The organism is Dyella sp. (assembly GCF_036384435.1).
In the GTDB taxonomy this organism is placed as follows: Bacteria; Pseudomonadota; Gammaproteobacteria; order Xanthomonadales; family Rhodanobacteraceae; genus GSA-30.
Genome location: NZ_DASVMI010000102.1, coordinates 1 through 42,447 on the forward strand (window position 1 = coordinate 1; position 42,447 = coordinate 42,447).

The 42,447-nt window shown below is 60.9% G+C and carries 37 protein-coding genes; 17 read left to right on the forward strand and 20 right to left on the reverse strand.

The window, feature by feature from the left end; genetic code table 11:
* The 6 genes from VF436_RS10185 to VF436_RS10210 form a co-directional block, all read right to left on the reverse strand.
* Nucleotides 1–830 (reverse strand): LysR substrate-binding domain-containing protein (locus VF436_RS10185; RefSeq protein ID WP_330903908.1); only part of this gene is annotated, 830 nt, incomplete at its 3' end.
* Nucleotides 831–998: 168 nt separating this feature from the next.
* Nucleotides 999–2,657 (reverse strand): amidohydrolase, encoded by a 1,659-nt coding sequence (locus VF436_RS10190; RefSeq protein WP_330903909.1) that lies wholly within the window; start codon nucleotides 2,655–2,657, stop codon nucleotides 999–1,001.
* A gap of 77 nt (nucleotides 2,658–2,734) precedes the next feature.
* Entirely contained in the window at nucleotides 2,735–2,983 is a 249-nt protein-coding gene (locus VF436_RS10195; RefSeq protein WP_330903910.1) for a hypothetical protein, read from the reverse strand.
* 190 nt (nucleotides 2,984–3,173) lie between these two features.
* The gene (locus VF436_RS10200; protein ID WP_330903911.1) at nucleotides 3,174–5,474 is read right to left on the reverse strand and encodes a DUF2167 domain-containing protein; all 2,301 of its coding nucleotides are present in this window, start codon (nucleotides 5,472–5,474) and stop codon (nucleotides 3,174–3,176) included.
* Between the two features lie 81 nt (nucleotides 5,475–5,555).
* Complete coding sequence (locus tag VF436_RS10205) at nucleotides 5,556–7,202, reverse strand: methyl-accepting chemotaxis protein (RefSeq protein WP_330903912.1); 1,647 nt, start codon at nucleotides 7,200–7,202, stop codon at nucleotides 5,556–5,558.
* 415 nt (nucleotides 7,203–7,617) lie between these two features.
* Nucleotides 7,618–8,403: an SDR family NAD(P)-dependent oxidoreductase gene (locus VF436_RS10210; RefSeq protein WP_330903913.1), complete on the reverse strand. Its 786-nt coding sequence runs from the start codon at nucleotides 8,401–8,403 to the stop codon at nucleotides 7,618–7,620.
* Between the two features lie 397 nt (nucleotides 8,404–8,800).
* On the opposite strand from VF436_RS10210, the gene VF436_RS10215 reads away from it, so the two are divergent.
* The 5 genes from VF436_RS10215 to VF436_RS10235 are packed head-to-tail and all read left to right on the forward strand — an operon-like array spanning nucleotide 8,801 to nucleotide 11,873.
* Nucleotides 8,801–9,112 carry a hypothetical protein gene (locus tag VF436_RS10215; protein ID WP_330903914.1) on the forward strand — a complete coding sequence of 104 codons (312 nt, stop codon included), beginning with the start codon at nucleotides 8,801–8,803 and terminating at the stop codon, nucleotides 9,110–9,112.
* Nucleotides 9,113–9,116: 4 nt separating this feature from the next.
* Nucleotides 9,117–9,497, forward strand: a complete 381-nt coding sequence (locus VF436_RS10220; protein WP_330903915.1) for a GntR family transcriptional regulator — start codon at nucleotides 9,117–9,119, stop codon at nucleotides 9,495–9,497.
* The gene (locus VF436_RS10225; protein WP_330903916.1) at nucleotides 9,494–10,351 is read left to right on the forward strand and encodes an ABC transporter ATP-binding protein; all 858 of its coding nucleotides are present in this window, start codon (nucleotides 9,494–9,496) and stop codon (nucleotides 10,349–10,351) included. Before VF436_RS10220 ends, VF436_RS10225 begins: the two co-directional genes overlap by 4 nt.
* Nucleotides 10,348–11,277 (forward strand): hypothetical protein, encoded by a 930-nt coding sequence (locus tag VF436_RS10230; protein WP_330903917.1) that lies wholly within the window; start codon nucleotides 10,348–10,350, stop codon nucleotides 11,275–11,277. The genes VF436_RS10225 and VF436_RS10230 overlap by 4 nt, the downstream gene beginning before the upstream one ends.
* A 47-nt stretch (nucleotides 11,278–11,324) precedes the next feature.
* Nucleotides 11,325–11,873 (forward strand): DUF2884 family protein, encoded by a 549-nt coding sequence (locus tag VF436_RS10235; protein ID WP_330903918.1) that lies wholly within the window; start codon nucleotides 11,325–11,327, stop codon nucleotides 11,871–11,873.
* Between the two features lie 222 nt (nucleotides 11,874–12,095).
* Here the strand turns inward: VF436_RS10235 and VF436_RS10240 are convergent, their stop codons facing one another.
* Complete coding sequence (locus VF436_RS10240) at nucleotides 12,096–13,496, reverse strand: class II fumarate hydratase (RefSeq protein WP_330903919.1); 1,401 nt, start codon at nucleotides 13,494–13,496, stop codon at nucleotides 12,096–12,098.
* Between the two features lie 223 nt (nucleotides 13,497–13,719).
* Between VF436_RS10240 and purB the strand changes: the two genes are divergently transcribed.
* The 10 genes from purB to pilH all read left to right on the forward strand — a co-directional run bounded on the left by purB (nucleotide 13,720) and on the right by pilH (nucleotide 26,490).
* Complete coding sequence (gene purB / locus VF436_RS10245) at nucleotides 13,720–15,084, forward strand: adenylosuccinate lyase (protein ID WP_330903920.1); 1,365 nt, start codon at nucleotides 13,720–13,722, stop codon at nucleotides 15,082–15,084.
* A gap of 29 nt (nucleotides 15,085–15,113) precedes the next feature.
* The gene (locus tag VF436_RS10250) at nucleotides 15,114–15,980 is read left to right on the forward strand and encodes a hypothetical protein (protein WP_330903921.1); all 867 of its coding nucleotides are present in this window, start codon (nucleotides 15,114–15,116) and stop codon (nucleotides 15,978–15,980) included.
* Nucleotides 15,981–16,103: 123 nt separating this feature from the next.
* Nucleotides 16,104–17,297 carry a cupin domain-containing protein gene (locus VF436_RS10255; protein WP_330903922.1) on the forward strand — a complete coding sequence of 398 codons (1,194 nt, stop codon included), beginning with the start codon at nucleotides 16,104–16,106 and terminating at the stop codon, nucleotides 17,295–17,297.
* The gene (locus tag VF436_RS10260; protein WP_330903923.1) at nucleotides 17,297–18,244 is read left to right on the forward strand and encodes a GNAT family N-acetyltransferase; all 948 of its coding nucleotides are present in this window, start codon (nucleotides 17,297–17,299) and stop codon (nucleotides 18,242–18,244) included. The genes VF436_RS10255 and VF436_RS10260 overlap by 1 nt, the downstream gene beginning before the upstream one ends.
* 389 nt (nucleotides 18,245–18,633) lie before the next feature.
* Complete coding sequence (locus VF436_RS10265; protein WP_330903924.1) at nucleotides 18,634–21,486, forward strand: 2-oxoglutarate dehydrogenase E1 component; 2,853 nt, start codon at nucleotides 18,634–18,636, stop codon at nucleotides 21,484–21,486.
* A gap of 7 nt (nucleotides 21,487–21,493) precedes the next feature.
* Nucleotides 21,494–22,690 carry a 2-oxoglutarate dehydrogenase complex dihydrolipoyllysine-residue succinyltransferase gene (odhB, locus tag VF436_RS10270; protein ID WP_330903925.1) on the forward strand — a complete coding sequence of 399 codons (1,197 nt, stop codon included), beginning with the start codon at nucleotides 21,494–21,496 and terminating at the stop codon, nucleotides 22,688–22,690.
* Nucleotides 22,691–22,828: 138 nt separating this feature from the next.
* Nucleotides 22,829–24,253, forward strand: a complete 1,425-nt coding sequence (gene lpdA / locus VF436_RS10275; protein ID WP_330903926.1) for a dihydrolipoyl dehydrogenase — start codon at nucleotides 22,829–22,831, stop codon at nucleotides 24,251–24,253.
* A gap of 186 nt (nucleotides 24,254–24,439) precedes the next feature.
* Nucleotides 24,440–25,036, forward strand: coding sequence for a TIGR00730 family Rossman fold protein (locus VF436_RS10280; protein ID WP_330903927.1), 597 nt, complete (start codon nucleotides 24,440–24,442; stop codon nucleotides 25,034–25,036).
* Nucleotides 25,037–25,045: 9 nt separating this feature from the next.
* Nucleotides 25,046–26,053 (forward strand): YhdH/YhfP family quinone oxidoreductase, encoded by a 1,008-nt coding sequence (locus tag VF436_RS10285; RefSeq protein WP_330903928.1) that lies wholly within the window; start codon nucleotides 25,046–25,048, stop codon nucleotides 26,051–26,053.
* A gap of 71 nt (nucleotides 26,054–26,124) precedes the next feature.
* Nucleotides 26,125–26,490, forward strand: coding sequence for a twitching motility response regulator PilH (gene pilH / locus VF436_RS10290; protein WP_330903929.1), 366 nt, complete (start codon nucleotides 26,125–26,127; stop codon nucleotides 26,488–26,490).
* Nucleotides 26,491–26,650: 160 nt separating this feature from the next.
* Here the strand turns inward: pilH and VF436_RS10295 are convergent, their stop codons facing one another.
* Both VF436_RS10295 and VF436_RS10300 read right to left on the reverse strand, forming a co-directional pair.
* Nucleotides 26,651–27,550, reverse strand: coding sequence for a DnaJ C-terminal domain-containing protein (locus VF436_RS10295; RefSeq protein ID WP_330903930.1), 900 nt, complete (start codon nucleotides 27,548–27,550; stop codon nucleotides 26,651–26,653).
* A gap of 112 nt (nucleotides 27,551–27,662) precedes the next feature.
* Nucleotides 27,663–28,112: an Hsp20/alpha crystallin family protein gene (locus tag VF436_RS10300; protein ID WP_330903931.1), complete on the reverse strand. Its 450-nt coding sequence runs from the start codon at nucleotides 28,110–28,112 to the stop codon at nucleotides 27,663–27,665.
* Between the two features lie 137 nt (nucleotides 28,113–28,249).
* Here VF436_RS10300 and VF436_RS10305 point away from each other — a divergent pair, with 137 nt between their 5' ends.
* Nucleotides 28,250–28,726 (forward strand): peroxiredoxin, encoded by a 477-nt coding sequence (locus tag VF436_RS10305; protein ID WP_330903932.1) that lies wholly within the window; start codon nucleotides 28,250–28,252, stop codon nucleotides 28,724–28,726.
* A gap of 210 nt (nucleotides 28,727–28,936) precedes the next feature.
* Nucleotides 28,937–29,218, forward strand: a complete 282-nt coding sequence (locus VF436_RS10310) for a hypothetical protein (RefSeq protein ID WP_330903933.1) — start codon at nucleotides 28,937–28,939, stop codon at nucleotides 29,216–29,218.
* A gap of 120 nt (nucleotides 29,219–29,338) precedes the next feature.
* Here VF436_RS10310 and gyrA read toward each other — a convergent pair whose 3' ends face one another.
* The 11 genes from gyrA to infB all read right to left on the reverse strand — a co-directional run.
* Nucleotides 29,339–31,981, reverse strand: coding sequence for a DNA gyrase subunit A (gene gyrA / locus VF436_RS10315; RefSeq protein WP_330903934.1), 2,643 nt, complete (start codon nucleotides 31,979–31,981; stop codon nucleotides 29,339–29,341).
* Nucleotides 31,982–32,118: 137 nt separating this feature from the next.
* Complete coding sequence (locus VF436_RS10320; protein WP_330903935.1) at nucleotides 32,119–32,529, reverse strand: GtrA family protein; 411 nt, start codon at nucleotides 32,527–32,529, stop codon at nucleotides 32,119–32,121.
* A complete protein-coding gene (gene mtnA, locus VF436_RS10325; protein ID WP_330903936.1) occupies nucleotides 32,526–33,548 on the reverse strand; it encodes an S-methyl-5-thioribose-1-phosphate isomerase in 1,023 nt (340 codons plus the stop codon). Before mtnA ends, VF436_RS10320 begins: the two co-directional genes overlap by 4 nt.
* Nucleotides 33,549–33,708: 160 nt before the next feature.
* Nucleotides 33,709–33,894, reverse strand: a complete 186-nt coding sequence (locus VF436_RS10330) for a PspC domain-containing protein (RefSeq protein ID WP_330903937.1) — start codon at nucleotides 33,892–33,894, stop codon at nucleotides 33,709–33,711.
* Between the two features lie 20 nt (nucleotides 33,895–33,914).
* Nucleotides 33,915–34,982 (reverse strand): class III poly(R)-hydroxyalkanoic acid synthase subunit PhaC, encoded by a 1,068-nt coding sequence (locus VF436_RS10335; RefSeq protein ID WP_330903938.1) that lies wholly within the window; start codon nucleotides 34,980–34,982, stop codon nucleotides 33,915–33,917.
* Between the two features lie 9 nt (nucleotides 34,983–34,991).
* Complete coding sequence (locus VF436_RS10340; protein ID WP_330903939.1) at nucleotides 34,992–36,056, reverse strand: poly(R)-hydroxyalkanoic acid synthase subunit PhaE; 1,065 nt, start codon at nucleotides 36,054–36,056, stop codon at nucleotides 34,992–34,994.
* A gap of 206 nt (nucleotides 36,057–36,262) precedes the next feature.
* Nucleotides 36,263–38,362 (reverse strand): polyribonucleotide nucleotidyltransferase, encoded by a 2,100-nt coding sequence (gene pnp, locus VF436_RS10345; protein WP_330903940.1) that lies wholly within the window; start codon nucleotides 38,360–38,362, stop codon nucleotides 36,263–36,265.
* Between the two features lie 18 nt (nucleotides 38,363–38,380).
* Nucleotides 38,381–38,650 carry a 30S ribosomal protein S15 gene (gene rpsO, locus VF436_RS10350; protein WP_330903941.1) on the reverse strand — a complete coding sequence of 90 codons (270 nt, stop codon included), beginning with the start codon at nucleotides 38,648–38,650 and terminating at the stop codon, nucleotides 38,381–38,383.
* Between the two features lie 152 nt (nucleotides 38,651–38,802).
* Nucleotides 38,803–39,732 (reverse strand): tRNA pseudouridine(55) synthase TruB, encoded by a 930-nt coding sequence (gene truB / locus VF436_RS10355; protein WP_330903942.1) that lies wholly within the window; start codon nucleotides 39,730–39,732, stop codon nucleotides 38,803–38,805.
* A 155-nt stretch (nucleotides 39,733–39,887) separates the two neighbouring features.
* Nucleotides 39,888–40,268 carry a 30S ribosome-binding factor RbfA gene (gene rbfA, locus VF436_RS10360; RefSeq protein WP_330903943.1) on the reverse strand — a complete coding sequence of 127 codons (381 nt, stop codon included), beginning with the start codon at nucleotides 40,266–40,268 and terminating at the stop codon, nucleotides 39,888–39,890.
* Nucleotides 40,269–40,386: 118 nt separating this feature from the next.
* Nucleotides 40,387–42,447, reverse strand: a 2,061-nt coding sequence (infB, locus tag VF436_RS10365) for a translation initiation factor IF-2 (protein ID WP_330903944.1), incomplete at its 5' end; no start/stop codon positions are given.

Genomic DNA, 42,447 nt, shown 5'->3' on the forward strand with positions numbered 1-42,447 from the left:
ATGACACCGTCTGGTACGCTCCATTCCGGTAACACCACTTCCAACTCACCCTTGGCAATCGCCGGAGCGCAGACGAACTCCGGCAGCAGTGTGACGCCGATGCCGCGACGCGCCGCCGACAACAGCACGTTGAATTCGCCCGTGATCAAGCGCGGCTGGATATCCACGGTCGCACGCTCGCCTCCCGCGCCGACCAGCTCCCAGCTCTGCGCACCTTCGTGCTCGCTCATGGTCAGCGCCGGCAGCTTGGACAACTCGTCCGGCGTGGAAGGACGCCCGTAGGTATCGAGCAGGCTGGGGCTGGCAACGGCCAACACACGCGACTGGCCGAAGCTGCGCAGCACCAGGGTGGCATCCGTATCGAGTTTGCTGCGAACGCGAATAGCCACGTCCACCCCTTCACCGATCAAGTCGACACGCCGGTTGATCGCCAGCAGGCGCACCTGCACCTTGGGGTACTGGCTCAGGAAACCCGGCAGCACCTGGGCCATGATCGTCTGGGATAGCGAGACAGGGCAGCTGACGCGCACCACGCCACGCGGTTCGGCACGCAGTTCGTCCACGGCATCCTGCGCCGCCCTGGCTTCTTCCAGCACGGCGCGGCAATGACCGTAGAAACGCTCGCCGACCTCGGTCACCACGAACCGACGGGTCGTACGCTGCAACAGGCGTACCCCGAGCCGATCCTCCAACTGAGCAATACGTTTGCTGAGCCGCGACTTGGGAATACCCAATGCCCTGCCCGCCGACGAAAACCCGCCGTGCTCCACCACCGCGGCGAAGAAGTAAAGATCGTTGAGATCCTGCAGCGTGCCGTCCAGCAACGTCATATTGTTTCCAAAATCGGACAGTTCGTTCGATGAGAGGAATATTAGCGCTATTGTGGCGTGAAATGGGCTATGCTTTTGGGGCGGCCAGAAGAGTCCGCCGGGGGGGGCAAAAGCACGCCAATGGCGCGCTTGACCCTCACGAACTGGCAGGCGACACAGCCGCTGACCTCACGGCTTCTTGTAAACCTCCTTGCCGCCCACCCAGGTGCTCAATGGCTTGATATCCGCGATCTGGCGCGGAGCAACCGTCAGCGGGTCGGCGTCGAGCAGGACAAAGTCGGCGCGGAACCCCGGCTTGAGAATGCCCACCTCGTTCTCCATGAACGCGGCAAAGGCCGCGCCACGTGTGAAGCCGGCCAGGGCCTGGATACGACTGACCCGTTGGTCGGGAAACCAGCCCCCCGGAGGCTGGCCAGCCAGGTCCTGCCGCGTGACGGCGGCATAGATGCCAAGCATCGGGTTGACCTGCTCCACCGGGAAATCCGAGCCGAAGGCCAGTGGCACACCGGCATGGATGAAGCGCTGCCAGGCATAGGCGCCTTGCAGACGCTGGTAACCCAGTCGTTGCTCGGCCCAGGGCATGTCTGACGTGGCGTGAGTGGGCTGCATGGAAGCGATCAAATGCAGTTGTGCAAAGCGAGGGATGTCATCCAGTGCCACGATCTGCGCGTGTTCAACGCGCCAGCGATGATCGCTGCTGGCGAAATCTCCCAGCACGCCCTGATACGTATCGAGCACCATGCGATTGCCGCGATCACCGATAGCATGCGTGGCCACCTGCACCTTGCATCGGAAGGCTTTTTCGACGGCAGCTTTGTATTCTTCCGGCTGGGTCACGAAGATCCCACGATTGCCATGGTCGTCGCTGTAGTCATCGAGCAGCGCCGCGCCACGGCTTCCCAGGGCGCCATCCATGTACAGCTTGACGGTGCGCATGCGCAGATGGCCGGTCGGGTCCTGCCATTGACCACCCTGCTCGCATAGCCACTGCAAGGCCGCATGATTGCCATCGGCCATTTCATACAGGCGCAACGGAATCTCACCGGCAGCAGCCATTTGCTGCAGTACCTTGAAATCATCCAGGCTCACACCCGGATCATGAACGCCGGTCAGTCCTTTAGCCACGGCCTGAGCAAAAGCACGCTTGTAGGCTTCGCGAGTCTGATCGGCGGTCAATGGCGGAATGGCATCATGCACGAGTGCCTTGGCGCCATCGATCAGCACGCCACTGGCTTTCTTGCCGACACGCATAATGCGACCGCCATCAGGCTGCCACTCTCCATCAAGTGAACGAGTCGCGCGCTTCATGGCAACCTTGTTGACCCAGGCTGCATGCCCGTCGATACGTTCCAGATAGACCGGGCGATCCGGGAACGCACGGTCAAGATCCGCTGCGCTGGGGAACTGCTTGCCGGGCCAGCGATTCTGGTCCCAACCGTGACCGATCAACCATGCACCCTTGGGCAGGGATTGCGCCCTGGCTTTCAGGCGCGCAATGACCTCATCACGCGAAGTGCTGCCGACAAGATCAACCTCACTGGCCGACAATCCCAAGCCAAGCATGTGTCCATGCGCGTCGATGAGGCCCGGCACCATGGTCGCGCCCTCGGCATCGACCAGCGTCGCCTGCGGATAGCTTTGCTTGAGCTCGGTGTCGCTGCCGACAGCCAACAGCTTGCCGTCGTCGCCCCATGCCAACGCGGTGGCTTCGGGTTTATCCGGGTCCATGGTGTGGATGTGGGCATGAACCAGCACGGTAGTGGCATGCAGCGGAAACATAGCCATCGCCAGCAAGGCGACGCCAGACAGGCGGGCAATAGAATGCATCGTTGGCTTCCAGTCGCAAGAAATCGCTGCACTGTGCCCCAGTTTGCAGGCTGCAAACAAGCCCACCCAGCTACGAATCAGGCAGCTACCGCTCTGTTCGGCTGCTCGACGTCACAGGCTCGCGCATACTGCGCTAACCGGATGCATGACTCTGGCCCCGGCATTTCCACGCAAGCCGAACGACCCGAGCGCTGATGTTCATCGCGTGCCAGTTCGCGCGCCAGCTTGATCGCCGGCCCCAGACGCAGGTCACTGAACAACGAAAAACCGCCGCGACGCACGTTCCAGAAACCGCTCGCTGACTCGGAAAGCGAATACACGATCATGTCGATCCTCGTCCCCCCATGTGCCAAGCCTCGCCATATAGCAACGGCTCGCAATCAATCCCCCGACCTCCATAGATTGCATGAGTGAACACCGTGTCGACTATGGGTAATTTGCGCGAGAAAGAGTAGGCGCAAACCTACGACACTCGGGTTAGGCCATTTGGTCAGGCCCGTGAGGGCGCCGGGGTGCTCACGGCATGGGCCCCCGCTTGCGCTGCCGGGAACCAAGCCGGATCAGCGCGGCGATTAGCAGTCCGATCAACGGCAGGATACGCACCATGCCGTGCCAAAAATTGCGCTCGTGCGCGGCTTCCAGACGGGCTGGCAGTTCCTGCATTTCCTTGCTGGGCGGCCCGGTGATGTATTCGCGCAAACCCAGCTTCGATGATGGATCACCAGGCTTGGCATCTTCATAAGCCTGGCCTGGATCGAAGCGCACGCTGGCGGCCATGGCATCCAGCGGCGGCTGCGCGACATACAGCATGCTCTTGACGTCACTGAGGCTCCCCAGCTCCATCTGCATGCCAACCACGAATGTGCGCCCAAGAACGATTGAAGACACATAAACCTGGCTGTCGAGCATGCTGCCGAACGCCATGTCCTGGTAGCTCCAGTCCAGGCGATGGCTGGCTGCATCCCAACGTGGCTCGCGCAACCAGCTGATCGAATGCATGGTCGGGCGAGGATTGCGCAATTGGCCAAGGATGTTGGTGGAATAGATCTCCATGGTCCGCTTGATATCATCGGCGTCCGGCGTGAACGCTTCATCGGACACATGACCTTGCTCGACCACGACCACGCGCGCACTCCAGCTACCGTCATCGGGAGCTACTAGCGCAAAGGGTATCGATGACTTACCGTCCTCGGACTCGATGACCGCCGGCTTGCCACGCAGGCGCTCGATATCCTTGGACGCAAGGTAACGATAGCCCGCGGGCAGATCAAAACTGGCCGGTCCATCCAGATGCACACGAGCAGGCCCCTTCTGCCAGGCGGCATCGCGCAGGAAGGCCAGCGGCACGCGATGTTCGGAGGCGGCAATCAAATTCGACGGGCCACCCCTCTCATCGCGCACCGCCAAGTCATTGGACCGGTCGATGGCATCGCCTGCCTTGCCATGCAGCACCTTGGCCACGCGCTCGGGCGATACATTCGGATCGCTCGCCGGCCAGTCACCACTGGATTCGTTCTTCTTTACCAGGCAAGTGGCCTCGACGTCGCTGGGCCAGATGATCTTGCCCGCCCCATCGCGCACCACACCGAAGCCGCATTCATACGGCTCGACCTTGGCCAGCACATGGCCATGGGTATCCACCCAGGTCTTGCTCGATTGACCGTCGTCGCTGTTGACCTGATAGGTGAATACATCACCAGGCCGCTGCGTCTGTATGGAACTGTCCCAGGCAGAACGAAAGAACGCGCCGATGACAGGTTCGGTCACGGCATGCCCTTGGTGATCGATCAGTTGCCAGGCATTCTCAGTCCGTGCGATCGGCGCGGCACCGCCGCTGAACTGGCCGACACCTGCATAGGCTGCGCGCGGCAATATCGTCCTGCCTTGATGATCGACCAGGATGTAATAGTCCTTTTCGTCAGGCCCAGGAACCTTCACCCAGGCAACGCCGTCGCTGAAACCCAGGCTACTGAGCCAATGACCGGAAGCTGGCACGATCGGCTTGCCGCTGCGTACGTCCAGAAGGCCCACGCCGTCGGTCCCGTTCGCGCTGTAGAACGCGCGCTCTGCATCGACCTCGCCGATCGAGTACGCAGAAAACAGTACGTGTCCCTGGCCGTCACGCAAGGTGTAGAGCTTGCGCCCATTTTCAACCACCCGGTTTTCCATCACGGCGTTTACGGAGATGCGATCCTGGCTCAGCGGCAACACCAGCTTGCCGTGCGTATCGATCAAACCGGCACGGCTCTCTTCGGCCGAACCCTCTGAAACACTAGCAAAGCCATAGGCAAAGGTGCCCACGTCGCCATAGCTCACGCCGGGCATCGCCTGTCCCTGGCGATCAATGAAGCCGAGCCGTTCTTGGTCACCGACACGCTGGGCGACAGCAGCCCAGCCCTGCCAGAACATACGCGCGGAATCAAAACGCTGTGGCAACGCCCAATGGCCTTGCCGATCGATAAAACCATATTTGTCGTTGTGATGGGTGTTGGCCGGGGCCACGCCATCCCTAAAACGACCGATGGCGTCGAACTGCGGCGCGATCAGTTCATGACCATTGCTATCGAGCACGCCGGACAAACCACCCGTCGATACGACGATCCAGAGATCGTCCGATGCGTAAATTTCGCCGTAACGCGGCTCGACTACCCAGTGTCCCTTGCGATCGAGCAAACCACACTGGCTCTGGAAAACACGCACGCATACAGGCAACAAGACGGGAGATCCCGACATGGGCGGACCGTCTTCATCTGCCGCACACGCGGCGACCGCCCCTAGGTAAAGCCCCAGCAAGCCGAGCAAACGAATGAATGACACGATTGAGTTCCCTGGCGGCCTTCCTTGACGACCGCAATCGACTGTCGAGGATGACAGTCGACGCTCACTCAATCAAGCCAATCAGGTCCGCAGCAGGTCGGCTGATGACCAGGGTAACGCATGATTGATGGAATCGGGCTCCATGCCGTCGGCGTCATTGTTACCAACATGAAAGAAATCGACCTGGTAAAGCAGCGCCTCGGCGTTGCGACGCATCGCCAGGCTGGTACTGGCCACGCGTTGCACCATGAGTGCGTTTTGCTGGGTCATCTCGTCCATGTCGGCCACTGCGCGATTGACCTGCTCGATGCCCGCGCGTTGCTCGCGCCCGGCCATCGCCATGGCGGCCACCTTGTCAGCCACCTGCTGCGCATTGTCGACGATGGCGGCAAGCGCGGCGCCGGATTGTGCAACCAATGCACCTGCGTCGGCCACCGACTGGCTGCTGTCTTCCATGGTGTGGCGAATATCCCGCGCCGAGACACTGCAGCGCTGTGCCAACTCGCGCACTTGTGCCGCCACCACCGCAAAGCCTCGCCCATGTTCACCGGCACGTGCAGCCTCCACTGCGGCATTAAGCGCGAGCAGATTGGTTTGAAAGGCAACCTCATCGATCAGGGCAACGAATTCGGCAATACGCTCACCATTGCGTTGGATGGCGGTCATCGACGCGACTGTGTCAGACACGATGGCATGTCCCTGGCTGGCACGCTCCTTCGATCGCCTGGCCATGCCATCAGCTTGCACGGCGTGACTGGCCGATTCGGCGACAGTCGCAGCCATCTGCTCCATGGATGCCGACGTTTCCTCCAGGTGAGCGGCTTGAGCTTGCGTGCGCTGATTGAGTATCTCGCTGGCCGAGGCCAGTCCCTGCGCATCCTGGCGCACCGAAGCGGCGGCAACACGTACCTGTTCGACCACCGTCGCCAATTGCTGGTCCATCGTCGCCAGATGACGCAACAAGGTGCCAATTTCATCAAGGCGTCCCACGGCAATGGACTGCCCCACCCGTCCCTGGGCGATGCGCTCAGCCACGCCTGAGGCCAACCGCAGGCGTCGTCCAAGCGCCCGAATGATGCTTCCATCGACCACGCAGGCCATCAGCAAAGCGACCGCGAAGGCCATCATCAGCAGCAGCAAGCCCTGACGATTGGCCAGGTGCTGCGCAGCGGCCTGCGCGCCGCCTGCGGCAAGCGCCTTCTCAAACAGGTTGGTAAAATCGGTCTGCAACGGCAGCAACGCCGGCTGAAGCTCCGAGGAAAGCTTTACTTGCGCGATGTCGTATTGCTCGGCGTCGAGCATGGCCAGAGTTTCATCCATCGACTGCTCGGCCGCCTGGCGATGCTCTATCGCCAGGGCCAGTAATTGCTTTTCCTGGATACCCAGGCCACTAGCGGCCAGCGGCTTCCAGTGCCGATCAATGTCCACACGATTGCTCTTGAGTGCGGTCCTGGCTTCATCGGCCGACGATGGCAGGCGCGTCATGACCGCATGGGCAATCGCCTGAAAGCTATCGTTGTAATCGTTTTGAATGCATCCCACATCGGAGACCGGCGAAAGCGTGTCGCCGACGACCGACTGAATACGCAGGTCGGCACGATGCAGCAGCAACGCGCCAAGGACACAGATCGAGGCAAGCATGAACAAGGCGCCAGCCAGACGGATCAGCAACAACGCACGCAGAGTGAGCGAGGGAAGAGTGAGGGGAAAGCGTAGCCTCGACGGCATGAAGAAAGACCTCGGGGGACGGGGACATCTTCGAGGTCGGCAGCAGCACCCATCGCTTGAGCACCTATTTTATGAAATTTTCTTTACATTTCAGTTGTTTGACATTGATGCTTCAGTGAAACGACACGAGACTGCCGGCCTGTTTCGATTTGCGCCGGCTGGGGACGTGAGATGAGTTGTAGGAACGCAGGTTTGGGCGCGTTCGGCGAACTGTCGGGCAAGAAAGGGTTGCGGCGAGGCGAATTCCAAACGAGGGGTAATGGCAGAACGATCAGCAAGCAAATGCCAATCTGACGTAAAGCTGCGCCGGCTATACACATCTGGCAGCGCAAGCCCTTAAGCTTTAGTTGGCCAATTTTCACGCCCCCCAATACGGCCTGTCTCCCCTCTTTCATCCCCGCCCCATCTCGACCCGTCAAATGACGCTTGCCTGCCCCCCATCCATCGCAATCACCGCCCCCGTGACGTAGCTGGCCATCGGCGAGGCCAGGAACACCGCCACGCGGGCGATTTCTTCCGGCTCGGCAACACGTCCCATGGGAATCCTGTCATTCAAGGATTGCAGCGTCTCATCGCGCGTCTGACCGCTGGCACGGGCCGTCGCGGCCAAGCCTTCTTCCATGCGCTCGGTATGCGTAATGCCCGGATTGATCACATTCACGCGCACACCGCGTGAGGCATAAGCCGAGGCGTAACCGACCGAGGCGAGCATCAATGCGGCATTGGCCGCACCGCCACCGATGTGCACCGGATTAGCCTGCCTGCCGCCCTGGCCCACGATATTGACGATGCTGCCCTGCCCGCGCAAAGCCATCTGCCGGATCAGCGGATCAATAGCATGCATATAGGTGAAATACTTCGCCTGCATCGCATCATGCAAGGCGGTCGCATCGAGTTCGTCCACCGGACGACGGCGCGCGGCACCGGCGCAGTTGACCAGCACATCCACGGGGCCGTGATCGTTTTCAATGCACTGCATGACCAGCTTGGCCGCCACGCTGTCAGCGAGGTCAGCCCCATGCACAGTCATCTGCAATCCATGCCCCGCCAGATGTTGACTGGCTTCGTGCAAGCGATGCGTGTCACGGGCAATGCCCACCACTCGCGCTCCTTCACGCGCAAACAACTCCGCACAAGCCAAGCCAATGCCCTTGCTGGCCCCGGTTATGACAACCAGCCGATCTTTCAATTCCAGATCCATGCGCGCGCCTTGGTGGTGAGATATGCATTGAAGCATGCCGCGTGAGGAGGAAGCGTGGCGGGTTTGGAGTTGGGAGATAGGAGACGGGTCGTGGGGATGCCAGTCCGCCCGTGTCACACCAAATGTCATCTTGCCAATGAAAGGCCTGAATACAGGCGGCGCGAGGTGACACAGGATGCTGTCGTAGCGCTGATACTCGGCTCCGGGAAATCGATTTTTGCCCCACGACTGAGCTCCCCGAAGCCCGCTGCCAGCCGGCTACCGGGCCAGATACCTCCGCCGCCCAACCATGCCGTCAGTCATGTTGCCATTCCCGCACTTTTCGCTTGACGGCTTTTGATATGGTGTTATAGTTCACTACAACACTGGTCAACGAGGTCACTAAAGGAGACCCGCCATGAACGCGCAGAACCTGCTAGCCCTGACCGCCGCCACCCTGCTCACGATCGCAGGCGTCGCCGCCATTCATTCAAATACCATAGTCTCGCCAATTTCTGAGATTAACGGAGCCAAGGTGGTGAACCTGGAGACCATTACGGTCAGCCCCAGTGCTGCCGAGCGCCGTGCCGCCGCCCTGCTCACCGACGCGTCGGTTGCTGGCATCGGTGCCAGCGTCGGGCGCGGTGTTGAAGCCGGCTTGCTGAGCACACAGCTGTCCATGCCCTACTATTCGTTTGGTTCTCAGTTCGGCCGCATTACGAAGGAATAAGCGTATGTCCATCACCTGGAACGACAGCGTCCCGATCTATCGCCAGCTGCGCGAACGCGTGGTGGCGATGATTCTGGACGGCGCCTTGAACGAGGGCGACCCGCTGCCGTCAGTACGCCAGGTGGCAGCAGATTTCCAAATCAATCCGCTGACCGTATCGAAGGCGTACCAGGAACTGGTCGATGATCAACTTGTTGAGAAACGGAGGGGGTTGGGCATGTTCGTCACCGATGGAGCCCGCGAGGCGCTGCTCAAGTCCGAGCGCGAGCGATTCCTGCGCGAGGAATGGCCGGCCTTGTTCGCACGCCTCCAGCGACTGGGACTAGACCTTAAAACACTCATGCGGGAAGCATCCACACCCGATGACAAGGAGAATCGGTCATGAATGCGGTAGTAAGCGCCAGCGGCCTGAGCAAACGCTACAAGTTTTCCGCTGCCCTGGACGGCGTCAGCCTGAATATCCCGGCGGGACGAATCGTCGGGCTGATCGGCCCCAACGGTGCGGGTAAGACGACGGCGCTCAAGGCCATCCTGGGCCTGACCGATTTCGACGGCAACCTGAGCGTGCTGGGGTTCGATCCACGCACCCAGCGCAACGCACTCATGGAACAAGTCTGTTTCATCGCAGACGTCGCCGTGCTGCCGCGCTGGCTGCGCGTCAGCGAGGCGGTCGACTTCGTCGCAAATACACATCCGCGCTTCAATCGCGCCAAGTGCGAGGCTTTCCTGGCTCGCACCAAGCTGCAACCGAAGATGCGCGTCAAGCAGATGTCCAAGGGCATGATCGTGCAATTGCACCTGGCCCTGGTCATGGCGATCGACGCTCGCCTGCTGGTACTGGACGAACCGACACTAGGACTGGATATTCTCTATCGCAAGCAGTTTTACCAGAACCTGCTGGAGGACTACTTCGACGAGAACAAGACGATCATCGTCACCACCCACCAGGTGGAAGAAATCGAGCATATCCTCACCGACCTGATTTTCATCCGTGACGGCCGGATCATCCTCAACGCCGACATGGATTCCCTGGCCGAGCGATTCTCCGAGGTGATGGTCAATGCCGATCGCGCCGCTCTGGCGCGCAGCCTCCATCCGTTGGACGAGCGGCAGATATTCGGCAAGAGCATCTTCCTGTTCGACGGCGCCGACCGCGCCACGTTGGAAAGCCTCGGTGAGGTGCGCCGACCATCCATCAGCGACCTGTTCGTCGCCACCATGAAGGGAACTTACGCATGAAAACCTTCTACTGGCTACTCAAGCGCGAATACTGGGAACATCGTGGCGGCTTTCTGTGGGCGCCCATCATCGCAGGCGGGATTCTCCTCTTGCTGCAATTGCTGCTTGTTGGCGTCATGGGTAGCCTTTTTGCCCGCCATGGCGGCGGCTACAACGTCAACGACATCGTCGAAAAGATGGCCAAAGGCAATTGGGACGATGCCGGCAACCTGTTCGAGCTATGCATCCTCATGCCGATGATCGTGCTCAATGCAGTGCTGGGTTTCGTGGTCATGTTCTATGGCCTGGGAACGATCTACAACGAGCGTCGTGACCGAAGCATCCTGTTCTGGAAATCATTGCCAATCTCCGATTCGCGCACGGTGTTGTCCAAGCTGGTCAGCGCGGTAGTCGTGGCGCCCATCATTACCTCCTTCATATGCGTCGGACTGGGCATTGTCAGCGCCTTGATCTATGCCATTCCGCTAGGCTTGGGAGGTGCGGACTTTGGCAAGCTGCTGGCACATACGCACATCGTGTCAATGCTGCTTGGCCTGCTAGCGCTAGTCCCGCTCTACGCACTTTGGGCCTTGCCCGCGGTCGGCTGGTTCATGCTGTGCTCGGCCTGGTCACGCAGCGTACCGTTTTTGTGGGGTGTCGCCGTCCCGCTGATCGCCGCGCTGGTGCTGTGGATGTTCAACCAGATGGCACCGTTCGATATTCCGGTGGGTTGGATCTGCCAGAACATCATTTTCCGCGTGCTGGTTAGCGTCTTCCCCGTATCGCTGCTGATCGCCAGCGGCCATTCGCAGGGCAGCGACCCCGTGGCAATCATCTTGAGCAACTACGCCATGCTGGGGTCGCTGAAATTGTGGCTGGGCGCGGCCGCCGGTGCTGCCATGATTGCCACCGCCATCTGGCTACGCCGCACTCGCGACGATGCCTGATATCCCGGGGCGCAAGCCCCGGGGCTTTTCCAAAAGGGGTACACCGCATGAATCGCAAGATCGGATGGAGTGTTGTGCTGGCGTGCGCCACCTTGTTGGCCGCCTGCGACGACCTAGGCGATACCAGCATGTTCGGCGATCAGGTCGTGCTCAAGGACAAGCAGGTCGTGCTGTCTCCCAAGGGACAGCCCAAAGCCTACATTGACGCTAATGGCAACTTGAGCATCAACGACAAGCCGGTCAGCGTCACTCCTGAGCAGCAGGCCTTGTTGATGGCTTACTACATGGACGTAGCGGATGTGCACCACACGGGTACGGAAATGGGCAAGGCTGGCGGCAAGGTAGCCATCCAGGCCCTGGCTCATGCGGCCAGCAGCGCCGAGGGCAAAGCCGCCGAACAGACGGCGCAGCAACTGTCGGACATGGGCATGAAGATCTGTAAGGACACTGCCGCGATCAAGACAGTGCAGGACCAATTGGGCGCTCAATTACCCGCGTTCAAACCTTATGCCGGCATCGTCTCGGATGCCAGCGTCAGCGATTGCATGGACGAACACAAGGAAGACTCGGACGGGAAGCCGGGCAAGGACGCATGAGGGAACGCCACATCGACGGAGCAAGCCCCCGTCGAACCTGATCCCCGTCATCCCGGTGACAGGCCAAGGCAGGCCTGACCGGGATGTTTTTGCGAGGGCAGCCAGCGGCGCTGGAGCGACCTGATACAGCACTGTCACTCCAATGCTTCGCACCCAGGCACAGACAGGAGATCGACCGTTGGGATCTCGTCTGCGTATTTGTCGGATGGCACAACCTGATGCTCAGCCGCCGCCACCGCCGCCATGGATACCACCCTTGGTCAGGGTCATCGGATCCAACAGAGCCGCAAGTTCGGCCTTCGACAAGCCGGTAGTCTCCAGTGCAACGTCCATGATCGGGCGCTTCTCCTTATAGGCCTGCTTGGCGGTGGCCGCCCCCTTTTCATAACCAATGACTGGATTGAGCGCAGTCACCAGGATGGGATTTTTATCCAGGGCTTCCTTGACGTGGGCCGTGTTCACCTTGAAGCCGGCAATCGCCTTGTCGGCCAGCAGCACGCTGACGCTGGAGAGGATTTCGATCGATTGCAGCAAGTTGTAGGCAATCATCGGCAGCATGACATTTAACTGGAAATTGCCCGACTGCCCTCCCAAGGTGATGGCCGCATCGTTGCCGATCACCTGCGCGGCCACCATCGCCGTGGCCTCGGCAATCACTGGATTGACCTTGCCCGGCATGATCGAAGAGCCCGGCTGCAAGGCTGGCAGCTCGATCTCGCCCAGGCCCGCCAGGGGACCGGAATTCATCCAGCGCAGATCATTGGCAATCTTCATCAAAGCCACTGCGAGAGTCTTGAGCTGGCCGGACAATTCTACCGCGGCATCCTGCGCGGCCATGCCCTCGAAATAGTTATCGGCGGACTCGAAACGCACAGCGGTCAGCCTCTTCAGCTCCCGCGCCAACGCCGGCCCGAACTTCGGGTCAGCGTTGATACCAGTACCGACGGCCGTGCCACCCTGCGGGAGCCGGCGCATGCGCTTGAGGCTATCCTCGATGCGCTCGATCGATGAATCGACCTGCGCCGCCCAGCCTGACAGTTCCTGCCCGAACGTGATCGGCATGGCATCCATCAGGTGGGTGCGGCCGGTCTTGGGGATATTGCGCAACTCGCGGGCGCGCTTGTCGATGGTCTTGCGCAAATGTTTGAGCGCAGGAATCAACTGTTCGGTGACCGTCAAGGTTGCACTGACATGGATGGTGGTCGGGATGACATCGTTGGAGCTCTGACCGTAGTTCACATGGTCATTGGGGTGCACCGGCGTTCCCGACTTGGCGGAAACATGCGCGATCACCTCATTGGCATTCATGTTGGTGCTGGTACCCGACCCGGTCTGGAAGACGTCGATCGGGAAATGCCGGTCGTATTCACCATCAGCGACGGCAAGCGCTGCCTTGCGGATCGCCGCGGCCTGCCCTTTCTTAAGATGACCCAATGACAGATTGGCTTCGGCGGCAGCGGCCTTGATCAGACCCAGGGCGCGAATGAAGGCGCGCGGCAAACGCAATCCGGAAATCGGGAAATTATCCACCGCGCGCTGGGTTTGCGCGCCGTAAAGGGCATCGGCGGGTACTTTCAATTCGCCCATGCTGTCATGTTCGATGCGGAAGCGTTGCTTTGCCATGAAACTTCCTTCGGTCGTGGGAAACCTGAATATATGCCTCTGGGAATGGGAGATGGGTAGCGGGGGCGCCAAAACCAACCACCAGGTGCATGCCTGGACGGCGCGATTGGGCTTTATGTTCCGCATCGATGCACGACAGGCACGGGGATTTGCACGCCAATGACCCGCCTCCCATCCTCCAACCGATGTAAAATCGACATTTGCCCCGCAGGAACCCCGCGCCATGTCCCACGCCCTGACCGCCCTGTCCCCCCTGGACGGCCGCTACGCCACCAAGGCCGAAGCCCTGCGCCCGATCTTCAGTGAATTCGGCCTGATGCATCGCCGGGTGCAGGTGGAGATTGCATGGCTGCTGGCACTGGCGTCCGATCGCGGCATCGTGGAACTGGAGCCTTTCTCGTCGAGCCAGGTGGCGCAGTTGCAAACCATCGCCAATGATTTCAGTGTGGAGGATGGCGAACGCATCAAGGCGATCGAAGCGACCACCAACCACGACGTCAAGGCGGTGGAGTATTTCATCAAGGAACGCATGGGCAATGATCAGGCCCTGGCTAAGGCCAAGGAGTTCGTGCACTTCGCCTGCACCAGCGAGGACATCAACAACCTGTCCTATGCGCTGATGCTGCGCGACGCGCGTGAACACGTGCTGCTACCGACCTTCGACAAAGTCATCGCTACCCTGCGCGACCTGGCACATGCCAACGCCGAACTGCCGATGCTTTCGCGCACGCACGGCCAGACCGCCTCGCCCAGTACCCTGGGCAAGGAACTGGCCAATGTCGTCGCCCGCCTGGAGCGTCAGCGCCACCAACTGGCCGCACTGGAGATTCCCGGCAAAATCAATGGCGCCGTGGGCAACTACAATGCCCACGCCATTACTTATCCCGAACTCGACTGGCGCGGCTTCTCGCACCGCTTTGTCGAGAGCCTGGGCCTGGACTATAACGCCTATACGACCCAGATCGAACCGCACGACGGCATTGCTGAATACTGCGACGCGGTGCGCCGCGCCAACATCGTGCTTATCGACTTGGCTCGCGATGTGTGGGGCTATATCTCGCTGGGCTATTTCAAGCAGGCACTGAAGGCTGGCGAAGTCGGCTCTTCCACCATGCCGCACAAGGTCAACCCGATCGATTTCGAAAATGCCGAGGGCAACTTCGGCCTTGCAAACGCCCTGCTCGGCCATTTCGCCGAAAAGTTGCCGATCAGCCGCTGGCAACGCGACCTGACCGATTCCACCGTACTGCGTGCCCTCGGAACCGCCTTCGGTCACACCCTTGTTGCCCTGGAATCGCTGCTCAAGGGCCTGGGCAAGCTCACGGTCAACGCCGATCGCCTGGCCGCCGACCTGAATGCCAGCTGGGAAGTCTTGGCCGAAGCCGTGCAGACCGTCATGCGCCGGTACGGCCTGCCCGAACCCTATGAGCAGCTCAAGGCCCTGACCCGCGGCCAAGGCATCACGCGCGAATCGATGCGTGCATTCATTGAAGGCCTGGACATGCCGGCAGATGCCAGACAACGCCTGCTCGATCTCACGCCGGGCACCTATACCGGCCTGGCCACGGTGCTGGCCCAGGACATCTGACCCAACACTTCCACTATCAAGGAAGATTCATGTTCGCACATGCCTCCTCGGCCTTTTCCAGGATTCTCGGCACACTTATGCTGCTTGGCAGTTTCAGCGGTAGCGCCATGGCGCGCGACCTGGATCACAACGATCCCGATCGTGCAGCCATCCTGGATGCGGCTCGCCAGGGCGAGGCGGTGAAGTTCGTGGTCAAGGACCTGGTGCGCTACGGAGATACCGCCTACCTGTGTGCGCTGAAGAACGACGGCGACGGTATCGAGGGCACGGATGACGCGCTCGACGTCTACACCTGGGGCTTCTACAAAGGTAGTCAGGGCTGGCACGCGATCTCTCTATCCGGACGCTTCGCCTCGTCACCGGATCAGGTCGATTGCAGGATCGACCAGACGCCCGCTGATTCGGCTGACGTCGTACGCAAGGCCATGGCCGAGTCGGTCGCCGGCACATTGCGCGATTCCCTTGAGCAGTCACCGCTTTCGGCAGACCAGCTCGCCCAGCTCACCGAACTGCGCCAGGCCCATATTCTTGGCGACGTCGATGTCGAGGGCGACAAGATCGCATACGACAAGATGCAACTGGACATTGTCCTGGAGCACTGCAAGGACGACGCCTGCCGCCAGGCCAACCAGCATGCGTTCCAGAAACTGGGGCAATGGCAGACCGATACCAAGGTCAGTTCGCTGGCGTGGAACCGCTGCCGTTATGGCCTGCGCATCGGCAGCCTCGTCGCCGATCAGCAATGCCTGGAGGCAGCCATGCCATTGCCGGTATGCCGGCCGCACCAGAAGCTGCCGCAGGACCAGGCCACCATCAGCAGTTGCCTGGTTGGCATCAGGCAACGTTGCGAGCACCAGTTCGCCAATACCGCAGATCGGGACATGGCGTGCCCCTGATATCCCCGAAGCAGGCGCTTTGTGTCGCCCAAGACGCCTGAGCCGGCCGATTCACACGGGGCCTTGCCCGCCTGTTTCGCCTCTGCGGTTTATCGCGACTGAAGTCGCTTCTACAATGCCGGGATGAGCAAGCAAGCGCCCCTCCCTATCGAAGTCCGCGGTTCGACGCGGCAACCTCTTGGCATGAGCCCGGCACAGTTTCTGCGTGATTACTGGCAGAAACGACCGCTGCTGATTCGCCACGCTTTCCCAGGTTTCGTGCCACCGATCGAGCCGGACGACCTGGCCGGCTTGGCCTGCGAGGAAACCGCGCTGTCGCGGCTGATCGTGCACGATGAAAAACGCGACCGCTGGAGCGTGAAATCCGGCCTGACCGAAGACGACTTCGCCGCCACGCCAGACAGCCATTGGACTTTGCTGGTGCAAGATGTGGACAAGTGGGATGCCGACGTGGCCGCCCTGCTTGAATCATTTCGCTTCCTTCCCACCTGGCGCGTGGACGACATCATGATCTCCTATGCCGAACCCGGAGGTGGTGTGGGCGCCCATGTCGACCAGTACGATGTATTCCTTTTGCAGGCGCTGGGCCAGCGGCACTGGGCGATCAGCGACGATCCGGAGGCTCCCAAGGATTTTCGTCCCGATGTCGAGCTCAAGCAGTTACAGACTTTCGATCCGACACACGAATGGCTGCTGGAGCCTGGCGACATGCTGTATCTGCCGCCAGGCGTACCGCACGATGGCGTGGCGTTCGGCGGTCCATGCATGACCTTCTCGATCGGCATGCGCGCGCCTTCGCAGGCGGAACTGACCGGCGACCTGGCCGATTACCTGGCCGAACGCATGAGCGACGACCAGCGTTACGTCGATCCGGACCTGGCGCCGGTCAAGGGCATCGGCGAAATCGACAAGCATGCACTGGCCCGTGTTCGCCAATCCGTGCCGACCGCCGCCACGCTGGATGACGATACCCTGCGCGACTGGTTCGGCCGTTTCATCACCCGTTACCGCATCGCGCAGGCACCGGCGCTGCCGGAGCGCGAACTGACTGCCGCGGCACTGACCAAGTTGCTCGACGGCGGCTGCGAATTGTTTCGCCATCCCTGGTCCCGCCTGGCCTGGAGCCGCGGCAAGCGTGGTTGCAGCCTGTACGCCAACGGGCAGGCATACGTGGCGAGTGCGGACCTAGCCGAGCAGTTGTGCACCGAGCGTTCGTTACAGCCGCCGCGAAAACTGCCGGCAGCCGATCAGGCGTTGCTGCTGGCGCTGATCAACGACGGTCATCTGGTCGTGCGCAAGGCTAAGCGTCCCCGCTGATGGAGCTACAGGATTTCCATGTACAGAGCGCCAGTTGGGCCACGCCCAGCGATCGCGAGGCGTTGAAGGAACTGCGCCTGGAAATCCTTGGCTACGCGCAATCGGCACCTGAAACGCAAGCTTGGGACGATCTTGACGACCGCTCGGTGCATGTCCTGGCGCGGGACGCCCACGGCCGTCCCGTCGGCTGCGGGCGAATGACCCAGGCACACACGATCGGCTGCATGGCCGTACGCGGTGACTGGCGCGACAAGGGCGTAGAACGGGCATTGCTGCGTGAACTGGTGGCCAGGGCACGCAGTCTGGGCTGGCCCGAAGTCACTGTGGACGCCCCGCTGCAGGCCAACGACATGCATGCGCGCGAGGGCTTTGTCGCCGAAGGCGATGTTTTCGCCCTCGCCGGCATACCGCTTCGCCGGATGCGCATGGTTCTGTGGGCCAAGGACCCGCATCCGGCCGCTTCAGAACAAAAATGGCTGCCGGCCGCGACGCGCGAGGCATTGGCAACCAGCCGGTTGACCCTGCTGCGCGATAGCCGGCACCGCCTGATGATCTATCAGCCCCTGTTGCCAGTAGACATCTATACCCATGCTGCCGAGATGGACGAACTGCGTCGTATCGCCACCTCCGGTCGTGGCGCCCAGATCCGGGTGCTGTTGCATGATCCGCAGTCGGCACTGCGCGACAACCACCGTCTGGTCGCCTTGGCCCAGCGCTTGTCCAGCACGATCTCGATCCGGGTGCCGTCGGAAGAAACCGACCTGGCTTACACCAGCGCCTATCTGCTGAACGATGTCGGCGGTTACTTGTTCCTGCCCGAAGCCTCGCGCCCGCAAGGTCGCGCCGCTTCACTTGATCGTGCTGGCCAGGCGCCGCTTGGCCAGCACTTCGACGATGTCTGGGACCGAGCCGAACCGGCTACAGCCCTACTCCCGCTTGGCATCTGAGCGCATAACCACCGTCGCGGCTTGTCAAGCCGCAAACCACCCCATGACCTCAAGCGGAGCGCGCTCATGCGTGTAAGCCTGCCTCATACGGCCCAGTCAGCATCCACAGCGTTCCTGATCCACCCGACTCGCCACTGAACGCTGTCACGATGGCTAAAAAGGCCCGCCTCAACGTCCGGAAAAGCAGAAATTGCAGGAATGTCATGGCCGTTGCGACCAAGGTCTACACCGCCCACACTCGAAATTTCGTGGTCGATCCCCACTTTTCTCTGCAAATCGGGTTGCCGCGCCGCAGCACCCCGGCGCTATAATTAACAGGATTTTTCGCCAGCGTTTCAGTCCTCCCAGGGCCGGGGCGCTGTCTGCCTCCCTTCCCTGCCGGTGGTGACGTGAGCACAAACCTGATCCGCGAGTTCTTCGAATCCTCGCAACTCGCTGGCGGTAACGCCGATTATGTCGAACAACTGTATGAAGCTTGGCTCGCCGACACCACGTCGGTGCCCGCTGAGTGGAACCACTATTTCCAGACCTTCAAAGGCCGCGAGTCGGGGGACGTGTCCCACACCGCGGCCATTGCGCGTATAGAGGCGGCGCAAAAGCAGCGCTACGTCAACGGCGGTGGCGGCGTGGTGGCCGGCAGCGTCGACGACGCCCACGCGCGCAAGCAGGCTGGCGTGTTGCGCCTGCTGACGGCCTACCGCTCGCGCGGCCATCTGGCCGCTGACCTCGATCCGCTGGGCCTGACCCAGAAGCTCGAAGCGCCGGATCTGGGCTTGGCCTTTCACGGCCTGACCGACGCCGACCTCGACACCGAGTTCGACACCAACAACTTCGCCGGTACCGGCCCGCGCATGAAGCTGCGCGACCTGCTGGCTGCGCTGAAGAAAGTGTATGCAGGCACGATCGGTGCCGAGTTCATGCACATCAGCAATCACGAGCAGCGCAATTGGATCTATACGCGCCTGGAGCAGGCCAATGGTTCGGCCGGCCTGGACAAGAACGCCAAGCAGCACCTGCTCGACAGCCTCACCGCCGCCGAAGGCCTGGAGCGCTACCTGCACACCAAATACGTCGGCCAGAAGCGCTTCTCGCTCGAAGGCGGCGACAGCCTGATCCCGATGGTCGACGACGTGGTACGCGCCGCCGGCGACAATGGCATCAAGGAAGTGGTGATCGGCATGGCCCATCGCGGCCGTTTGAACGTGCTGGTCAACATCCTCGGCAAGCCGCCCAAGACGCTGTTCAACGAATTCGAAGGCAAGTGGGACCACCCGGACGATCCGGCTCACTCCGGCGACGTGAAGTACCACATGGGCTTCTCCGCCGACGTCAAGACACCCAAGGGCGGTGTGCACGTCGCGCTGGCGTTCAACCCATCACATCTGGAAATCGTCAATCCGGTGGTGGCTGGCTCCGTGCATGCGCGCATGACGCGCCGTCGCGACACCGAACGCAAGCAGTCGCTGGCCGTGCTGGTGCACGGCGACGCGGCGCTGGCCGGCCAGGGCGTGAACATGGAGCTGTTCAACATGTCGCAGGCCCGCGGCTTCAAGATCGGCGGCAGCCTGCACATCGTGGTGAACAACCAGGTGGGCTTTACCACCTCCAATCCGCAGGACGCCCGCTCCACGCTGTATTGCACCGACCTGGCCAAGATGGTCAACGCACCCGTGTTCCACGTGAACGGCGACGACCCGGAAGCGGTGATCCAGGCCACCCGCCTTGCCTACGATTTCCGCAAGGAATTTCGCAAGGATGTGGTGATCGACCTGGTCTGCTATCGCCGCCACGGCCATAACGAGGCCGATGAACCGGCGGCGACGCAGCCGGTGATGTACCAGATCATCCGCAAGCGTCCGACCACGCGCGACCTTTATGCCCAGCAGCTGGTCAAGGAAGGCACGATTGCCGAAGGCGACGCGCAAAAGCAGTTCGACGCCTATCGTGACCGCCTCGAGGCCGGCGGCACACTGGCCACGACAGCCGAAGATCTGCGCAACGACATCCCGGTCGATTGGAGCCGCTTTATCGGCGGCAAGCTGTCGACGCCGACCGATACGACCGTGCCCAAGGCCAAGCTGATCGAGCTGGCCAACAAGATCCTCGACCTTCCCAAGGACATCACGCTGCAGTCGCGCGTCGCCAAGATCTACGACGACCGCCGCAAGATGGCCGCGGGCGAACAGCCGGGCGATTGGGGTTTTGCCGAAAACCTGGCCTATGCCACGCTGATCGACGAGAAGTACAACCTGCGCATGGTCGGCCAGGATTCGGGCCGCGGTACGTTCTTCCACCGTCATGCCGTGCTGCATGACCAGAAGGACGGCCATACCTTCATGCCACTTACCAACGTGCGCAGCGATGCCGATGTCGAAGTGATCGACTCGCTGCTCAGCGAGGAAGCGGTGATGGCGTTCGAATACGGTCACTCGACCACCGATCCTTACACCCTGCATATCTGGGAAGGCCAGTTCGGCGATTTCGCCAACGGCGCCCAGGTAGTGATCGACCAGTTCATCAGCTCGGGCGAATCCAAATGGGATCGCCTGTGCGGCCTGGCGCTCTACCTGCCGCATGGCTACGAAGGCCAAGGTCCGGAACACTCCTCCGCCCGCCTTGAGCGCTTCCTGCAGCTGTGCGCCATGGAAAACATGCAGGTCTGCGTGCCGACGACCCCGGCGCAGGACTTCCACATGATCCGTCGCCAGATGCTGCGCCCGACGCGCAAGCCGCTGATCGTAATGACGCCCAAGTCGCTGCTGCGCCACAAGCTGGCCGTGTCGACCCTGGACGAACTGGCCGAGGGCAGCTTCCAACTGGTGATCGGCGAGCACCGCGATCTGCCGGCCAAGAAGGTCAAGCGCGTCGTGCTGTGCGCGGGCAAGGTCTACTACGACCTGCTCGAAGAAGCCGAGAAGCGCCAGATCAACGACGTCGCCATCGTGCGCGTCGAGCAGCTCTACCCGTTCCCGCGCGCCGAAGTGAAGGCCGAACTGGACAAGTACGCTTCCGCCAAGGAAGTGATCTGGTGCCAGGAAGAGCCGATGAACCAGGGCGCCTGGTTCCAGATCCGTCACCACCTGCAGGCCGTTGTCGGCGCCAAGCAGAGCCTGTCCTATGCAGGCCGCGCGCGCTCGGCAGCACCGGCTGCCGGCCATCTCAACACCCATGTCGCCGAACAGACGGCGCTCGTCGAACAGGCGCTGGCCGCGCCCGTCGGCACCGACCACTCCGCGGAGTAAGACAAGCATGTCCATCGAAGTCAAAGTCCCCGTCCTGCCTGAGTCCGTCTCCGACGCCACCATCGCCACCTGGCATAAGCAGGCGGGTGAAGCGGTCAAGCGCGACGAGAACCTGGTCGACCTGGAAACGGACAAGGTCGTGCTGGAAGTGCCCTCGCCCGTCGACGGCGTGCTGAAGGAGCTGAAGTTCCAGCCCGGTGACACCGTGAACAGCCAGCAGGTCATCGCCATCATTGAGGAAGGCGCCGCCGCTGCAGCCCCCGCCCCTGCCGCGAAGGAAGAAAAGGTTGCCGCTCCGGCGCCTGCCGCCGCCCCGGCTGCCAGCCCCGCCGCAGCCAGTGGCGACCTCTCGCCAGCCGCACGCCGCGCCGCCGAAGAAGGCAAGGTCGATACGTCGGCCGTATCCGGCTCGGGCCGCGATGGCCGCATCATCAAGGAAGATGTGGTCAATGCGCAGAAGTCAGGCGCCGCGTCCCCGAGTCCCGCAAAAGCCACTCCCGGCTCGCGCCCTGAAGAACGCGTACCGATGACGCGTATCCGCGCACGTATCGCCGAGCGCCTGATGCAGTCGAAGAACTCGATCGCGATGCTCACTTCGTTCAACGAAGTAAACCTCGCCGAAGTCACCAAGATGCGCAAGACGCTGGGCGAGCAGTTCGAAAAGACCAACGGCGTCAAGCTCGGCTTCATGAGCTTCTTCGTCAAGGCCGCCGCCGAAGCACTCAAGCGCCATCCGGTGATCAACGCCTCGGTCGATGGCAACGACATCGTTTACCACGGCTTCCAGGACATTTCGATCGCCGTGTCCACCGACAAGGGCCTGGTGACGCCGGTGCTGCGTGACGTGCAGGACATGAGCTTCGCCGACATCGAGAAGGGCATCGTCAACTACGCCAAGAAAGCGCGTGACGGCAAGCTTGGGCTGGACGACCTGCAGGGCGGCACATTCACGATCACCAACGGGGGCACCTTCGGCTCGCTGCTGTCGACCCCGATCGTCAATCCGCCACAGAGCGCGATCCTGGGCATGCACACCATCAAGGAGCGCGCCATCGTCGAGAACGGTCAGGTGATTGCCGCCCCGATGATGTACCTGGCGCTGTCCTATGACCATCGCATCATCGATGGCAAGGACGCGGTGCTGTTCCTGGTCGACATCAAGAACCAGTTGGAAAACCCGCAGCGGATGTTGCTGGGGCTGTAACATTTTCAGCCGGGACTCGGGACTCGGGACTCGGGACTCGGCTAAAAAACACGCGGATTCGGGACGATATGGGAGACTTAGTGCTCTTGCGAGTTCCGAGTCCCGGGTCCCGAGTCCCGCAAAAAAGGACTCCGTTTCATGTCTGAGAAATTCGACGTTATCGTCATCGGTGGAGGCCCCGCCGGCTACCACGCGGCCATTCGTGCCGCGCAACTGGGCTTGAAGACAGCCTGCATCGACGCCTTTGCCGGCAAGGACGGCAAGCAGGCGCTGGGCGGCACCTGCCTCAACGTAGGCTGCATTCCGTCCAAGGCGCTGCTCGATTCGTCCAAGCAGTTCTACAACATTGCGCACAACCTACCGGTCCACGGCATCACGGTGGAAGGCGCGAAGGTCGACCTGGGCGCCTTCATCGGCCGCAAGGACAAGATCGTCAAGCAGTTCACCGGCGGCGTGGCGCAACTGTTCAAGGCCAACAAGATCACCAGCTACTTCGGCAAGGGCAAGCTGCTGAAGGGCAACAACGTCCAGATCACCGGTGCCGATGGCGACAAGCAGACCATCAGCGCGACCAATGTGATCCTGGCTTCCGGTTCGGTGCCGATCGAACTGCCGTTCGCCAAGTTCGACAACAAGTTCATCATCGACAACGCCGGCGCGCTGGACATCAACGAAGTGCCAAAGCGCCTGGGTGTGATCGGCGCAGGCGTGATCGGCCTGGAACTGGGCAGCGTGTGGCGCCGCATGGGCTCGGAAGTGACCATCCTGGAGGCGCTGCCGGACTTCCTTGGCGCCGCCGATGCGGACATCGCCAAGGTCGCGCTGAAAGAATTCACCAAGCAGGGCCTAGCCATCAAGCTGGGTGCCAAGTTGTCCAAGGCCGAGGTCAAGGGCAGCGAAGTGCACCTGACCTACAACGACAAGGATGGCGACCATGAGCTGGTCGTGGACAAGCTATTGGTGGCCGTTGGCCGCCGCGCCTATTCAGACGACCTCCTGTCGGACGATTGCGGCGTGAAGCTGGATGAGCGTGGTCGCATCGTGGTGGACGAGCACTGCCATACCGGCGTGGACGGCGTATGGGCGGTCGGTGACGCCGTACGCGGCCCGATGCTTGCACACAAGGGCTTCGAGGAAGGCATCGCCGTAGCCGAATGGATCGCCGGCAAGGCCGGTCACGTTGCCTACGACACCATGCCCTGGGTTATCTACACCGAGCCGGAAATCGCCTGGGTCGGCAAGACCGAGAAGCAGCTCAAGGAAGAAGGCGTGCCTTACAAGGTCGGCACCTTCCCGTTCGCCGCCATCGGCCGCGCCGTGGCGATGAACGAGGCCATCGGCCAGGTAAAGATGATCGCCCACGCCGAAACCGACCGCATTCTTGGCGTGCACATGGTCGGTCCAGGCACCTCCGAGCTGATCGCCGAATGCGTCGTGGCGATGGAATTCAAGGGCTCGGCCGAAGACCTCGCCCGCATCGTCCACGCACATCCGACCCTGTCCGAAGCCGTGCACGAAGCTGCGCTCTCGGTAGACAAGCGCGCAATCCACAAGGGCAACTGATTTTTCGGTGCGCCCTCATCGGCCCGCTCGTGGTGACATGAGCGGGCCGTGTTTTTTCAGAAGTAAGTGGAGAGCACTAAGAAATGAGAGAAGAGTGCCTCGTCCGGGCCTACATGCTTGCCCCTCACTTCTCATTGCTCTGAACTATTTCCTCCCCAGGATCCCGCCCTTTACTGGAGCCGCATCATGCCCCACCCCACCGCCCTCTGTGTCTACTGCGGCTCCAATAGCGGCAGGCATCCTGAATACACGGCCATGGCAACAGCTCTGGGCACAGCCATGGCTCAACGTAACGTCACGCTGGTTTATGGCGGCGGCAAGGTGGGATTGATGGGCACGGTGGCCGATGCGGTACTAGCCGCCGGGGGCAAAGTCATCGGCGTGATCCCGCGCCAACTGGTCGAGCGCGAGGTGGCCCATACCGGACTGACCGAGTTGCAGGTGGTCGAGACTATGCATCAGCGCAAGACACGCATGTTCGAGCTATCCGACGCTTTTGTCGCGCTACCCGGCGGCTACGGCACGATGGACGAGATGTTCGAGATGCTGACCTGGGCACAACTAGGGCTGCATCGACACCCATGCGCGTTTTACGACGTGCGCGGCTACTATGCGCCGCTACAGAACATGATGGACCACATGGTCGAGGAAGGTTTCGTGCGTCGCGAACAACGTGACGGCATCTGGTTCGGTGAAGGCATCGACAGGATGTTCGACTGGATGAGCGGCTACGAACACGGCTATACGTCCAAATGGATCGACAGCAGCAGCGTCAAGGCTTGAGGAAATCACATGAATCGTGATGCATTTAGCGCTTTCCGCATCCATAACGACCCCGCCTCGGGCCATCGTGCTGGTATTGAAACCCTTCAGATGCAGGCACTGAGTCCGGGTGAGTTGCTGGTCGAGGTGGCCTACTCATCGGTCAACTACAAGGATGCCCTCGCAGGGACCGGTAAAGGCAAGGTTCTACGCCAGTATCCCCTGAACGGCGGAATCGACGTGGCCGGTCACGTAGTAGCGTCGACCGTCCCTGCTTTCCAGGAAGGCGATGCGGTGCTATGCACCGGCAGCGGGCTATCGGAAACACGCGATGGCGGCTACAGCCAGTACATTCGCCTTCCCGCAGCATGGGCCATCCCCTTGCCCACCGGCCTGAGCCTGCGCGAAAGCATGATCCTGGGCACAGCGGGATTCACGGCCGCCCTAGGCCTGTTGCAGATGGAGGCCAACCGCCAATCGCCCTCGCTCGGCCCCATCGCCGTGACCGGAGCCACCGGCGGCGTGGGCATGCTGGCGATCGATATCTACACCCGAGCTGGCTATGAAGTGAACGCCATCAGTGGCAAGACCGACCAATTCGCCGCGCTGAGCGAACTGGGCGCTTCCCAGTGCCTCGACCGCCACCAGCTTGCCTTCAGCGGCAAGCCCCTGGATTCAGCACGCTTTGGCGGTGCACTGGACAATATCGGCGGCAAGATGCTGAGTGGTCTGTTGCCGCTGGTTCAGCCCTACGGCAACATAGCCGTATGCGGCAATGCGGGGGGCCTGGTGTTCGACAGCACCGTCATGCCATTCATCATTCGCGGCGTCAACCTGCTGGGCGTGGCCACAGCAGCGACCGCTCGCGACATCCGCGAGCAGGTCTGGCAGCGTCTGGCGTCCGACTGGAAGCCTCGCTATCTGGACCGTATCGCAACGCGTGAAGTCGAGCTTGAAGGGCTCGCTGATGTCTTCGAAACCATGCTGGCAGGCGGCTCTTTTGGTCGTACCCTGGTGCGAATTGGCAAAACGGCCTAGACAAGTCGCTTTAAACCCGCGATAAACGCAGCTTAGAATCATCTGAAAACAACAAGGGGAAACCTTTCCTTATGGCACGCATCCTGATCGTCGACGATTCGCCGTCACAGTTGCTTGGTATCAAGCGCATCGTCGAAAAGCTCGGGCACGAGACCGTCACCGCCGAAGACGGCGCCGCGGGCGTAGAGGCGGCCAAGCGTGAGATGCCCGATCTGATCCTGATGGATGTGGTCATGCCCAATCTCAACGGCTTCCAGGCTACCCGCACCATCAGCAAAGACCCCTCGACCGCCCATATCCCGATCATCCTGGTCACGACCAAGGACCAGGAAACCGATAAGGTCTGGGGCATGCGCCAGGGTGCAAAGGCCTATGTGACCAAGCCGATCAAGGAAGACGAGTTGGTGGCTACGTTGAAGACGCTGTTGCCTGCATAAAGCCTAGCTTTTGTGATGTAGAAAAGAAAAGCGCCCCAGGGCGCTTTTCTTTTGTCTGCCGATGCTTCCAGAAAGGCGGCATATGAGGGTGCAAGACACCTCCTCACAAAGCCTCTGGCCGTAGCGTGTCCGCTTCCGTCGTAATGGTAGCCTTGCCTTCTCAAGCCGCCCGGGGATCAAATCCCTCGAACTGCTCCCTCAAGGCTTCATAAGCCGCCTTCTGCTCGTGCGTATCGGCCGCCGGTACCCGAATGGAGAGCTCCACCAATTGGTCTCCCGGAGTTGGCCCTGGCATGCCTCGGCCTTTCAGACGCAATTTGCGACCGGACTGGGAGCCCGCAGGGATACGCAGATCGACAGTACCGGCCAGCGTTGGCACCGGCACGGTGGCGCCCAGGGCAGCCTCCCACGGGGTCAGGGCCAATACGTGGATGATATTGCGCCCGTCGAGGCGAAAACGCGCATCATCCCGAATGCCGACCTCAAGCAGGAGATCACCGTTGGTTCCCCCAGCTTGGCCGGCATGCCCTTGCCCGCCCAGGCGAATCACCTGTCCGGGCTGAATACCCGCTGGAATCTTCACCTCCAGGGTGCGTTCACCTCCACGACTATCCTGGAGCACCAGGCGAGTCTTGCCGCCGTCGAACGCCGTCTTGAGGTCGATCTGTACCTGCGCCTGAATATCGCCTCCCCGGCGCGGACGCGCCGTCCCGCGCGCTGCTCCCGCACGGCCACCGAACAGGCTCTCGAAAAAATCGCTGAAGTCGCCCGAGCCACCTTCCCCAAAGTCGAAGCCCTGGTTGCCCCACCCCGGCGGTGGCCGAAACTGCTCTCCGCCACGGTATCCGCCGGCCCGGAGCTGGTCGTAGGCCCGGCGCTTCTCCGTATCGCGGAGCACTTCATTGGCTTCATTGATCGCCTTGAACTTGTCCTCAGCCCCTGCTTCCTTGTTCTTGTCCGGGTGATATTTTCGTGCCAGCTTGCGGTACGCCGCTTTGATATCGGCCTCGCTTGCATCCGGCTTCACACCCAGGATCTCGTAATAATCTTTGAATTCCACTGCCACTCCCCAGCCATTGCATCAAACGCCTAAAGCCCATCGCGGATAATCTCCGCGACAGGCACTTCCCGCAACCGCGACCGGAGCAAGGCACCCCGGTCGCAGCCTCAGATCAATGTGCGGTGCTGATGGCGATACGACGTGGTGCGGTTTCCGCGCGCTTGGGAATGACGATTTCCAGCACGCCATGTTTGCCATTGGCGGTGATACCTTCCGCCTCGACACTGTCGGGCAATGAAAAGCGGCGATGGAATCGGCCGTGAGCGCGCTCAATTCGCGTGAATTTGCCTTGCTGCTGGTCCTGGGCATCGCGCTGGCCTTTGATACTGAGCACATTCTTGTCCATGCTCACTTCAATGGTGGCCGGATCGACACCAGGAATGTCCGCAAGGATCACAAAACGCCCCTCTTCTTCCATGATGTCCACACGCGGAGCCCACTGGCCCGTTTGCACCGAGGCTAAAGCGGCCTCATCCGCACTAACAAAGCGGTCGAACGCATGACGTACGTCACCGATATTGCGAAGTGCGTTCCAGGCTAGATGCGAGGGAATACGATTCATGGGTAACTCCTAAAATGGTGTTGCGGCCCGCTGCCGCCTGCTCTGGTAAATAAGCTCCGGCGTGGATAATTCAAGGCGACAGCCGCCGAGCCCGGCGCTAGCATCAACACCTGTTTTTCTTTCCTTAAGCGTGAGCCATGAGCATTCAGATTGGTGATTCCCTGCCCAACCTCGAAATTCATCTGGCCGGCGACACCATAGAGCGCATCGACACGGCCACGCTGTTTGCCGATAAGCGAGCCATTCTTTTCGCCGTGCCCGGCGCATTTACTCCCACCTGTTCAAACAAGCATCTCCCGGGATATATCAAGCACCTGGATGATTTTCGTTCTCGCGGCTTACAAGTGATGTGCCTGGCGGTCAACGATGCCTACGTCTTGCAGGCATGGGCTCGCAATCAACAGACTCCGGCAGAGCTGCTCATGCTGGCCGATGGCAATGGCAAGTTCACCAGGTCGCTGGGACTGGAATTGGATGGAAGCGCTTATGGGATGGGTTTACGCGCAAGGCGTTTTGCAATGTATGTAGAAAACGGGATTGTCCGACAATTGCACCTAGAAGCCCCTGGTGAACTTCGCGTATCCACCGCAGAGGCCATGCTCGCTGTTATCTGATAGCTAGCGCTACTTTCACTGTCAAGCCACTGAGCCATTAACGACATGGCGAATGCTCGCGCTTTGCGGCAATATGATATCGCGAGCACCGACAATGCAAAGCTCGGAAAGGACACCGACATGTCTTGCCACGCGTGATCGCCGGGCGGACAAAAATGCATGACAAATTTGTTCGCCTGATCAATCAAATAATTGATCTGGGGACCCACCATGCGTAAAACCTTTCTTGCAACCACGATGGCACTAGGCCTACTGATTTCGGGTAGCGTTCTTGCCGGATCAACCGGCGTTATTTCTTTCCGCGGCGCAGTCTACGAACCGACGCTTACCGTTCGGTTTGCCGGCTCGGGGCAGCCTGTTGCCCCGAGCCTGACCACCGTGAACACCATGGTGTTGAGCAAGGCGCGCTTAGTCGCTCCCAGCCCCCTTCTGGATTATTACGCACAATATGCCGCTACCGATGCTCAGTTAATGACAGTTGTCTATCGTTGATCTTTGGCATAGATAGAATCCTGTTTAGCAGAGCCTGCCGAAGCAAGTGGGCGCAATAATCATCCGAAATAAAAAACCAGCCGATGGGCTGGTTTTTTATTTCAATGACACCTATAGGTATCACTCTGCAGGCGTATCATCCGATGCTGGCATCGGAGGCTCAGCGACAGATGTATCCGATGCAACCTCATCCGCTGGCGGCAGATCGGCGGCACCGTCGACAGCTTCGTCCTGGTTGCTCTCATCAGCATCAAGGCGTACCACGCTTACCAGAGCCTCATCGGCAGGCAAGCGAATCAGCGTAACACCCTGGGTGTTACGACCAAGCTGCGAGATCTCGGCCACACGTGTGCGTACCAACGTCCCCTGATTGGAGATCAACATCAGCTCGTGCGCCTCCGTCACCTGGGTTGCCGAGACGAGAGCGCCATTACGCTCAGAGCACTGGATGCCAATCACCCCCTGGGTGCCTCGTCCCTTCTTGGGGAATTCATCCAGTGATGTGCGCTTGCCATATCCGCGTGCAGTCGCTGTGAGAATATCGCCCTCAGCTGCAACAATCAGCGATACGACTTCCGACTCCTCGGACAGGCGCATACCACGTACGCCAGTCGCGGTGCGGCCCATCGAACGTACTTCGCCCTCATCAAAACGCACGACCTTGCCATTGGAGGCGAACATCAGCACATCGCTATTGCCATCGGTCAGCGCCACATCAACCAGCGCATCACCCTCATCGAGATTGATGGCGATCTTGCCCTTCTGCAATTGGAAGGCAAACTCGGTCAATGGAGTCTTCTTCACGGTACCCTGCCGAGTAGCAAAGAAGACGAATCGATCTTCGGCATACTCATGCACGGGCAGTACGGCCTGGACCTTTTCGCCTGCGGACAGCGGCAGCAAGTTGATCATCGGCTTGCCACGCGTATTGGGACCGGACTCAGGCATCTGGTAGACATTCAACCAGTAGACGCGGCCCGTGCTGGTAAAAGTCAGCAGCGTGTCATGGGTGTTGACTACCCACAATTGTTCGACGAAATCCTCTTCCTTCAATGCCGATGCCGAACGCCCCTTGCCGCCACGCCGCTGAGCACGATAAGTGCTGGCAGGCTGGCGCTTGACGTAACCTGAGTGCGACAGCGTTACCACCACGTCCTCGGGCGCAATGAGATCGAGAACGTTGAGATCTTCCTGCGAATGCTGGATTTCGGTACGACGCGTATCGCCGAACTCCTCCAGAACGTTCTGCAACTCCTCGCGGATCACAGCGAGCAGGCGTTCGGGATCTTCCAGGATTTCGATGAGGCCGCGGATGGTCTCCAGGATTTCGCGGTATTCCTCCGACAGCTTGTCTTGTTCCAGGCCGGTCAGACGGTTCAGGCGCATGCGCAGGATTTCTTCGGCCTGCACTTCGGAAAGCTGATACGCGTCACCCTTGAGGCCAGCGCGCGGGTCGAGGTTCTCTGGACGCGACATATCTGCACCAGCAGCTGCGAGCATGGCGCTGACCATACCCGCCTGCCACTTGCGCGCGATCATGCGCTCGCGTGCCTCGGCAGGCGATGCCGATGTGCGGATCAGCTCAATCATCTCGTCGATGTTGGCCAAAGCAACCGTCAGGCCTTCAAGGATATGCGCGCGATCGCGTGCCTTGCGCAGCTCGAAAATGGTACGGCGTGTCACCACTTCGCGGCGATGACGAACGAAAGCCTCAAGGATCTCCTTGAGGTTCAGCAACTGCGGGCGGCCATCGACCAGGGCCACCATGTTGATGCCGAAGGTGACCTGCAACTGAGTCTGCTGGAACAGGTTGTTCAGCACTACATCGGCCATGGCATCGCGACGAATCTCGATGACCATACGCATGCCGTCCTTGTCGGACTCGTCACGCAGCTCGCTGATGCCTTCCAGGCGCTTTTCCTTGACCAGCTCGGCGATCTTTTCGATCAAGCGGGCCTTGTTCACCTGGTAAGGCAGTTCGGTGACGATGATCGTTTCGCGACCGTTGGATTCGGTCTCGATCTCAGCCTTGGCACGCACCAGAATACGACCACGGCCAGTGCGGTAAGCCTCCACAATACCGGACGAACCGTTGATGATGCCGGCGGTCGGAAAATCCGGACCGGGGATATGGGTCATCAGGTCGTCGATGCTCAACGACGGGTCGTCGATCAACGCGATGGTCGCGTGAATCACTTCGTTGATATTGTGAGGCGGCACATTGGTGGCCATGCCCACCGCGATACCTGCCGAACCGTTGATCAGCAGGTTGGGCACGCGGGTGGGAAGCACCAACGGCTCACTTTCACTTTCGTCGTAATTGGGACCGAAGTCGACGGTTTCCTTGTCGATATCGGCCAGCAACTCGTGAGTGAGCTTGGACATGCGCACTTCGGTATAACGCATAGCCGCAGCGCTATCGCCATCGACCGAACCGAAGTTACCCTGGCCATCGATCAACATGTAGCGCAGGGAAAAGGGCTGGGCCATGCGGACGATTGCATCGTAGACCGCCGTATCACCATGCGGATGGTATTTACCGATCACGTCACCGACCACGCGGGCCGATTTCTTGTAGGGCTTGTTCCACACGTTGCCCAGTTCGTTCATCGCATAAAGCACGCGGCGATGCACGGGTTTAAGACCATCGCGGACATCGGGAAGCGCACGTCCCACGATCACGCTCATGGCGTAATCGAGATAGCTCTGGCGCATTTCGTCTTCGATGCTGACGCGAATGACTTCTTTGGCGAGTTCTGCCATCAATCAGTTCCCTGGCGTAGAAAAGGCCGCCGGCACCGCCCCCCGAGCGAGTGCCTCAGCGACCTGAAAATTCAGTAGCGGCAGTGTATCACGAATGCCGCTGAAATGACACTATTTTGCCATTTAAAATCAATAGCTTATGCACGCGTCTTGGCTCGCTTGAAAAGCATTCCGCGTGCCGTCGCGAAATTGACCGCCGCAGCCACTGCCGAGCCCGCGGCGGTGGGCAGCGCTGGCCACGCGCGCAGCGCCGGAAATGTCCATAACAAAGCCGCAAAAATGCCGTAGTTGACGATAGCTCCGGCCGCCATCAACCCCATCCAGTGCAGCCATTCGGCTTGCGCAGAATGCCCACTGGAACGATGCGAAAAGGTCTTGCGTCGATTCCACCACCAGGTGACCGTTGCGGCCAGCAGGAAGGAAATCACGCGCGCAGGATATGGATTCCAGTCGCCCAGACCCACCAGCAGTTGCACGGTGCCAGCGTCGATCAGGAGGCCGAGCATGCCGCCGAGGGCGAACAGCAGCAGTTCCTGACGTAGTCTCACAGGCCGAACATGGCCTGCATGGCACGCGCCGTCGGGCGCTCGATGACGCCACGCTCGGTCACGATCGCATCGATCAATTCGGCCGGCGTCACATCGAATACAGGATTCCAGGCATCGGCGCCCTCCACCACGGTACGCCGCCCAGCCAAGCCGAGCAGTTCGGTCGCATCACGCAGCTCGATCTCGATGTCGTCACCGGAGGCGGTTGCCATGTCCACTGTCGATGAGGGTGCAACCACCATGAATTTCACGCCATGGTGGCGTGCGGCGATAGCCAATTGATAGGTGCCAATTTTATTGGCGGTATCGCCGTTGGCGGCGATGCGATCAGCACCGACGATGACCCACTGCACTGCACCTGAGCGCATCAAGTGCGAGGCCGCCGAATCTGCGATCAGCTTGGCGGGAATACCATCGCGTACGAGCTCCCACATGGTCAGGCGCGCCCCCTGCTGCCACGGACGCGTCTCACCAGCGAATACCTGCTCGATACGACCCGCGGCAACGCCGGCACGGATTACGCCAAGCGCTGTGCCGTAACCGGCAGTGGCGAGCGATCCAGTATTGCAGTGGGTCATTACGCCCGAGCGCGCGGCGATCAACGCCGCACCCAGTTCACCCATGTGCCGATTGGCTGCCAGGTCTTCGTCCTGGATGGCCTGTGCCTCACGCTCCAGCATCGCTGCGTCCGCACCTGCTGCAATGCGCGCTTTCATGCGATCGAGCGCCCACATCAAATTGACAGCGGTCGGTCGTGCCGCGCGCAACGTAGCTAGCGCGGCGTCCAGCGGCTGCCCTTGCTGCGCAGCCAGTACCACGCCCCAGGCGGCAGCGATGCCTATAGCTGGCGCGCCACGCACGGCCAAATCCTTGATGGCCTGGGTTACCTGAGCATAGTCGCGGCAATCGAACCAGTGCTCTTCTCCAGGCAACAGGCGCTGGTCCAGCAGGCGCAGGTGGTCGCCCTGCCATTGCACTGCGCGGATGGAGTCGTGGGAAGCAACGTTGGATGTAGTCATGCCACTAGTTTAGCGGCGTGGCGCAGCCAGGACGAGCGTGTCATGGAGACGGAAGAGGGGTAGCGAGGGCTCGCCAGGGGCTAGCCTCGAAAGTTCGCGGCAGTGTTTGCCGACACTGCAGGTCATGTATCGCGAACGGACCCGCGCCCCTCTCCTATCTTCAGCTCCTGGGCATCACCAGCCACAGAATCACATAGATCAGCACACCCGATCCGCCCATCAATGTGAGCACAATCCAGAGGATCCTGACGATGGTCGCATCCCAACCCAGGTATTGGGCAAGGCCTCCACAGACACCCGCCACCATCTTGTTATTCGAACGCGTCAGGCGCTTCTCGTTAACCATGCTCCCCCTCCTGCCATGGATCAATCGCGCGAACGCAGCCATTCGTGGATCGCCGGCGGCACTTCACGCTGTGCGCGGCCGGAGACGTAGATACCGATGTGGCCACCCTTGAACGCCAGTTGCGTGTAATCGGTGGTGCCCACGTGCCGACCCAGCGCACGCGATGCATCAGGTGGCACCAGATGGTCCTGCTCGGCAAAGATGTTGAGTACGGGCTGGGTGATCATGCCCAGGTCGACCTGGCGGTCGCCGATATGCAGATTGCCACCTACCAGCTTGTTGCCCTGATAGAAATCCTTGATGAATTGACGGAAGGCTTCGCCAGCCTGATCGGGCGAGTCGAAGATCCACCGCTCCATGCGCAGGAAGTTCTCCAGTTCCTTCGGGTTGTCCAGGATATCGACAAGGCCTATATATTTTTGCTGGTTGAGACGCACCGGCTTAAGAGTGAGGTATACCCAGTTCATCAGCTCTGCCGGGATATTCCCGAGCGTGTCGACGAACAGGTCCACGTCCAACTGACGCGTCCAATGCGAGAGCATGTTATCCGGTGTATGGAAATCCACCGGCGTAACCATGGTGATCAGATTCTTGACCTTCTCCGGATGCAGGGCGGTGTAGCACAGGGAGAATGCGCCTCCCTGGCAGATGCCCAGGATATTGATCGCATCCAGCTCATGGCGCTGACGCACGGCATCGATGCAGCGATCGAGATAACCGTTGATGTAATCATCAAGCGTCAACCAGCGATCAGCACCATCGGGATAGCCCCAGTCGATCAGGTAGACGTCCTCGCCTTGTGCCAGCAGATTGCGTACCAGCGATCGATCAGCTTGCAGGTCGGTCATCCATGCGGTATTGACCAGTGCATAGACGATCAGCAAGGGAGTTTTTGACGTCGGCGGTTTATCACCCCTGAAGTGCCAGACCGTCAGTTTGTCTTCGCGATAGATCGCCTCGCGCGGCGTATTGGCGTATTCGGGCTCGGCCATGCCACGCAGGTTGGTGAGACCTGCACTGAGCTTGTTCTGGAAGGCCGTCATTTCGGCGAGCAGGCTGGCCGGATCGAATTGCAGGGGAAGGTTCATCGCGGCTCCTTACTTGCTGCCACGCGCACCGGTACGACCGGCGGCTGCCTTCTTGGCGGTTTTCTTCGGCGTACCTACGCGCGCCTTCGGCGCGGCCTTGGGTACGATTGGATCGGTTTTTTTCTGAGCGGCGGCAAGCTTTCGCTTGAGCTCTGCCACTTGCGCACGCAGCGCGTCGGTCTCCTCGTGGGCGGCGGGCGCTTGCGCGTTCATGCCTTGGCGCATTTCACGACGCAGTTCCTGCAGGCGTTTGCCTAGGGCGGTTACTTCACTGCGCGTAGGCAGGCCAAGCTCGCGGCAGGTTGCCTCCAGTTGCTGTTGCTGCAACTGACGCACTTTCATCTGCGCATTCACCATCGCACCATAGACTTGCTTGAATTCATCCGACAGCGCAATTTGCGCATAGCACTCCTCGGCCGCGTCTACCCACAGGTCATACAGCGCCTTGAGCGACTCGACATGCTTGTCAGTCCTGGCCATATCGCCCAGGTGTTCCTGCAATCGCTCAAAACCCTGAGCATTGGCTTTCTGAATGAGAGATTGGTAGCGACTGGCCATATCGGCGTATTCGCGCATCGCATGGACCAATGCCTGCTGCTGCAATTGCCGCTCACGGGTATAGCCGAAGGCGGCATAATCGGCCATGCCCGGCAAGCTTGGCATACCGGGCATGTTAGGTATCGCACCGGATAACGCCGATAGCGGGTTCATACCCGATTGCGCAGTCAACCAATCTTGCCACTGTTGCAAAAAGCTGTGTGCCGAAGCGCTGTCCAGTCCGGCATAGGCCTGGGTAAACGGCTGGCCCCCAAGGCCAGCGAACAGGTTCTGCATCTGTCGCTGCCAGTCATCGCCCTGCCCCAGTCCACTGGTGCTGGCACTACGCAACCAATCAGCATAGGCCTTGGCACCGGCCATGCTGCGCGTGAGCAGATCTTCGGGACGATTGCCCGCTGCCGTGGCGAACGGCGACACGGCCGCAGGCTGTTGTTGCAGGTAGCGTGTCCATGCATCCCAGGACTGCTGCGCGAGCGCCTGGTAGTTCGAGAGAAAATCCGTCGCCTGATTGCTCATGTAGCGTCCTCCATCATGTGGCCGAATGGTAGCAGGATGTGGGTGACAGGCTTTGACGCTGCCTCGGGCTGTTTAGCGCGTATTGGCAGAGGGAGGGAATACACAGATTTGCCATCAACTTGTAGATCGCCCTTGATAGGAGCAGGCGAGAAAAAAAGCCCGGCATCACTGCCGGGCTTTTTTCATGTGACACATGCTTCAGGCGCTCAGGCGCTCGCATCCTCGTCCACGGCCTTCATGGACAGGCGGATACGGCCCTGCTTGTCCACTTCGAGCACCTTGACCTTGACGATATCGCCTTCCTTGAGCTTGTCGGAAACCTTCTCCACACGCTCGTTGGAAATCTGCGAGACGTGGACGAGACCGTCCTTGCCCGGCAGGATGGTCACGAATGCGCCGAAATCCATCAGCTTGGCGACCTTGCCCTCGTAGATGCGACCCGGCTCAACGTCCGAGACGATCTGCTCGATGCGCTTCTTGGCCTCGTCGGCCGCCAGACGATTGACCGAGGCGATCACAACCGTGCCGTCATCGCTGATGTCGATCGTGGTACCGGTTTCTTCGGTGATCGAACGGATGGTGGCACCACCCTTGCCGATCACTTCGCGGATCTTGTCCGGATGGATCTTGATGGTCAGCAGACGCGGAGCGTATTCGCTCATCTCCGAGCGAGCCGTGCTGATCACCTTGGACATTTCGCCCAGGATGTGCAGACGACCTCGCTTGGCTTGCTCCAGCGCCACCTTCATGATCTCTTCGGTGATGCCGTCGATCTTGATGTCCATCTGCAGCGCGGACACGCCATCGGCGGTACCGGCCACCTTGAAGTCCATGTCACCGAGGTGGTCTTCGTCGCCCAGGATGTCGGACAGCACGACGTAGTCGCCGCCTTCCTTCACCAGACCCATGGCGATGCCGGCTACCGGTGCTTTGAGCGGCACGCCGGCGTCCATCATGGCAAGCGAGGAACCACAGACCGAGGCCATTGACGAGGAGCCGTTCGACTCGGTGATTTCCGAGACAACGCGGATCACGTACGGGAACTCTTCCATTGTGGGCTTTACAGCCTGCACGCCACGCTTGGCGAGACGGCCGTGGCCGATTTCGCGACGCTTGGGAGCACCGAAACGACCAGCCTCACCCACGGAGAAGGGCGGGAAATTGTAGTGGAACAGGAATGGATCCTTCGACTCGCCTTCCGGTGCGTCAATGATCTGTGCATCGCGCGCCGTACCCAGCGTCGCCACGACCAGAGCCTGCGTCTCGCCACGGGTGAACAGGGCCGAACCATGGGTGCGCGGCAGCACGCCGACGCGCACGGAGATCGGACGCACGTCATCGAGCTGGCGACCGTCGATACGGACCTTGGTCTTGAGCACGCCGTCGCGCATGGTGCGATATTCGATATCGGCAAACGCATTGCTGATGTCGAGGTCGCTCCAGCCATGACTCAGCGCAGTCTGCGCGATGCCTGTCTTGATATCGCCCTTGAGCGCGGAAATGGCGTCGCGACGCTCCAGCTTGTCGCGGATCGCGAAAGCCTTCTCCAGACGGTCGCCCAGGATCGAGTTGATCGAATCGAACAGCGCATCGTTACGCGCCGGAGCTTCCCAATGGAACGTCTTGCGGCCGGCTTCAGCGACGAAGGCATTGATGGCTTCGATCGCCGCCTGCATCTGCTGATGACCAAACACCACGGCACCGAGCATCACTTCTTCGGTAAGCAGCTTGGCTTCTGATTCCACCATCAGCACGGCATTGTTCGTGCCGGCGACGACGAGGTCGAGGTCGGACGTCTTCAGCTCGGCAACGGTCGGGTTCAGCAGGTACTTGCCACCGGCGTAGCCGACACGAGCGGCGCCAATCGGGCCCTTGAACGGGATACCGGCAAGCGTCAAGGCAGCCGAAGCACCAAGCATGGCCGGGATGTCGCCATCGATCTCAGGGTTGAGCGAGACGACCTGGGCGATGACCTGGACTTCGTTCTTGAACTCTTCCGGGAAAAGCGGGCGCACCGGACGGTCGATCAGACGCGAGGTCAGCGTCTCTTTTTCGGTCGGGCGACCTTCGCGCTTGAAGAAGCCGCCGGGAATGCGACCAGCCGAGTAGAACTTCTCGACGTAATCGACGGTGAGCGGGAAGAAGTCCTGGCCGTCACGGGCCTTGGCAGCAGCCACGGCGGTGACCAGGACGACGGTGCCGCCCATGCTGACCATGACGGCACCGGATGCCTGGCGGGCGATTTCGCCCGTCTCCAGTGTGACTTCGTGATTACCGTACTGGAATGACTTGGTTACTTTCGCCACGTTGCTGTCCTTTGTCGGTTAACGGCGCAGGCCGAGACGCTCGATCAGGCTCTGATAACGAGCCAGATCGTTGGACTTGAGGTAAGCCAGCAGGCTCTTGCGCTTGTTAACCAGCTTCAGCAGGCCACGGCGCGAGTGATGGTCCTGCTTATGGGTCTTGAAATGGTCGGTCAGGTGCTCGATACGAGCCGACAGCAGGGCCACTTGGACTTCCGGCGAACCGGTGTCGTTGGGCACGCGGCCGAAATCAGCAATGATCTTGCCGGTCTGTTCTGCAGTAAGGGACATGTGAATCTCTTCCTTAAAAGGCGATGCGAAGCTTGCGCCATGTCACTGCGATGACATCGCGCAAGCTTCGCCTTGTGAATGAATGGTTTGGAACAAGCTCGCTATTCTAGCGATTGAGACGGCAAGACAACAAGACCATGACAGTCCTTGCGTCAGCAAATTGCGCCTCCCAGGGGCAGATTGAAGCCCCTGATGATGCGCATGATACCGTCGGCACCGATATCGGCCAACACCAGTAAGCGGCCATCATCGGCGAAAACGGCGTGCCGGGTCGTCTCCAGGCAGGGTTCGACCTGGATCTGGCGCCCTTGTGAGACAGCCAAGCTTTGCTCGGCGTCCAGATGCAAGGAGCGCAGATCGACCAGACCTTCGGCGATCGGGCGTACGCAGGCAAGCAGCGCTTCCTCGCCCTGACCGACAGCGCCGGCCAGGGTATCGAGCGTGATCATGGCCGGCTCGCGGAACGGCTCCACCCAAAGGCGCCGCAAGGAAGTCAGGTGAGCGCCGCAGCCGAGAGCTTCACCCAGGTCGACCGCCAAACTGCGCACATAGGTGCCCGAGCCGCATTCGACGTACAACGTAAGGCGATCCCCCTGGTGTTCGAGCAGGTCCAGCCGATGGACCTCGACCTCGCGCGGGGGGGCCTGCACGATTTCGCCACGGCGAGCCTTCAGGTACAGCGGCTCACCATCCTGCTTGAGCGCCGAATAAACCGGGGGGATCTGCACGATGCGTCCGCGCAACTTCACCAGGGCCTGCTCGATGCGCTCGCTATCCAGCGCGGGAACCAGGCGCTCCTGGACGATTTCGCCTTCCAGATCTGCCGTGGTCGTGGTCGCCCCCAAGCGACACTCGGCCCGATAGGCCTTGCGCGAGCCCAGCAAGGTACCGGCAACCTTGGTCGCTTCGCCCAGACAAAGCGGCAACAAGCCGGTGGCGAGAGGATCCAGCGCCCCGGTATGCCCCCCCTTTTCCGCACGCAGCAGCTTACGCGCCGCCTGGAGAGCCTGGTTGGAGCTCATGTGCAGGGGCTTGTCGAGAAGGACGATGCCGTGGAGGGGGCGAAAGATGGTGCGAGACATGGCGTCAAACAGGGGCGAGGAAAGAGTAGCGAGGGCGCAAGCCCTGACCTTGCGATCAGGCTGAACGTTGCGGAGGTGCTTTCGTGCAACGGATGGCTAACGCTCGCATCCGGTTTCAGCGCCCTCGCTACTCAACCCTCGTCCCTTTATTTGCTTCATTCGTCTTCGGCATCTGGCGCCGCAGTCGGTACATCGCCCGACTCGCGCAACAATTTTTCGATTCGCTCGCCCTTGTCGACCGAATCGTCGTATTTGAAGCGCAATTCTGGAACGCGGCGGATACGCATGCTGCGGGAGAGTTCGCGGCGGAATTCGCCGGCCAGTTCGTTCAGCGCCTTGACCAGTTCCTTGGATTGTTCCGGGATCAGGGCAGTTACCCATACCGAGGCGAAATCCAGGTCTCGGGTGACCTCGACGTCCGATACGCTCGAGGACGGCAGGCCATGATCGCGCACGGCCGCATGAACCAGCAGACCCAGTTCGCGCCGAAGCTCGGCACCAACGCGGTCAGTTCGTTTGAAGTCGCGTGAAGGCATAGTGGAACCTCATTACGCGAGAGCCGGGAGCCGGAACCCGGGACTCGGAAAAACAAGGAGCTCGCGAGCTTCCGTTCTTTCGAGTCCCGAGTCCCAAGCCCCGGGTCCCGCTATTTCATCAAAGCGAACGTGCAACCTCGATGCGCTCGAAGCACTCGATCTGGTCACCCACCTTCACGTCGTTGTACTGCTTCACGGCGATACCGCATTCCATGCCGTTGCGGACTTCGTCGACGAGGTCCTTGAAGCGGCGCAGCGACTCGAGTTCGCCCTGGAACACCACCGTATTGTCACGCAGCACGCGGATCGGCTTGCTGCGCTTGACCGTACCTTCGGTGACCATGCAACCGGCCACGGCGCCGAACTTGGAGCTGCGGAAGACTTCGCGCACCTGGGCGATGCCGATGATTTCCTCGCGCACTTCCTTGCCCAGCAGACCGGAAGCGGCCTGCTTCACCTGGTCGATCACGTCATAGATGATCGAGAAGTAGCGAACATCCAGGCCCGCCGTATCGATGACCTTGCGTGCCGAGGCATCGGCGCGCACGTTGAAGCCAATCACCAGCGCCTTGGAGGCTGCTGCCAAGGTGGCATCGGACTCGGTGATGCCGCCGACGCCGGCTGCGATCACGTTGACCTTTACGTTCTCGTTGCCGATCTGGCTGAGCGACTCGCGCAACGCCTGTACCGAGCCCTGCACATCGGCCTTGACCAGGATATTGAGCGTCTGCTGCTCGTTGCCCTGGCCCATCTGCGCCATGATGTCTTCCAGGCGGTTGGCCTTGCTGACCATGCGCGTTTCACGGCGTTTGAGCTGGCGCTCGGCGGCCACTTCGCGAGCCAGGCGCTCATCGGCTACGACCACGAAGTCGTCGCCCGATTCCGGCACACCCGATAGACCCAGCACCTGCACGGGAATCGACGGGCCAGCGGACTGAACCGTCTTGCCGTTTTCGTCGATAAGCGCACGCATGCGGCCATACTCCACGCCGCAGACCACGAAGTCGCCGCGCTTGAGCGTACCCTGCTGAACCAGCACGGTAGCCACCGGACCACGACCGCGATCCAGGCTCGACTCGATCACCACGCCCGAGGCCGGACCGTCCTGAACAGCGGTCAGCTCCATCACCTCGGCCTGCACCAGCAGTGCGTCGAGCAGTTCGTCGATACCCATGCCGGTCTTGGCCGACACTGGTACGAACGGCGTATCACCGCCCCACTCTTCCGGAATGACTTCCAGATTGCCCAGGCCCTGTTTGACGTTGTCCGGGTTGGCGTCGGACTTGTCCATCTTGTTGACGGCCACGATCAGCGGCACCTTGGCGGCACGCGCATGCTGCACGGCTTCGGCCGTCTGCGGCATGACGCCGTCGTCGGCTGCCACCACCAGCACCACGATATCCGTGGACTGCGCGCCACGGGCACGCATCGACGTGAACGCGGCATGGCCTGGGGTATCCAGGAACGTGACCACGCCCTTGGGCGTTTCCACGTGATAGGCACCGATGTGCTGGGTGATGCCACCCGCCTCGCCCGAGGCGACCTTGGTGCGGCGGATGTAGTCCAGCAACGAGGTCTTGCCGTGGTCGACGTGACCCATGATGGTCACCACGGGTGGACGCGCCACCTTTTCGCCTTCGAGCTCGGCGTTCTGGGTATGTGCGGCCAGCGCGGCCTCGGCATTGTCCTGGTTGGCCTCGACCGGCTTGTGGCCCAGTTCCTCGACCACCAGCACTGCCGTATCGTGATCGATGGTCTGGTTGATGGTCGCCATGACGCCCATCTTGAACAACGCCTTGACTACCTCCGACCCCTTCACCGCCATCTTGGCGGCCAGTTCGGCCACAACATTGTTGTCGCCCACGAGCACTTCGCGAACCACCGGAGCCGTGGGACGGGAGAAACCGTGCGGACCGCTGGAGGATGCAGGCGAGCCACCACGTACGTTGTCACGCGTGTTGCCACCCTTGCCCGGCTTGCCACGCTTGGAGCGACGGGCACGATCGGCATCGCTCAAATGCAGCTCACCTGCGACAAAGCGCTTGCCACCCGGGCCTTCCTCACGCTCACGGCCGTACCGCGTTTTGTTACGCGAATCGCCGGCGGCAGCGCCCGGCGCCGCGGCCGCGCCAGCGGGAGCCGGCGTGGCCGAGGCCGTTGGCTTGGCCGCAACTGGTGC

Coding starts and splice junctions, on each gene's coding strand:
- VF436_RS10305 (WP_330903932.1), top strand. CDS start 28,250: ATGAGCATTCAGATTGGTGATTCCCTGCCCAACCTCGAAATTCATCTG.
- VF436_RS10225 (WP_330903916.1), top strand. CDS start 9,494: ATGAATGCGGTAGTAAGCGCCAGCGGCCTGAGCAAACGCTACAAGTTT.
- VF436_RS10195 (WP_330903910.1), bottom strand. CDS start 2,983: ATGATCGTGTATTCGCTTTCCGAGTCAGCGAGCGGTTTCTGGAACGTG.
- VF436_RS10230 (WP_330903917.1), top strand. CDS start 10,348: ATGAAAACCTTCTACTGGCTACTCAAGCGCGAATACTGGGAACATCGT.
- VF436_RS10260 (WP_330903923.1), top strand. CDS start 17,297: ATGGAGCTACAGGATTTCCATGTACAGAGCGCCAGTTGGGCCACGCCC.
- rpsO (WP_330903941.1), bottom strand. CDS start 38,650: ATGTCCCTTACTGCAGAACAGACCGGCAAGATCATTGCTGATTTCGGC.
- purB (WP_330903920.1), top strand. CDS start 13,720: ATGTCCCACGCCCTGACCGCCCTGTCCCCCCTGGACGGCCGCTACGCC.
- VF436_RS10205 (WP_330903912.1), bottom strand. CDS start 7,202: ATGCCGTCGAGGCTACGCTTTCCCCTCACTCTTCCCTCGCTCACTCTG.
- VF436_RS10235 (WP_330903918.1), top strand. CDS start 11,325: ATGAATCGCAAGATCGGATGGAGTGTTGTGCTGGCGTGCGCCACCTTG.
- VF436_RS10340 (WP_330903939.1), bottom strand. CDS start 36,056: ATGAGCAATCAGGCGACGGATTTTCTCTCGAACTACCAGGCGCTCGCG.
- VF436_RS10280 (WP_330903927.1), top strand. CDS start 24,440: ATGCCCCACCCCACCGCCCTCTGTGTCTACTGCGGCTCCAATAGCGGC.
- truB (WP_330903942.1), bottom strand. CDS start 39,732: ATGTCTCGCACCATCTTTCGCCCCCTCCACGGCATCGTCCTTCTCGAC.
- VF436_RS10215 (WP_330903914.1), top strand. CDS start 8,801: ATGAACGCGCAGAACCTGCTAGCCCTGACCGCCGCCACCCTGCTCACG.
- VF436_RS10210 (WP_330903913.1), bottom strand. CDS start 8,403: ATGGATCTGGAATTGAAAGATCGGCTGGTTGTCATAACCGGGGCCAGC.
- VF436_RS10335 (WP_330903938.1), bottom strand. CDS start 34,982: ATGAACCTTCCCCTGCAATTCGATCCGGCCAGCCTGCTCGCCGAAATG.
- VF436_RS10255 (WP_330903922.1), top strand. CDS start 16,104: ATGAGCAAGCAAGCGCCCCTCCCTATCGAAGTCCGCGGTTCGACGCGG.
- gyrA (WP_330903934.1), bottom strand. CDS start 31,981: ATGGCAGAACTCGCCAAAGAAGTCATTCGCGTCAGCATCGAAGACGAA.
- mtnA (WP_330903936.1), bottom strand. CDS start 33,548: ATGACTACATCCAACGTTGCTTCCCACGACTCCATCCGCGCAGTGCAA.
- lpdA (WP_330903926.1), top strand. CDS start 22,829: ATGTCTGAGAAATTCGACGTTATCGTCATCGGTGGAGGCCCCGCCGGC.
- VF436_RS10240 (WP_330903919.1), bottom strand. CDS start 13,496: ATGGCAAAGCAACGCTTCCGCATCGAACATGACAGCATGGGCGAATTG.
- rbfA (WP_330903943.1), bottom strand. CDS start 40,268: ATGCCTTCACGCGACTTCAAACGAACTGACCGCGTTGGTGCCGAGCTT.
- VF436_RS10330 (WP_330903937.1), bottom strand. CDS start 33,894: ATGGTTAACGAGAAGCGCCTGACGCGTTCGAATAACAAGATGGTGGCG.
- VF436_RS10250 (WP_330903921.1), top strand. CDS start 15,114: ATGTTCGCACATGCCTCCTCGGCCTTTTCCAGGATTCTCGGCACACTT.
- pilH (WP_330903929.1), top strand. CDS start 26,125: ATGGCACGCATCCTGATCGTCGACGATTCGCCGTCACAGTTGCTTGGT.
- odhB (WP_330903925.1), top strand. CDS start 21,494: ATGTCCATCGAAGTCAAAGTCCCCGTCCTGCCTGAGTCCGTCTCCGAC.
- VF436_RS10220 (WP_330903915.1), top strand. CDS start 9,117: ATGTCCATCACCTGGAACGACAGCGTCCCGATCTATCGCCAGCTGCGC.
- VF436_RS10285 (WP_330903928.1), top strand. CDS start 25,046: ATGAATCGTGATGCATTTAGCGCTTTCCGCATCCATAACGACCCCGCC.
- VF436_RS10190 (WP_330903909.1), bottom strand. CDS start 2,657: ATGCATTCTATTGCCCGCCTGTCTGGCGTCGCCTTGCTGGCGATGGCT.
- VF436_RS10300 (WP_330903931.1), bottom strand. CDS start 28,112: ATGAATCGTATTCCCTCGCATCTAGCCTGGAACGCACTTCGCAATATC.
- VF436_RS10310 (WP_330903933.1), top strand. CDS start 28,937: ATGCGTAAAACCTTTCTTGCAACCACGATGGCACTAGGCCTACTGATT.